The organism is Streptomyces sp. RKND-216 (assembly GCF_004795255.1).
GTDB classification, from domain to species: Bacteria; Actinomycetota; Actinomycetes; order Streptomycetales; family Streptomycetaceae; genus Streptomyces; species Streptomyces hazeniae.
This window is the reverse complement of record NZ_SSBQ01000002.1, coordinates 5,293,073-5,349,583: the sequence shown is the minus strand read 5'-3', so window position 1 is coordinate 5,349,583 and position 56,511 is coordinate 5,293,073. Positions and strand designations below refer to the sequence as shown.

At 71.5% G+C, this 56,511-nt stretch carries 53 protein-coding genes and 1 tRNA gene (2 of these 54 only partly in view); 26 read left to right on the top strand and 28 right to left on the bottom strand.

Annotated elements, in window-relative coordinates; translation table 11 throughout:
* A protein-coding gene (gene arc / locus E4198_RS23550; RefSeq protein WP_136184918.1) for a proteasome ATPase crosses the window boundary here: on the bottom strand, positions 1-1,547 show its 5' portion. 220 nt of this gene lie to the left of the window's left edge; the window shows 1,547 of its 1,767 coding nt (coding positions 1-1,547); it begins with the start codon at positions 1,545-1,547; its stop codon lies beyond the left edge, outside the window.
* A gap of 250 nt (positions 1,548-1,797) precedes the next feature.
* Between arc and E4198_RS23545 the strand changes: the two genes are divergently transcribed.
* Entirely contained in the window at positions 1,798-2,085 is a 288-nt protein-coding gene (locus E4198_RS23545; RefSeq protein WP_136184917.1) for a ferredoxin, read from the top strand.
* A gap of 61 nt (positions 2,086-2,146) precedes the next feature.
* Here the strand turns inward: E4198_RS23545 and E4198_RS23540 are convergent, their stop codons facing one another.
* The 3 genes from E4198_RS23540 to E4198_RS23530 all read right to left on the bottom strand — a co-directional run bounded on the left by E4198_RS23540 (position 2,147) and on the right by E4198_RS23530 (position 5,188).
* The gene (locus E4198_RS23540) at positions 2,147-2,728 is read right to left on the bottom strand and encodes a hypothetical protein (RefSeq protein ID WP_136184916.1); all 582 of its coding nucleotides are present in this window, start codon (positions 2,726-2,728) and stop codon (positions 2,147-2,149) included.
* A gap of 183 nt (positions 2,729-2,911) precedes the next feature.
* Positions 2,912-3,805, bottom strand: coding sequence for a tRNA (adenine-N1)-methyltransferase (locus E4198_RS23535; RefSeq protein ID WP_136184915.1), 894 nt, complete (start codon positions 3,803-3,805; stop codon positions 2,912-2,914).
* A gap of 84 nt (positions 3,806-3,889) precedes the next feature.
* Entirely contained in the window at positions 3,890-5,188 is a 1,299-nt protein-coding gene (locus E4198_RS23530) for a site-2 protease family protein (protein WP_247597816.1), read from the bottom strand.
* 128 nt (positions 5,189-5,316) lie between these two features.
* Between E4198_RS23530 and E4198_RS23525 the strand changes: the two genes are divergently transcribed.
* Both E4198_RS23525 and E4198_RS23520 read left to right on the top strand, forming a co-directional pair.
* Complete coding sequence (locus E4198_RS23525; RefSeq protein ID WP_136184914.1) at positions 5,317-6,282, top strand: RecB family exonuclease; 966 nt, start codon at positions 5,317-5,319, stop codon at positions 6,280-6,282.
* Between the two features lie 54 nt (positions 6,283-6,336).
* Positions 6,337-7,008: a response regulator transcription factor gene (locus E4198_RS23520; protein WP_027762746.1), complete on the top strand. Its 672-nt coding sequence runs from the start codon at positions 6,337-6,339 to the stop codon at positions 7,006-7,008.
* Positions 7,009-7,086: 78 nt separating this feature from the next.
* Here the strand turns inward: E4198_RS23520 and E4198_RS23515 are convergent, their stop codons facing one another.
* The 3 genes from E4198_RS23515 to metH form a co-directional block, all read right to left on the bottom strand.
* A complete protein-coding gene (locus tag E4198_RS23515) occupies positions 7,087-8,682 on the bottom strand; it encodes an ABC transporter substrate-binding protein (RefSeq protein WP_136184913.1) in 1,596 nt (531 codons plus the stop codon).
* Positions 8,683-8,958: 276 nt separating this feature from the next.
* Positions 8,959-9,711 carry an HAD family phosphatase gene (locus E4198_RS23510; protein ID WP_136184912.1) on the bottom strand — a complete coding sequence of 251 codons (753 nt, stop codon included), beginning with the start codon at positions 9,709-9,711 and terminating at the stop codon, positions 8,959-8,961.
* Positions 9,712-9,883: 172 nt separating this feature from the next.
* Positions 9,884-13,396: a methionine synthase gene (gene metH, locus E4198_RS23505; RefSeq protein WP_136184911.1), complete on the bottom strand. Its 3,513-nt coding sequence runs from the start codon at positions 13,394-13,396 to the stop codon at positions 9,884-9,886.
* 212 nt (positions 13,397-13,608) lie between these two features.
* Here metH and E4198_RS23500 point away from each other — a divergent pair, with 212 nt between their 5' ends.
* From E4198_RS23500 to E4198_RS23475, 6 genes are all read left to right on the top strand, one after another.
* On the top strand, positions 13,609-14,376 hold the full coding sequence (locus E4198_RS23500; RefSeq protein ID WP_136184910.1) for an IclR family transcriptional regulator: 768 nt from the start codon (positions 13,609-13,611) through the stop codon (positions 14,374-14,376).
* A 184-nt stretch (positions 14,377-14,560) separates the two neighbouring features.
* On the top strand, positions 14,561-15,367 hold the full coding sequence (locus E4198_RS23495) for an MIP/aquaporin family protein (RefSeq protein ID WP_027762750.1): 807 nt from the start codon (positions 14,561-14,563) through the stop codon (positions 15,365-15,367).
* Between the two features lie 42 nt (positions 15,368-15,409).
* Entirely contained in the window at positions 15,410-16,945 is a 1,536-nt protein-coding gene (glpK, locus tag E4198_RS23490; RefSeq protein ID WP_136184909.1) for a glycerol kinase GlpK, read from the top strand.
* Between the two features lie 5 nt (positions 16,946-16,950).
* Positions 16,951-18,570: a glycerol-3-phosphate dehydrogenase/oxidase gene (locus E4198_RS23485; RefSeq protein ID WP_136184908.1), complete on the top strand. Its 1,620-nt coding sequence runs from the start codon at positions 16,951-16,953 to the stop codon at positions 18,568-18,570.
* A 76-nt stretch (positions 18,571-18,646) separates the two neighbouring features.
* Complete coding sequence (locus E4198_RS23480; RefSeq protein WP_210732888.1) at positions 18,647-19,816, top strand: hypothetical protein; 1,170 nt, start codon at positions 18,647-18,649, stop codon at positions 19,814-19,816.
* Positions 19,817-19,827: 11 nt separating this feature from the next.
* Positions 19,828-20,931, top strand: coding sequence for a PAC2 family protein (locus E4198_RS23475; RefSeq protein WP_136184907.1), 1,104 nt, complete (start codon positions 19,828-19,830; stop codon positions 20,929-20,931).
* Positions 20,932-21,027: 96 nt separating this feature from the next.
* On the opposite strand, the gene mshC is transcribed toward E4198_RS23475, so the two are convergent.
* From mshC to E4198_RS23450, 5 genes are all read right to left on the bottom strand, one after another.
* Complete coding sequence (mshC, locus tag E4198_RS23470) at positions 21,028-22,257, bottom strand: cysteine--1-D-myo-inosityl 2-amino-2-deoxy-alpha-D-glucopyranoside ligase (RefSeq protein WP_136184906.1); 1,230 nt, start codon at positions 22,255-22,257, stop codon at positions 21,028-21,030.
* A 128-nt stretch (positions 22,258-22,385) separates the two neighbouring features.
* Complete coding sequence (locus E4198_RS23465; RefSeq protein ID WP_136184905.1) at positions 22,386-23,273, bottom strand: SCO1664 family protein; 888 nt, start codon at positions 23,271-23,273, stop codon at positions 22,386-22,388.
* Positions 23,237-23,827, bottom strand: a complete 591-nt coding sequence (locus E4198_RS23460; RefSeq protein WP_136184904.1) for a DUF3090 domain-containing protein — start codon at positions 23,825-23,827, stop codon at positions 23,237-23,239. The genes E4198_RS23465 and E4198_RS23460 overlap by 37 nt, the downstream gene beginning before the upstream one ends.
* A gap of 78 nt (positions 23,828-23,905) precedes the next feature.
* A complete protein-coding gene (locus tag E4198_RS23455; protein ID WP_136184903.1) occupies positions 23,906-24,658 on the bottom strand; it encodes a histidine phosphatase family protein in 753 nt (250 codons plus the stop codon).
* A 222-nt stretch (positions 24,659-24,880) separates the two neighbouring features.
* Positions 24,881-25,930: an LLM class F420-dependent oxidoreductase gene (locus E4198_RS23450; protein ID WP_136184902.1), complete on the bottom strand. Its 1,050-nt coding sequence runs from the start codon at positions 25,928-25,930 to the stop codon at positions 24,881-24,883.
* A gap of 75 nt (positions 25,931-26,005) precedes the next feature.
* Between E4198_RS23450 and E4198_RS23445 the strand changes: the two genes are divergently transcribed.
* Together E4198_RS23445 and E4198_RS23440 are read left to right on the top strand one after the other, a co-directional pair.
* Positions 26,006-27,007 (top strand): aldo/keto reductase, encoded by a 1,002-nt coding sequence (locus E4198_RS23445; RefSeq protein WP_136184901.1) that lies wholly within the window; start codon positions 26,006-26,008, stop codon positions 27,005-27,007.
* Positions 27,004-29,004 (top strand): AAA family ATPase, encoded by a 2,001-nt coding sequence (locus tag E4198_RS23440; RefSeq protein ID WP_247597815.1) that lies wholly within the window; start codon positions 27,004-27,006, stop codon positions 29,002-29,004. Before E4198_RS23445 ends, E4198_RS23440 begins: the two co-directional genes overlap by 4 nt.
* Positions 29,005-29,067: 63 nt before the next feature.
* On the opposite strand, the gene E4198_RS23435 is transcribed toward E4198_RS23440, so the two are convergent.
* A complete protein-coding gene (locus E4198_RS23435; RefSeq protein ID WP_136184899.1) occupies positions 29,068-29,760 on the bottom strand; it encodes a hypothetical protein in 693 nt (230 codons plus the stop codon).
* A gap of 47 nt (positions 29,761-29,807) precedes the next feature.
* Between E4198_RS23435 and E4198_RS23430 the strand changes: the two genes are divergently transcribed.
* Positions 29,808-29,996, top strand: coding sequence for a DUF5703 family protein (locus E4198_RS23430; RefSeq protein ID WP_027762760.1), 189 nt, complete (start codon positions 29,808-29,810; stop codon positions 29,994-29,996).
* A gap of 90 nt (positions 29,997-30,086) precedes the next feature.
* Here the strand turns inward: E4198_RS23430 and E4198_RS23425 are convergent, their stop codons facing one another.
* From E4198_RS23425 to E4198_RS23415, 3 genes are all read right to left on the bottom strand, one after another.
* Positions 30,087-30,845, bottom strand: coding sequence for a chaplin (locus E4198_RS23425; protein WP_136184898.1), 759 nt, complete (start codon positions 30,843-30,845; stop codon positions 30,087-30,089).
* 171 nt (positions 30,846-31,016) lie between these two features.
* Entirely contained in the window at positions 31,017-31,250 is a 234-nt protein-coding gene (gene chpH / locus E4198_RS23420) for a chaplin ChpH (protein ID WP_027762762.1), read from the bottom strand.
* A 153-nt stretch (positions 31,251-31,403) separates the two neighbouring features.
* Positions 31,404-32,729: a M20/M25/M40 family metallo-hydrolase gene (locus tag E4198_RS23415; RefSeq protein ID WP_136184897.1), complete on the bottom strand. Its 1,326-nt coding sequence runs from the start codon at positions 32,727-32,729 to the stop codon at positions 31,404-31,406.
* 136 nt (positions 32,730-32,865) lie between these two features.
* Here E4198_RS23415 and E4198_RS23410 point away from each other — a divergent pair.
* The 11 genes from E4198_RS23410 to E4198_RS23360 all read left to right on the top strand — a co-directional run bounded on the left by E4198_RS23410 (position 32,866) and on the right by E4198_RS23360 (position 42,404).
* Positions 32,866-32,953: transfer RNA gene (locus E4198_RS23410), tRNA-Leu, on the top strand.
* Between the two features lie 164 nt (positions 32,954-33,117).
* Complete coding sequence (locus E4198_RS25105; protein ID WP_168711494.1) at positions 33,118-33,393, top strand: transposase; 276 nt, start codon at positions 33,118-33,120, stop codon at positions 33,391-33,393.
* Between the two features lie 119 nt (positions 33,394-33,512).
* On the top strand, positions 33,513-34,466 hold the full coding sequence (locus tag E4198_RS23400; protein ID WP_136184896.1) for an IS481 family transposase: 954 nt from the start codon (positions 33,513-33,515) through the stop codon (positions 34,464-34,466).
* A 21-nt stretch (positions 34,467-34,487) separates the two neighbouring features.
* Complete coding sequence (locus E4198_RS25745; RefSeq protein WP_281728000.1) at positions 34,488-34,619, top strand: hypothetical protein; 132 nt, start codon at positions 34,488-34,490, stop codon at positions 34,617-34,619.
* Between the two features lie 474 nt (positions 34,620-35,093).
* Positions 35,094-35,573, top strand: coding sequence for a MauE/DoxX family redox-associated membrane protein (locus E4198_RS23395; RefSeq protein ID WP_136184895.1), 480 nt, complete (start codon positions 35,094-35,096; stop codon positions 35,571-35,573).
* Positions 35,573-37,003, top strand: a complete 1,431-nt coding sequence (locus E4198_RS23390) for a radical SAM protein (protein ID WP_136184894.1) — start codon at positions 35,573-35,575, stop codon at positions 37,001-37,003. Before E4198_RS23395 ends, E4198_RS23390 begins: the two co-directional genes overlap by 1 nt.
* 26 nt (positions 37,004-37,029) lie before the next feature.
* Positions 37,030-37,818, top strand: coding sequence for an MTAP family purine nucleoside phosphorylase (locus tag E4198_RS23385; RefSeq protein ID WP_136184893.1), 789 nt, complete (start codon positions 37,030-37,032; stop codon positions 37,816-37,818).
* Positions 37,815-38,498, top strand: coding sequence for a TIGR04282 family arsenosugar biosynthesis glycosyltransferase (locus E4198_RS23380; protein WP_168711493.1), 684 nt, complete (start codon positions 37,815-37,817; stop codon positions 38,496-38,498). Before E4198_RS23385 ends, E4198_RS23380 begins: the two co-directional genes overlap by 4 nt.
* A gap of 750 nt (positions 38,499-39,248) precedes the next feature.
* Entirely contained in the window at positions 39,249-40,115 is an 867-nt protein-coding gene (locus tag E4198_RS23370) for an MFS transporter (RefSeq protein ID WP_136184892.1), read from the top strand.
* Positions 40,099-40,680, top strand: coding sequence for an MFS transporter (locus E4198_RS23365; protein ID WP_247597814.1), 582 nt, complete (start codon positions 40,099-40,101; stop codon positions 40,678-40,680). Before E4198_RS23370 ends, E4198_RS23365 begins: the two co-directional genes overlap by 17 nt.
* Positions 40,681-40,721: 41 nt before the next feature.
* Positions 40,722-42,404 (top strand): radical SAM protein, encoded by a 1,683-nt coding sequence (locus tag E4198_RS23360; protein WP_136184890.1) that lies wholly within the window; start codon positions 40,722-40,724, stop codon positions 42,402-42,404.
* Between the two features lie 607 nt (positions 42,405-43,011).
* On the opposite strand, the gene E4198_RS23350 is transcribed toward E4198_RS23360, so the two are convergent.
* Positions 43,012-44,421, bottom strand: coding sequence for an FAD-dependent oxidoreductase (locus tag E4198_RS23350; RefSeq protein WP_136184889.1), 1,410 nt, complete (start codon positions 44,419-44,421; stop codon positions 43,012-43,014).
* A gap of 342 nt (positions 44,422-44,763) precedes the next feature.
* Between E4198_RS23350 and E4198_RS23345 the strand changes: the two genes are divergently transcribed.
* A complete protein-coding gene (locus E4198_RS23345; RefSeq protein ID WP_136184888.1) occupies positions 44,764-45,531 on the top strand; it encodes a class I SAM-dependent methyltransferase in 768 nt (255 codons plus the stop codon).
* 878 nt (positions 45,532-46,409) lie between these two features.
* On the opposite strand, the gene E4198_RS23335 is transcribed toward E4198_RS23345, so the two are convergent.
* Together E4198_RS23335 and E4198_RS23330 are read right to left on the bottom strand one after the other, a co-directional pair.
* Positions 46,410-46,724 (bottom strand): DUF427 domain-containing protein, encoded by a 315-nt coding sequence (locus E4198_RS23335; protein ID WP_136184887.1) that lies wholly within the window; start codon positions 46,722-46,724, stop codon positions 46,410-46,412.
* A gap of 63 nt (positions 46,725-46,787) precedes the next feature.
* A complete protein-coding gene (locus E4198_RS23330) occupies positions 46,788-47,216 on the bottom strand; it encodes a hypothetical protein (protein WP_247597813.1) in 429 nt (142 codons plus the stop codon).
* Here E4198_RS23330 and E4198_RS23325 point away from each other — a divergent pair.
* Positions 47,215-47,529, top strand: a complete 315-nt coding sequence (locus E4198_RS23325; RefSeq protein WP_136184886.1) for a hypothetical protein — start codon at positions 47,215-47,217, stop codon at positions 47,527-47,529. The genes E4198_RS23330 and E4198_RS23325 overlap by 2 nt on opposite strands.
* Before the next feature lie 79 nt (positions 47,530-47,608).
* Positions 47,609-48,973: an NAD(P)/FAD-dependent oxidoreductase gene (locus tag E4198_RS23320; protein ID WP_136184885.1), complete on the top strand. Its 1,365-nt coding sequence runs from the start codon at positions 47,609-47,611 to the stop codon at positions 48,971-48,973.
* A 317-nt stretch (positions 48,974-49,290) separates the two neighbouring features.
* Here the strand turns inward: E4198_RS23320 and E4198_RS23315 are convergent, their stop codons facing one another.
* The 9 genes from E4198_RS23315 to E4198_RS23270 all read right to left on the bottom strand — a co-directional run.
* The gene (locus tag E4198_RS23315; protein ID WP_247597812.1) at positions 49,291-49,608 is read right to left on the bottom strand and encodes a zf-HC2 domain-containing protein; all 318 of its coding nucleotides are present in this window, start codon (positions 49,606-49,608) and stop codon (positions 49,291-49,293) included.
* Positions 49,605-50,102, bottom strand: a complete 498-nt coding sequence (locus E4198_RS23310; protein ID WP_247597811.1) for a sigma-70 family RNA polymerase sigma factor — start codon at positions 50,100-50,102, stop codon at positions 49,605-49,607. The genes E4198_RS23315 and E4198_RS23310 overlap by 4 nt, the downstream gene beginning before the upstream one ends.
* Before the next feature lie 566 nt (positions 50,103-50,668).
* The gene (locus E4198_RS23300) at positions 50,669-51,220 is read right to left on the bottom strand and encodes a snapalysin family zinc-dependent metalloprotease (RefSeq protein WP_136184883.1); all 552 of its coding nucleotides are present in this window, start codon (positions 51,218-51,220) and stop codon (positions 50,669-50,671) included.
* Between the two features lie 233 nt (positions 51,221-51,453).
* Entirely contained in the window at positions 51,454-51,828 is a 375-nt protein-coding gene (locus E4198_RS23295; RefSeq protein WP_136184882.1) for a hypothetical protein, read from the bottom strand.
* 42 nt (positions 51,829-51,870) lie between these two features.
* Positions 51,871-52,722 (bottom strand): oxidoreductase, encoded by an 852-nt coding sequence (locus tag E4198_RS23290; RefSeq protein ID WP_136184881.1) that lies wholly within the window; start codon positions 52,720-52,722, stop codon positions 51,871-51,873.
* The gene (locus E4198_RS23285) at positions 52,719-53,276 is read right to left on the bottom strand and encodes a TetR/AcrR family transcriptional regulator (RefSeq protein ID WP_136184880.1); all 558 of its coding nucleotides are present in this window, start codon (positions 53,274-53,276) and stop codon (positions 52,719-52,721) included. Before E4198_RS23285 ends, E4198_RS23290 begins: the two co-directional genes overlap by 4 nt.
* A gap of 32 nt (positions 53,277-53,308) precedes the next feature.
* Positions 53,309-55,345 (bottom strand): beta-galactosidase, encoded by a 2,037-nt coding sequence (locus E4198_RS23280; RefSeq protein ID WP_247597810.1) that lies wholly within the window; start codon positions 55,343-55,345, stop codon positions 53,309-53,311.
* Positions 55,342-56,244, bottom strand: a complete 903-nt coding sequence (locus E4198_RS23275) for a carbohydrate ABC transporter permease (RefSeq protein WP_136184879.1) — start codon at positions 56,242-56,244, stop codon at positions 55,342-55,344. Before E4198_RS23275 ends, E4198_RS23280 begins: the two co-directional genes overlap by 4 nt.
* Positions 56,241-56,511, bottom strand: the 3' portion of a protein-coding gene (locus tag E4198_RS23270) for a sugar ABC transporter permease (protein ID WP_210732887.1). The gene runs 650 nt beyond the window's last position; the window shows 271 of its 921 coding nt (coding positions 651-921); its start codon lies off the right edge, out of view — the gene reads right to left on this strand; it ends in the stop codon at positions 56,241-56,243. Before E4198_RS23270 ends, E4198_RS23275 begins: the two co-directional genes overlap by 4 nt.

The window sequence follows — 56,511 nt, the reverse complement described above, 5'->3', positions numbered from 1 at the left end:
TTCTGGTCGAGGAGTGCCTTGATGGCCATCTTCTTCGCGCGGTCGACGATGTTCTGGATCATCGCTCCGGAGTTGAAGTCCTTGAAGTAGAGGACTTCCTTGTCGCCGTTCGCGTAGGTGACCTCCAGGAAGCGGTTCTCCTCCGATTCAGCGTACATCTGCTCGACGACGGACTGGATCATGCCGTCGACGGTGGTGACCGGGTCGCCGTTGTGTTCGGCCAGGTCGTCGGAGTGCAGCGGAAGGGTGGAGACGAGGTACTTGGAGAAGATGTCGCGGGCCGCCTCCGCGTCGGGCCTCTCGATCTTGATCTTCACGTCGAGCCGGCCGGGGCGCAGGATCGCGGGGTCGATCATGTCCTCGCGGTTGGAGGCGCCGATGACGATGACGTTCTCCAGCCCTTCGACACCGTCGATCTCGGAGAGCAGCTGGGGGACGATGGTGTTCTCCACGTCCGAGCTGACTCCGGAGCCGCGAGTGCGGAAGAGGGAGTCCATCTCATCGAAGAAGACGATGACGGGCGTGCCCTCGCTCGCCTTCTCCCGGGCCCGCTGGAAGACCAGCCGGATGTGCCGTTCGGTCTCGCCGACGTACTTGTTGAGGAGCTCGGGGCCCTTGATGTTGAGGAAGTAGCTCTTCCCCTGGGGCTTGCCGGTGACCTCGGCGACCTTCTTGGCGAGGGAGTTGGCGACGGCCTTGGCGATGAGGGTCTTGCCGCATCCGGGCGGGCCGTAGAGCAGGACGCCCTTGGGCGGGCGGAGCTCGTGCTCCTTGAAGACGTCCGGGTAGAGGTAGGGCAGCTCGACCGCGTCGCGGATGGACTCGATCTGCCCGCCGAGTCCGCCGATGCGGTTGTAGTCGATGTCCGGGACCTCTTCGAGGACGAGTTCCTCGACCTCGCTCTTGGGGACGATCTCGTAGACGTAGCCGGAACGGGGCTCCAGGAGCAGAGCGTCTCCGGCGCGCAGGGTGGCCTGGAGCAGGGGCTCGGCGAGCCGCACGACGCGTTCCTCGTCGGTGTGGCCGACGACCAGCGCGCGCTCGCCGTCCTCCAGCACCTCCTTGAGGGTCACGATGTCGCCGGCGCGCTCGAACTCCATGGCCTCGACCACGTTGAGCGCTTCGTTGAGCATGACCTCCTGGCCGCGGCGGAGCTCCTCGAGCTCCACGCTGGGGCTGACGTTCACCCGGAGCTTGCGGCCCCCGGTGAAGATGTCGGCCGTGCCGTCCTCGTTGGCCTGAAGGAAGGCTCCGAAGCCGGCCGGCGGCTGGGCGAGCCGGTCGACCTCCTCCTTGAGGGCCACGATCTGGTCTCGCGCTTCGCGGAGCGTCCCCGCGAGGCGTTCGTTCTGGGCGGACACGCCGGCCAGGTTCGTCTGCAGCTCGACGATCCGCTCCTCGAGAATCCGAGTGTGTCGCGGAGAGTCGGCGAGCTTCCGACGCAGGACGGCGATCTCCTGCTCGAGACGGGCGACCTCGCCGGACGGGTCATCGATGTCCCGACCCGACCGGATGCCGCGGTTCGTGTCGTCGTCGTGGGCTGCCACGGTCCTCACCTCCTCCAGGGGGAGCTGGACGTTTCTGACCCTACCTGCACGGGTGGGGGTTGAAACCCCTAGATCACAAAGACGCCGGGGTGTGGCCGATCTTCACCCTTGCGCGCCTTCTCACGTCTGTGGAATACCCACCCGCAAACGTGGCGGAACGGCCCGGTTGTATCGTCGGAACTGTCAACACCCGTCCGGGGTGGCGCTATTTCGCCACTTCGTCGCGAGCGAGGGAGCGGCAGGCGGCAGCATGAGTACCGGAAACGAAGCGCTCGAGGTCTGGATCGACCAGGATCTGTGCACGGGCGACGGGATCTGCGCGCAGTACGCGCCGGAGGTCTTCGAGCTGGACATCGACGGTCTGGCGTATGTGAAGGACTCCGGGGACGAGCTGCTCCAGGACAAGGGGGCGACGACGCCCGTGCCGCTGCCGTTGCTGAAGGACGTGCAGGCGTCGGCGGTGGAGTGCCCGGGCGAGTGCATCCATGTGCGCCGGGTTTCGGACAAGACGGAGGTCTTCGGTCCGGACGCGGAGTGACGGTTCCTCGTCACTCCGCGTGCGCGCGGTGCGCGGGCGGGCACCTCGCCGGGAGTGGGTCTCAGACGCTCTGGGCGACGGGTTCGGGGACGAGCACGAATCGGCCGTCGCGCCATTCCCAGGAGACCTTGCGCTGCTGGTCGGGGCAGCAGCGGGGGACGTCGGGCGAAGAGTAGCCCAGGAGGGTGGCCGCGATCTTCCGGTCGCCGTGTTCGCCGACGGTGAACTCCTGGGCGCTCATGCCCTGCTCGGGTGACAGCAGGGTCTCGACCACGGGCGGGGGCACGCCCGGTTCGGCCGGGTGGGTGAGGACGAAGATGCCGCTGGGCGGGGTGCCGGTGGGGGTGTCGCAGCGGACGAGGGCCACGGTCTCGGCGCGTCCGTCGGCGTCGAAGTCGGCGGAGGCGGAGTCGAGCACGGCGACGGCGGGCTGCTTCCGCGGACCGCAGTCGACGGGGTAGCGGGCCTGGGCGGCGTCGGGGCCTTCCCCGGGGGTGGTGCCGGCGGGTCCGGCAAGTGCGTCGGGGGGCTGGACCAGGGCGGACACCCCGAGCACGGCGGCCAGGGCGGCCGAGGTCGCCACCCAGTGGACGAGCCGGGTGCGGGTGTGCGGAAGGGCGTCCGGGCGGGCCGAGGGCTGCACGGGGGTGGTCTCCTGGGGGAGCTGTGACTGGGGAGGTGCCCAGCATGGTGCCACAGGTCACATCGGCGGGGAACGGCGGGGGCGTGCCGGTTCACGTGCCGGCCTGGAGAAGCGACACGCCGCAACCCGGCGGGCGGGTCGCGGCGTTGGCGCGGGCGTACGAGGGTGGTGACTGCCGGGGGCTCAGCGGCTGCCGGAGCCGGGTCCGGAGTAGTCGGCGCCGTAGGCGCCCTTGGCGGGACGACGGCGGCGCAGCGGAGGTTCGACGCCGTCGGCGAGGCGGCGGGCGGTGAGCAGGAAGCCGGTGTGGCCGATCATGCGGTGGTCGGGGCGTACGGCGAGGCCTTCGACGTGCCAGTTGCGGACCATGGTCTCCCATGCCTGCGGTTCGTTGAAGGTGCCGTGTTCCCGGATGGTTTCGACGGTGCGGGCGAGCTGCGTGGTGGTGGCCACGTAGGCGCAGAGGATGCCGCCGGGGACCAGGGCCTTGGAGACGGCGTCCAGGCATTCCCAGGGGGCGAGCATGTCGAGGATGACGCGGTCGACGTCGGCGTCGGCGAGGTTGTCCTGGAGGTCGCCGACGGTAAGTGTCCAGGCGGGGTGGGGGGCGCCGAAGTAGCGTTCGACGTTCTGTTCGGCGATCTCGGCGAAGTCGGCGCGGCGTTCGTAGGAGTGAAGCATGCCGTGGTCGCCGACGGCGCGCAGCAGGAAGGTGCTGAGGGAGCCCGAGCCGACGCCGGCCTCGACGACGCGCGCGCCGGGGAAGATGTCGGCCATCGCGAGCACCTGGCCGGCGTCCTTGGGGTAGACGACGGCGGCGCCGCGCGGCATGGACAGGACGTAGTCGGGGAGCAGGGGGCGCAGCGCGAGGTACGCGACGTTTCCGGTGGTACGGACGACACTGCCCTCGGGAGCGCCGATCAGCTCGTCGTGGGGGAAGGCACCCTTGTGGGTGTGGAAGCTCTTCCCAGCCTCGAGCGTGATCGTGTAGTGGCGTCCCTTGGGGTCGGTGAGCTGGACCTGGTCCCCGACCTTGAAGGGCCCGCGACGGCGGGCGGCACCGGTCGGTTCGGACATGGCCCCAGCCTATCGGGCGCCGGTGGGCGGGTGCGCACGGGGCGGTGGGCGGGCTGGGCGAGGGCGGTGGTCCTGCCCCCGGGGTCAGGCAGAGGGCTTGGCCATGGCGGCGACGAAGGCTTTCTCGACGTCGGTGGTGGACAGCACTCCGTAGATCTCGCCCGTCTCCTCGACGACGAGGTACTCGGTGGCGGGGGTGGCCCGCAGGTGGTCGAGGAGCTCTTCGCCCGCGAGTTCGGCGGAGACCCGCATGCCGTCCTTGAGGTCCTGGGCGAGGGTGCTGACGGCGACCCAGGGCCGGCGGTGTTCGGGGACGCCGACGATGGCGGATTCGCGTACCACGGAGACGGGGTCGCCGTGCCCGTCGACGACGACGAGGGCGCGGGCTCCGGCCTCGTTGGCGCGGCGCAGGGCTTCGGAGAGCGGGGTGTCGTTCTCCACCGGTACGGCGCGGCGGGTCAGGCGGCGGGCGCGGAGGTCGGGGAGGCGTTCGCGCAGCCGGGCCATGCGGAGGCTGTTGCCCGCCCCGGTCCAGATGATGGCGGCGAGGATGGCGGCGAGCAGCGCGTCGGTGACGGTGTCGAAGCCGCCGGCGCCGCCGTCGGTGAAGCCTCCGGCGTGGGTGGCGAGGGGGAAGCCGATGAGGACGGCGACGGCGAGGCCGCGCCCGGTCCAGGCAGCGGCGACGGTGCCGGTCATGGCTTTGCCGCTGAGTTTCCAGATGACGGCGCGGAGCATGCGGCCGCCGTCCAGCGGCAGGCCGGGGAGCAGGTTGAACGCGGCGACGATGAGGTTGGAGATCATCAGCCCGGCGAGCAGGACGCCGGGTACGGTGCCGGGTTCCACGGCCTGCATGCCGGCGTAGAAGACGCCGGCGAGGACGAGGGAGAGCAGGGGGCCGACGAAGGCGAGGACGAACTCGCGGCCGGGGGTCTCGGACTCCTTCTCGATCTCGGAGACGCCGCCGAAGAACTGGAGCTGGATGCGTCGCACGGGGAGTTTGAAACGGAGGGCGGCGACGGTGTGGGCGAGTTCGTGGACGAGGACGGAGGCGTAGAAGGCGACGGCGAAGAACAGGGCGATCAGGTAGCGGGCGCCGCCGAGTTCCGGGAGCACGCGGTCGAGCTGGCCGCCGAAGACCCAGGTGATGAGGGCGGCGACGAGGAACCAGCTGGGGGCGACGTAGACGGGCACGCCGAAGGGGCGGCCCATGAGGATGCCGCCGCCGGTGCCCCGGTTCCGCCGGGGGTCGCCGCTTCCGGGGCCGCCAGGGCCCCCTGGGGTGAGCGGCGCGTTCGTCCGCTTCGGCGCGGACGGATCCCCGGGCCGGGTGGGTCGGCCGGTGCCGTCGTCGCGCGGTTCGCCGTTGTCCGTGTCCGCCACGGGTTCCCCTCTGCCGCTGCTCTCGCACCCCGCGTCACTGACGCGGTCACTCGATCATGCAGTGCGGGAGCTTCCGGAGTCGATGGTAAGCGCCGTGTTGTCGGTGGCGGGTCGTAGGGTCGGTAGCCATGAGAGACGCAGCCGTCACCGCTCCCGACTCGTTGTCGCCGTCGCGGGCGAGCGACTTCATGCAGTGCCCGTTGCTGTACCGCTTCCGGGTGATCGACCGGCTGCCGGAGAAGCCGTCGGCCGCGGCCACCAGGGGGACGGTGGTGCACGCGGTGCTGGAGCGGCTGTTCGACGTGCCGGCGGCGGAGCGCAGTGCGCCGCGGGCACGGGCGATGGTGGCGCGGGAGTGGGAGCGGCTGCTGGTGCGGCGGCCGGAGCTGGCGCAGTTGTTCTCCGAGCCGGCCGAGGACGGGGCGCCGGGCCCGGCGGACGGGGCGGAGCTCGCGCGGTGGCTGGCGGAGGCCGAGGGGCTGGTGGAGCGCTGGTTCTCGCTGGAGGACCCGACCCGGCTGGAGCCGGCGGAGCGGGAGCTGCGGGTGGAGGCCCGGCTGGAGTCGGGGCTGCGGCTGCGCGGCATCATCGACCGGGTGGACATCGCGCCGACCGGCGAGGTGCGCATCGTGGACTACAAGACGGGTAAGGCGCCGCGTCCGGAGTACGCGTCCGAGGCGCTGTTCCAGATGAAGTTCTACGCGCTGGTGCTGTGGCGGCTGCGCGGGGCCGTGCCGCGCCGGCTGCAGCTGGTGTATCTGGGCAGTGGTGACGTGCTGACCTACGATCCGGCCGAGTCGGACCTGCGGGCTGTGGAGCGGAAGCTGCTGGCGCTGTGGGAGGCGATCCGGAAGGCGACGGAGACCGGGGACTGGCGGCCCCGGCCGAGCCGGCTGTGCGACTGGTGCGACCACCAGGCGCGCTGTCCGGAGTTCGGCGGCACGCCGCCGCCGTATCCGGTCTCGGTGCAGCCGCGGCTGCCGGAGCCGCGCGCGGAGGACGTCGAGGGCGTCGAGGAGCGGGAGGACGTCGAGGAGCCCGGCGCAGTGCAGGAGCCGGGCGCGGCGGAGGGGGTCGCGGAGCCGCGGTTCTGACGACTGGGCGAGAATGGGGGCCTCAACCTGCCCGTCCGCCGAAGGGGACTCCACGTGGCCATCCGCGTACTGCTGGTCGACGACCAGCCACTGCTGCGCACCGGATTCCGCATGATCCTGGAGGCGGAGGGCGATCTCGCCGTCGTCGGGGAGGCGGGAGACGGCCTGCAGGCGCTGGACCAGGTGCGGGCGCTGCAGCCGGACGTGGTGCTGATGGACATCCGGATGCCGCGGATGGACGGTGTGGAGGCCACCCGCCAGATCACCGGCCCGGACAAGGACGGCCCGGCGAAGGTGCTGGTGCTCACGACCTTCGACCTCGACGAGTACGTGGTGGAGGCACTGCGGGCGGGGGCGAGCGGCTTCCTGCTGAAGGACGCGCCGGCCGGCGAGCTGGTACAGGCGATCCGGGTGGTCGCGGCGGGCGAGGCGATGCTTGCTCCGTCGGTGACCCGGCGGCTGCTGGACAAGTACGCCGGGCGGCTGCCGTCGGGGGAGGAACCGCTTCCGGACACGCTGCACACGCTGACCGAGCGCGAGGTGGAGGTGCTGAAGCTGGTGGCCCGGGGGCTGTCGAACGCCGAGATCGCGGCGGACCTGTTCGTGAGCGAGACGACGGTCAAGACCCATGTGGGGCACGTGCTGACGAAGCTGAGCCTGCGGGACCGGGTGCAGGCGGCGGTGTACGCGTACGAGAGCGGCCTGGTGCGGCCCGGCGCCCACTGAGAGACGGCCGCGGGAGTGCGGAGGGGCCGGCTGTCCCCGGCAGGCGGGTCATCGGCCTCTCCGGCTTCGTTCGTGCGGTCAGCTGACGCCGCGTCCGAGCTCCCACAGCTGAAGGACGGACGCGGAATTGAGCGCCCATTCGGTGCCGGTGATGTCGTCGCGGGCGGCGATGTACTGCTTCCCCTGCCAGAGCGGCAGCACGGGGATCTCTTCGGCGATGACGTCCTGCACCCGGCCGAACTCGTCGGCCGCGTCGACGCGGTTGGTCTCCCGGCGGGTCTGCGGGATGAGTTCGCCGCGGATCTCCTCGTTGGCGTAGGGCGTCTGGAGGAAGTTGTCCTCGGTGAAGAACGGCGCGACGAAGTTGTCCGGGTCTGCGAAGTCGGGGAACCAGCCGAAGCCGTACACGCCGTAGGACCCCTGGGTGGCCTCCTTGCGGTAGGCGTTCCACGGCGTGCCCTGGAGCTCGGTGCGGAAGAGGCCGGTGGCGTCAAGCTGTTCCTTGAGCTGCTGGAACTCCTGCCGGGTGACCGCGCCGTAGTGGTCGGTGGTGTAGTGCAGGGCGAGCGGGACCGGGGTGTCGACGCCCGCTGCGCGCAGGGTGCGGCGGGCGGCGGCGGGGTCGGGCTCGCCGTACTCGTTGAAGAAGGAGTTGCGGTGGCCGATCAGACCGCTGGGCACCAGGGAGTACAGCGGTTCGGCGGTACGCTCGTACACGTCGCGCACGAGTGCCTTGCGGTCGACGATCTGGGCGATCGCCCGGCGCACGGCGGGCTGCCCGGCGGTGGGGTGGTCGGTGTGGAAGACGAGGTAGCGGATCTCCTGGCCCGGTGACTCCACGAGGTCGATGCGGTCGTCGTCCGCGATCTTCAGGCGGTTGACCTGGGCGGGCGTCAGCGTCCGGTTCATGACGTCGATCTCGCCGTTCTTCAGCGCCTTCTCCATCGCCTCGGCGCTGTCGAAGCTGCGGAGTTCGATGCGGTCGTTGCGGACCTCGAGCGTGCCGGTGTAGTCGGGGTTCCTGACGAAGACGCCGACGCCGCCGGAGGCGTCGTAGGACTCCAGCAGGTAGGGGCCGGAGCCCACGACCTCGGTGCCTTCCAGGTAGCCGCTGCGCGGGTAGGTCTGGCTGTCCAGGATCGCCGCGGCGGGGGTGGCGAGCTTGTAGGGGAAGGTCGCGTCGGGCTTCTTGAGGTGGAAGACGACCTCGGTGTCGCCGACCGCCTGCACCGTGTCGACGTTGCCGAGCAGCGAGGCGGGGCCGAGGTCGGCGCCGACGTCGAGCATCCGCTCCACAGAGAACTCGACGTCCTGGGCGGTGAGTTCGCTGCCGTTGGAGAACTTCATGCCCTCCCGCAGGGTGCAGCGGTACTGCGTGCCCTGCTTGTCCGTGAACGCGCACTCGCGGGCGGCTTCCGGCTCCGGCTCGGTGCCCGAGCGCGGTGGGCGGAGCAGCGTCTGGAAGGTGCTGCGCATGACGTTCCACGACGCGATGTCGTAGCCGGCGGCGGGGTCGAACGGGGCGGGAGTGGCCTCGCTGACCGCGAACCGGTCGGTGGTTCCGACGACGATGGCGTGGCCGCCAGAGTCACCTGCGGTTGCTCCGCCGCAGGCCGCCAGGGTGGGCGCGAGCAAGCCCAGCAGGGCAGGCAGCACCAGGGTCTTGCGGTTCATCGTCGACGGTCTCCCTCGTCCGGCCGGGTTGTCGCATCAGATAGATGGCCGGGACACAGAGGCTAGTAGTTCTGCGGGGACATGCCGGACAAGACCGGGTGATCACCCGGTCACGCACCGATAATCTGGATCTCCGTTCCGGATACCGGACACCGTGGGACGCGAAGAAAACCGGGGGATACCGGGCTTCACGGACGGCGACCGGGGCCGCGGCTGCCGTCGCGGGCCCCACCGGGACCGACCCGGGAGGGGCGTGGCGTGAGGAACGTCACGCCGTCAACTCCGTCGTCCGTCAGGTCGTTTCGTCCCGGGTGAGAGGGCGGCCGGGCCGCGTGCGTCCGCGACGAGCGCGGAGAGGAACGCCAGGTCGACCTCCTCCAGCGACTTCACGACGGTACGGCGGCCTTCCGGGGCGATGGGGGCGACCGAGGGGACGGCCACCACGTGGCACCCCGCGGCCTCGGCCGAGGCGACTCCGGTGCTGGTGTCCTCGAGCACCGCACAGCGTCCGGGGTCGGCGCCGAGACGGGCAGCGGCGAGCAGGTAGGGATCGGGGTGCGGCTTGGTGTGCCGCAGTTCGTCCCCGGCAACGGTGAAGGCGAAGTTCTCGGGGCCGAGCCAGTGCAGCATCCGGTCCATCACGACGCGGTGAGTGGCCGACACCAGGGCGGTCGGCACCTGGTGGGCCCGTAGTTCAGTGAGCAGGCGGCGGGCACCGGGCATCAGCGGTACGCCGTGGGCGAGGCGCTCGGTGAACTTGTGGTTGAGCAGCACGGTCAGTTCGCCGAGCGTGATCTCCGCACCCGTGGCCTCGATGAGGAAGCCCGCGCTGCGCGCCATGGGCCCGCCGACGACGATGTGCCGCCAGGTGTCCTCGAGCTCGTGTCCGAGGTCCGCGAAGACCTCCACCTCCGCGTCCCACCAGGATCCCTCGGTGTCGACGAGGGTGCCGTCCATGTCCAGCAGTACCGCCTGCAGTCCGGCGCCGTCGGCCGTACGGGTGATGGGAGCGGGGAGGGAGCTTGTCATCCGCGTCACGCCTCCTGGAGGGACGAGAAGGCCGGCCGCACGCTCCACGGAACGGGCGACCGGCCTGTACCGGACCGTCCAGTGTACGACGGGCATGGATCATGCGCCCGGCGGCACGCCGAACGACGTTCGCGCGGCTACCGTGCGTGCCCTCTGCCGCCGTGCGGCACGGCTACCGTGCGTTGAAGTACTTGGCCTCCGGGTGGTGCAGCACGATGGCGTCCGTCGACTGCTCCGGGTGGAGCTGGAACTCGGCCGACAGTTCCACGCCGATCCGTTCGGGGCGCAGCAGCTCGGCGATCTTCGCCCGGTCCTCCAGGTCGGGGCACGCTCCGTAGCCGAGCGAGAAGCGGGCGCCGCGGTACTTGAGGTCGAACATGTCGGTGATGGCGCCGGGGTCCTCGCCGGCAAAGCCGAGTTCCGCGCGCTGGCGGGCGTGCCAGTACTCGGCCAGGGCTTCCGCGAGCTGCACCGACAGGCCGTGCAGCTCCAGGTAGTCGCGGTAGGCGTCGGCGGCGAACAGCTCGCCGGTCGCCTCGCCGATCTTCGAACCGACCGTGACGATTTGGAGGCCGACGACGTCAATCTCGCCGCTGTCCTCGGAGCGGAAGAAGTCGGCGAGGCACAGGCGGCGGCCCCGTCGCTGGCGGGGGAAGGTGAAGCGGGTGCGCTCCCCGCCGTCGTCGTCCAGCAGGATCAGGTCGTCGCCCTTGGAGACGCAGGGGAAGTAGCCGTAGACGACGGCCGCCTCCAGGAGGTTGTCGCGCTGGAGGGTGTCCAGCCAGCCGCGCAGGCGGGGGCGGCCCTCGGTCTCGACCAGTTCGTCGTACGACGGTCCGTCGCCGGTGCGGGACTCCTTCAGGCCCCACTGGCCCTTGAAGAGCGCTCCCTCGTCCAGCCAGGAGGCGTAGTCCTTCAGGGCGATGCCCTTGACGACGCGTGTGCCGTGGAAGGGCATGCCGGGCACGGGGTTGTCGCGTGCCACGTCGGAGCGCACGGAGCCGTCGTTGGCGGCCTGTTCGGGCAGGGCCACGTCCCGCTTGGGTACCAGGCGCTTCTTCAGTTCGGGCAGCTCCGCGCCGGGCACTCCGCGCTTGACGGCGATGAGGGCGTCCATGAGGCGCAGCCCCTCGAAGGCGTCGCGGGCGTAGCGGACCTCGCCCTCGTAGATCTCGTGCAGGTCCTGTTCGACGTAGGCACGGGTGAGGGCGGCGCCGCCGAGGATGACGGGGTAGTCGGCGGACATCCGGCGCTGGTTCAGTTCCTCCAGGTTCTCCTTCATGATCACCGTGGACTTGACCAGCAGGCCGGACATGCCGATGACGTCGGCCCGGTGTTCCTGGGCGGCGTCCAGGATGGCGGAGACGGGCTGTTTGATGCCCAGGTTGACGACGTTGTAGCCGTTGTTGGACAGGATGATGTCGACGAGGTTCTTGCCGATGTCGTGGACGTCGCCGCGGACGGTGGCGAGGACGATGGTGCCCTTGCCCTCGTCGTCCGACTTCTCCATGTGCGGTTCCAGGTGGGCCACCGCGGATTTCATCACTTCGGCGGACTGGAGCACGAACGGCAGCTGCATCTGGCCGGAGCCGAACAGCTCGCCGACGACCTTCATGCCGGCCAGCAGGGTCTCGTTGACGATGTCCAGGGCCGGCCGCTCGGTCAGCGCGGCCTCCAGGTCGTCCTCCAGGCCGTTGCGCTCGCCGTCGATGATCCGGCGCTGGAGGCGTTCCTCCAGGGGCAGTGCGGCGAGTTCCTCGGCCTTGCCGGCCCTGAGGGACTTGCTGTCCACGCCCTCGAAGAGCTCCAGCAGCCGGGACAGGGGGTCGTAGCCCTCGCGGCGGCGGTCGTGGATCAGGTCGAGCGCCACCTCGACCTGCTCCTCCTCGAGCCGGGCGATGGGGAGGATCTTGGAGGCGTGGACGATCGCGGAGTCCAGGCCGGCCTTCACGCACTCGTCGAGGAAGACGGAGTTGAGCACCTGCCGGGCGGCCGGATTGAGGCCGAAGGAGATGTTGGACAGGCCGAGAGTGGTCTGCACCTCCGGGTGTCGGCGCTTGAGTTCGCGGATGGCCTCGATGGTGGCGACGCCGTCCTTGCGGGACTCCTCCTGCCCGGTGCAGATGGTGAAGGTGAGGCAGTCGACGAGGATGTCGGACTCGGCGATGCCCCAGTTGGTGGTGAGGTCCTCGATGAGCCGTTCGGCGACGGCGACCTTGTGTTCCGGGGTACGGGCCTGGCCCTCCTCGTCGATGGTCAGCGCGATCAGCGCGGCGCCGTGTTCGGCGGCGAGGCGGGTGATGCGGGCGAAGCGGGAGTCGGGCCCGTCGCCGTCCTCGTAGTTGACGGAGTTGATGACGGCGCGTCCGCCGAGCTTCTCCAGGCCCGCCTGCAGAACGGCGGGTTCGGTGGAGTCAAGCACGATCGGCAGCGTGGACGCGGTCGCGAAGCGCCCGGCGAGTTCGGTCATGTCGGCGACGCCGTCGCGGCCGACGTAGTCGACGCAGAGGTCGAGCAGGTGGGCGCCCTCGCGGATCTGGTCCCGGGCCATCTCCACGCAGTCGTCCCAGCGGCCTTCCAGCATGGCGGTGCGGAACTTCTTGGACCCGTTGGCGTTGGTGCGCTCGCCGATCGCCAGGTAGGAGGTGTCCTGGCGGAAGGGCACGGTCTGGTAGAGCGAGGAGGCGCCCGGCTCGGGCTGCGGCGCGCGGGGGGCGGGAGCGCTGCCGCGGACACGTTCGACGAGCTGCCGCAGGTGTTCGGGGGTGGTGCCGCAGCAGCCGCCCACGAGGGAGAGGCCGTAGTCGCTGATGAACGACTCCTGGGCGTCGGCCAGTTCGGGCGCCGTCAACGGGTAGTGCGCGCCGTCCTTGCCGAGTACGGGGAGGCCGGCGTTGGGCATGCAGGAGAGCGGGACCTTGGCGTGCTGGGCGAGGTACCGCAGGTGTTCGCTCATCTCGGCCGGGCCGGTGGCGCAGTTCAGGCCGATCATGTCGATGCCCAGCGGCTCCAGCGCGGTCAGCGCGGCGCCGATCTCGGAGCCGAGGAGCATGGTGCCAGTGGTCTCGACGGTGACGGAGCACAGCAGCGGCAGGGACGTGCCGGTCGCTTCCAGGGCTCGGCGCGCGCCGAGCACGGCGGCCTTGGTCTGGAGCAGGTCCTGGGTGGTCTCCACCAGCAGGGCGTCCGCACCGCCGGCGATCATGCCTTCGGCGTTCTCCTGGTACGCGTCGCGCAGGGCAGCGTAGGGGGCGTGCCCGAGGGTCGGGAGCTTGGTGCCGGGGCCCATGGAGCCGAGGACCCAGCGGACGCGTCCGTCGCCCTCCTCGAACGCGTCGGCGACGTCGCGGGCGATGCGCACTCCGGCCTCGGAGAGCTCGAAGATCCGGTGCGGGATGTCGTACTCGCCGAGTGCGGCGAGGTTGGCGCCGAAGGTGTTGGTCTCCACGCAGTCCACACCGGCTTCGAAGTACTCGCGGTGGACGGCGGAGACGATGTCCGGGCGGGTGACGTTGAGGATCTCGTTGCAGCCCTCGAGCTGCTGGAAGTCGTCCAGCGAGGGGTCCTGCGCCTGGAGCATCGTGCCCATCGCTCCGTCGGCGACCACCACCCGGGAGGCCAGTGCCTCGCGGAGGGCGTCTGCACGGGTGGTGCGGGCGGGGGACGGCGTGCTGGGCGAGGCCATGAAACTGCTCCCTGGGATGCGACGGCTGTCGGCTTTGCACCACCCGTGGGGACGGCGCACCAGACCAGGGTAGCCGTCGTCGGCAAGGCTCTCCCGGGCGTTCCGCGGAGCGGGACGGCACTCCGGGGATTGCCCTCGCCTTTCGGCGGGTCGGCATCAGGCGATAGCGTTCGGCATTGTCGAATGCACCCGATCCGGCAAGGAGTCTGCCGATGGCCCGGACCATCCAGTCGCTCGAACGGGCGGCGGCCGTGCTGCGGCTGCTGGCGGGCGGTGAACGGCGCCTGGGCCTCTCCGAGATCGCCTCCGCTCTCCAGCTCGCCAAGGGCACCGCCCACGGGCTGATTCGCACGCTCCAGCAGGAGGGTTTCGTCGAGCAGGACGAGGCCACCGGCCGGTACACCCTCGGCGCGGAGCTGCTGCGTCTGGGTAACAGCTACCTGGACGTGCACGAACTGCGGGCCCGGGCCCTGGTGTGGACGGACGACCTGGCGCGGTCCAGTGGGGAGAGCGTCTACCTGGGGGTGCTGCACCAGCAGGGGGTACTGGTGGTGCACCACGTCTTCCGCCCGGACGACAGCCGGCAGGTGCTGGAGGTGGGCGCGATGCAGCCGCTGCACAGCACCGCCCTGGGCAAGGTGCTCTCGGCGTACGACCCGGTGGCGCACAGCGAGGTGCTGGAGTCGCCCCGGGAGGCTTTCACCGGCCGGACCGTGACCGCACCGAGGGGTCTGGAGTCTGTGCTGGAGCTGACGCGTGCGCGCGGCTGGGCGGCGGACGTGGAGGAGACCTGGGAAGGGCTTGCGTCCATCGCGGCGCCGATCCACGACCGGCGCCGGATGCCGGTGGGCGCGGTGGGAATCACCGGCGCGGTGGAGCGGGTGTGCGACGGGGCCGGGGAGCTGCGGCCGGCGCTGGTGGCATCGGTGCGGGACTGCGCCCGCTCGGTCTCCCGGGACCTGGGTTCGGGGCGTTTCTGATGCCCGGCCGCCGCAGGTCGGACCCTCCGCCAGGGAGGGCTCCGGCGGTATCCCCCGGCGTCCAGCCTCTTGACGGTTGCCGCTGGGCGGAGAAAACTGCCGTCCGGCGGTCGGCATTGTCGAACACCGGACGAGAACGCGCACCGCCGTCTGCCCCTCATCGGACGAAACAAAGGAGTCGCCGGTGTCCACCTCCGACATCTTCCTCGGCGAGATCGTCGGCACCGCGGTGCTGATCCTGCTCGGCGGCGGCGTGTGCGCCGCCGTCACGTTCCGGCACTCCAAGGCGTTCAACGCCGGCTGGACGGCCATCGCGCTCGGCTGGGGCATGGCGGTGCTCACCGGCGCCTACATCGCCGCCGGCGTGTCCGGCGCCCACCTCAATCCCGCGGTGACCGTGGGCCTGGCCGTGCAGGGCGGTACCGAGTGGAGCGACGTGCCCGCCTACGTGCTGGCGCAGATGATCGGCGCGATGCTGGGCGCCTCCCTGGTGTGGGTGGCCTACTACGGCCAGTTCCTGGCCCACCTCACCGGCCGGGAGGCAACCGGCGGTCCGGGGGCGCAGGAGACGGCGGTGGCCGACCGTACGGCTCAGGGCCCGGCCACTCCGGGGCCCGGTCCCGTGCTCGGCATATTCTCCACCGCCCCCGAGATCCGGAACACCTGGCAGAACCTCGCCACGGAGGTCGTCGCCACGGTCGTGCTGGTGCTGGCCATCCTCACCCAGGGCCTGAACCAGGAGGGTGAGGGGCTGGGCCCGCTGGGCGTGCTGATCACCGCGCTCGTCGTCGTCGGCATCGGCCTGTCGCTGGGCGGCCCGACCGGCTACGCCATCAACCCGGCCCGCGACCTCGGCCCGCGCCTGGTGCACGCGCTGCTGCCGCTGCCGAACAAGGGCGGATCAGACTGGAGCTACGCCTGGGTGCCGGTGGCCGGTCCGCTGCTCGGCGGCGCACTGGCCGGCGGCCTGTACACCCTCGCCTTCGCCTGAGAACCCGACCGCAAGCCCATCCCGACGCCACCGGAGCCCACCATGAGCGAGACCCCCGCCGCAAACGCCCCGAAGCGCGAGTTCATCGCCGCCATCGACCAGGGCACGACCTCCAGCCGCTGCATCGTCTTCGACCGGGACGGCCGGATCGTGTCGGTCGACCAGAAGGAGCACGAGCAGATTCTCCCCCGCCCCGGCTGGGTCGAGCACGACGCCGCCGAGATCTGGACCAACGTCCAGGAGGTGGTCACCGGCGCACTGGAGCGGGCCGGCATCTCCCGGGAGGACGTCAAGGCGCTCGGCATCACCAACCAGCGTGAGACCACGCTGCTGTGGGACCGCGCCACCGGCGAGCCCGTGCACAACGCCCTGGTCTGGCAGGACACCCGCACCGACGCGCTGTGCAAGGAGCTGGGCCGCAACGTCGGCCAGGACCGGTTCCGCCGCGAGACGGGCCTCCCCCTCGCCTCCTACTTCGCCGGTCCCAAGATCCGCTGGCTGCTGGACAACGTGGACGGCCTGCGGGAGCGCGCCGAACGCGGCGAGTTGCTCTTCGGCACGATGGACTCCTGGGTGATCTGGAACCTCACCGGCGGCCCGGACGGCGGGGTGCACGTCACCGACGTCACCAACGCCTCGCGCACCATGCTGATGAACCTGCGCACGCTCCAGTGGGACGAGAAGATCTGCGAGTCGATGGGCGTCCCCCTCTCGCTGCTGCCGGAGATCCGCTCCTCGGCCGAGGTGTACGGACACGCCCGGGGCGCGCTGGAGGGCGTGCCGGTGGCCTCGGCACTGGGCGACCAGCAGGCCGCGCTGTTCGGTCAGACCTGCTACGCCCCCGGGGAGGCGAAGTCCACCTACGGCACCGGCACGTTCCTGCTGCTGAACACCGGCGAGGAGGCCGTCAACTCCTACAACGGCCTGCTCACCACGGTCGGTTACCGCATCGGCGAGGAAAGGCCGGTGTACGCGCTGGAGGGTTCCATCGCCATCACCGGCGCGCTGGTGCAGTGGATGCGCGACCAGATGGGCCTGATCAACAGCGCGGCCGAGATCGAGACGCTCGCCAGCTCCGTCGACGACAACGGCGGCGCCTACTTCGTGCCCGCCTTCTCCGGCCTGTTCGCGCCGTACTGGCGCTCCGACGCGCGCGGCGCCATCACGGGCCTGACCCGCTACGTCACCAAGGCGCACCTGGCGCGGGCCGTGCTGGAGGCCACCGCCTGGCAGACGCGGGAGATCGTCGACGCGATGCAGAAGGACTCCGGCGTCGAGCTGAGCTCGCTCAAGGTCGACGGCGGCATGACGTCCAACAACCTGCTGATGCAGACCATGTCGGACTTCCTCGACGCCCCCGTCGTACGGCCGATGGTCGCCGAGACCACCTGTCTCGGCGCCGCCTACGCCGCCGGCCTCGCCGTCGGCTTCTGGCCGGACACCGAGGCGCTCCGCGCCAACTGGAAGCGGGCGGCCGAGTGGACGCCCCGCATGGACAGCGAGAAGCGCGAGAGCGAGTACCGCAACTGGCTCAAGGCCGTCCAGCGGACAATGGGCTGGATCGAAGAGGAGAACTGATCAGCATGACCGCGACCACGCTCGGCACGCCCGCCCGGGGCGGGAACGCCTTCGGCCGTCAGGGCCGCGCCGAGACCAGGGAGCTGCTGGACCGGGGAACGTACGACCTGCTGGTGATCGGCGGCGGCATTCTGGGGACCTCGGTCGCCTGGCACGCCGCGCAGTCCGGGCTGCGGGTGGCGATGGTGGACGCCGGCGACTTCGCCGGCGCCACCTCCTCCGCCTCCTCCAAGCTCGTGCACGGCGGGCTGCGCTACCTCCAGACCGGCGCCGTACGGCTGGTGGCGGAGAACCACCACGAGCGGCGGGTGCTGGCGAAGGACGTCGCCCCGCACCTGGTCAACCCGCTCACCTTCCACCTGCCGGTGTACCGGGGAGGCCCGCACAGCGCGGCCAAGCTGGGCGCGGGCGTGTTCGCCTACTCGGCGTTGTCCGCCTTCGGCGACGGTGTCGGCCGGGTCATCTCCCCCGCGAAGGCGGCGGCGGCGAACCCCGGGCTGCGTACGGAGAACCTCAAGGCGGTCGCGGTCTACTCCGACCATCAGATGAACGACTCGCGAGTGGCGCTGATGACGGTGCGCGCCGCCGTCGAGTCCGGCGCGGTGACGCTCAACCACGCCGAGGTGACCGGACTGCGGTGCGCCGGCGGACGGGTGACCGGCGCGGAGCTGCGGGACCGCCTGGACGGTACCGAATTCGGGGTCGACGCACGGCTGGTGCTCAACGCCACCGGACCCTGGGTGGACCACGTGCGGCGGATGGAGGACCCCGGCGCGGCGCCCAGCATCCGGCTGTCCAAGGGCGCACACCTGGTGCTGCGCCGGCGTTCGCCGTGGCGCGCGGCGCTGGCCACGCCCATCGACCGGTACCGCATCACCTTCGCCCTGCCGTGGGAGGACCAGCTCCTGCTGGGCACCACCGACGAGGCGTACGAGGGCGACCCGGCCGACGTGCGCGCCACCGAGGCCGACATCGCGCAGATTCTCGACGAGGCGTCACTCTCTGTGCGCCGCGAGCACCTGTCCCGGGACCTGATGACGTACGCGTTCGCCGGTCTGCGGGTGCTGCCGGGCGGGCCGGGCGGAGTGGAGTCCGCGAAGCGGGAGACGGTGGTGTCGGAGGGCCGCGGCGGCATGCTGTCGGTCGCCGGCGGCAAGTGGACCACCTACCGGCACATCGGACGTGCCGTGATGAACAAGCTGGCCGCGCTCCCCTCCGTGGGCGGGACCGCCGGGGCTGCAGGCGTGCCGGTACCCGTCTCCTCGCTGGTGCGGCGCACGCCGCTGCCCGGTATCGCCAATCCGGACGCGGTGGCCCACCGGCTGCTGGCGGACGGCCGGACCGGGGCCGGCATGGACCCGGCGACGGCACGTCAGCTCGCCACCCACTACGGCTCCCTCGCGTTCGACGTCGCGCGGCTGGTGGACGAGGACGCGGCGCTGGGCGAGCGGATCCACCCGGACGGGCCGGAGATCTGGGCGCAGGTCGTCTACGCGCGGGACCGGGAGTGGGCGCAGACCGTGGACGACGTGCTGCGCCGCCGCACCACGCTGACCGTGCGCGGCCTGGACACCGAACCGGTCCGCGACCGGGTCGCGGCGCTGCTGGCGGCGCACGAGGACTGACGGCCGCTCACCCGCTCCCCCGCTCCCGTGTGGCAGGGTGATCACTCGTCCGGCGTACGGGAGCGGGGGAACGGTCATGGGCGTGGGGAAGGTGCTGCGCGGCCTGCGGCCGACGAGGCGGGGGCTGAAGCGGGCCACGGCGGTGCTGGCCGTGCTGCTGGTGCTGCCGCCTCTCACGGGCGCGGCGACGCTGCGGGCGTTCTACGCGGGCGTCCCGGCCGCGGACACTCTCACCCGCGGCCGGGACGCGGTGTGGCTGGGACACGCCTGGGTCGACGGCCGCCGGGACGAAACCGACCTGGCGCGGCTGAAGCGCCGTATCGCGGGGACCGGCATCCACGACCTGTACGTGCACACCGGCCCGATGGAGTTCGACGGCACGCTGCGCCTCGAACGGCATCCGCGGGCCGCGTGGCTGCTGGAGTCCGTGCGGCGGGAGCTCCCGGACGTACGGGTGCAGGCGTGGCTGGGTCAGCTGGTGGTGTACGAGGACGGCGACCCGGGCGGCATGCTGATGCCCGATCCGGCCGCCCGGCGGGCCGTCGTGGGCAGCGCGCGCCGGGTGCTGGACCTGGGTTTCGACGGCGTGCACCTGAACCTGGAGCCGCTGCGTTCGGGCAGCCCGCACTACCTGCGGCTGCTGGACCGGCTGCGGCGCACCGTGCACGGGCGCGGCGGCGTCCTCTCGGTCGCCTCCCACCAGATCGACCCGGTCCCCGGCGGTCACGCGCTGGCCGGGCAGCTCACTGAGGACGGGCGCACGAAATGGTGGTCGCGGGACTACTTCGGGCAGGTCGCGCGGCGTGTCGACCAGATCGCGGTGATGTCGTACGACACCTGGACGCCGCTGGAGAGTTTGTACGGCGGCTACGTCGCGCAGCAGACGGAGCTGGCGCTGGAGAACGCCCCGGAGGACGTGGACGTGCTGATGGGCCTGCCCTTTTACCACACCGACACCCCCGGCCGGGAGCCCGAGGCCGAGACGGTCCCGGCGGCCGTGCGCGGCGTGCGGCTGGGGCTGGGGCGCGAGGACCCGTCGCGCCGGAGGTTCGGGGTGGCGCTGTACGTCGACTTCGCGGCGACACCCGCCGACTGGCGGGCCTACCGTCGCGACTGGTGCGGTCCCCGGAGCGCGTCCGCGCCGCCACGAGGGATGCGGCGGGAGGGGCCGCACGCCGTAGGCTGGGCGAGGCACGGAACACGTACGGCAGCCGGTCCGGAGCGCAGTGCTCCGGACCGGGGGTAAGGAGGCGCTGGGTGATCGAGCTCGAGGGGGTTCCCGAGCTGGTCGACCCGGTCATGGTGGCCGCGTTCGAAGGCTGGAACGACGCCGGCGACGCCGCCTCCGCCGCGGTCGCGCACCTGGAGCGGGAGTGGAAGGGCGAGGTGTTCGCGGCGCTGGACGCCGAGGACTACTACGACTTCCAGGTCAATCGCCCGCAGGTGTGGCTGGACGACGGGGCCCGCAAGATCACCTGGCCCACGACACGGCTGTCGGTCGTGCGCGTCGGCGACTCCGACGGCAAGGGCAGACCCCGTGACCTGGTGCTGGTCCGGGGCATCGAGCCGAGCATGCGGTGGCGTTCCTTCTGCAACGAGGTGCTCGGCTTCGCGCACGAATTGGGTGTCGAGATGGTGGTGGTGCTGGGCGCTCTGCTCGGCGACACGCCGCACACCCGCCCCGTCCCGGTGACCGGAGTGACCTCGGACCCGGACCTGGCGCGGACCCTCCAGCTGGAGGAGTCGCGGTACGAGGGGCCCACCGGCATCGTCGGCATCCTCCAGGAGGCGTGCACGCACGCGGGAGTCCCGGCCGTCAGCCTGTGGGCATCGGTGCCGCACTACGTGTCGCAGCCGCCGAACCCCAAGGCGACACTCGCGCTGCTGAACCAACTGGAGGACCTGCTGGAGCTGCGTGTGCCGCTGGGCGAGCTGCCGGAGGACGCGCGGGCCTGGCAGCTGGGCGTGGATCAGCTCGCGGCGGAGGACAGCGAGGTGGCGGAGTACGTCCAGTCGCTGGAGGAGGCACGGGACACCGCGGAGCTGCCGGAGGCGTCCGGTGAGGCCATCGCGAAGGAGTTCGAGCGGTACCTGCGCCGCCGGGACGGCGGCCCGTCCGCCGGGCGGGCCGGGGAGGGGCCGGAGAGCGGATCGTTCCGGCGCGGCGGCGGGCGAGGAGCGGGCGGACGCGGTCGCGGTCCCGGTGGCGGGAGGCGTTCCGCGGGGCGCTCCGGGAGCACGGGTCCCGAGGCGCGGAGCGGGCCGGACGACGACCGCGGCGACGCGGAGGGGTCCGGCGACGGCACTCCGGGCACGGGCGGGTCGGCGGAGCGGGACCGCCGGGAGGAGAACGACGACTGAGTCCGGGGCGGGCCCGGCCGGTGTGCGGTAGGTGTGCGGCCCGCCGCGAAGGGTGGTCCTTCGCGGCGGGCCGCTGAGCGCTCCTGGGACGGGGGGTCAGAGTGCGACGCCCAGGAGGGCGTCGACGGCCCGTGAGACCAGGCCCGGTGCGGAGGTGTCGGTGCCGCCGGCCGCGGCTTGCGCGGCGGCCCACCGGTCGACGGCGGCGAGGGCCGCGGGGGCGTCGAGGTCGTCGGCGAGAGCCTCTCTGATCTCCGCGAGGAGGCCGTCGGCGGGCGGCCCGTCCGGCCGGGAGACGGCGCTGCGCCAGCGGGCGAGCCGCTGCTCGGCCTCCCGGAGCACGCCGTCGGTGTACTCCCAGTCGGAGCGGTAGTGGTGGGCCAGCAGGGACAGCCGGATGGCCGCGGGGTCGACGCCGTCGCGGCGCAGGGCGGAGACGAAGACCAGATTGCCCTTGGACTTCGACATCTTCTCGCCGGCCAGGGCGACCATGCCGGCGTGGACGTAGGTGCGGGCGAACGGGTGCTCGCCGGTGACAGCCTGGGCGTGCGAGGCGCCCATCTCGTGGTGCGGGAAGGCGAGGTCGGAGCCGCCGCCCTGCACGTCGAAGCCCATGCCGAGGTGGTCCAGGGCGATGGCGACGCACTCGATGTGCCAGCCGGGCCGGCCGCGACCGAGGGAGCCGCCGTCCCAGCTGGGCTCGCCGTCGCGGGCGGCCATCCACAGCATCGGGTCGAGCGGATTCTTCTTGCCCGGGCGGTCCGGGTCGCCGCCGCGTTCGGCGGACAGGGTCCGCATGGTGCCCGCGTCGAGCCCGGAGACCTCGCCGAAGTGGGGGTCCGCGGCGACGGAGAAGTAGACGTCACCGTCCAGTTCGTACGCGGCGCCCGCGTCCCGGAGACGTTCGACGAGCGGGACGATGCGGGGGATGGTCTCCACCGCGCCGACGAAGTGCTGCGGCGGGAGCATCCGCAGCGCCGTCATGTCCTCCCGGAAGAGCGCCGTCTCGCGCTCGGCGAGCGCGGCCCACTCCTCGCCGGTGGCCGCCGCGCGTTCCAGCAGCGGGTCGTCGATGTCGGTGACGTTCTGGATGTAGTGGACCTGGCGCTTGGTGTCGAGCCACACGCGCTGGACGAGGTCGAACGCGTTGTACGTCGCCGCGTGCCCCAGATGGGTGGCGTCGTACGGGGTGATGCCGCAGACGTAGAGGCGGGCGACGGGCCCCGGGGTGGAGGTCACCCGCCCCCCGGTGGCGGTGTCGTGGATCCGGAGGTCGCGGCCCTGACCAGGCAGCGCGGGGACCTCGGAAGCGGGCCAGGCATGCATGCGTCGAGCCTAACCGCACGGCTGTACCGGCCACGAACCCGGCGGTCGATACGGCCGGATGGGCACTCTTGACGCACGGCGCGGGCCGGTGGGGGCGGCTGGACCAGCCTGCTGTCCGGACAGCACACCTAAAGCGGCGGCCAGGGGATGGCGGGCCAGTCTCCGCCGGGCAGCGGGTGGCGCCCGGCGGCCAGCAGCGCGCCGACGCGTCCGCGCACGGCGTCCGCCTCGGCGGGCGTGAGCAGCTGCGGCAGGCGGCGGGCGAGCGGCGCGCCGTCCGCCAGCGCATCCCGGAGCACGCGCAGCGCGGCGACCGCCTCCCCGGTCAGCGGTTCGCCGGCCCAGCCCCAGAGCAGGGTGCGCAGCTTGTCCTCGGCGTGGAAGGTCACGCCGTGGTCGATGGCCTGGAGGCGCCCGTCACGCGAGGTGAGCAGGTGTCCGCCCTTGCGGTCGGCGTTGTTGAGCACCGCGTCCAGCACGGCGAGCCGCCGAAGGCGGGGGTCGTCGGCGTGCACGAAGAGGGCGGGCCGGCCGTCCTCGGTCTCGGCGTGGCCGACGGTCTTCCAGCCGGGGGGCGGCGTCCCTCCCTCGACCAGGGTGAACAGCTCCCCGAGGCCGCTGCCGTCGTCGTCCTCGTCGTCGGAGGAACCCGAGGGGTCCCGGTCGGGCGGCAGGCCGACCCATGCCTGGCACATGCCCTCGCCGTACGGGCCGTCGCGCAGCACGGTGGGCGGGATCAGGCTCCAGCCGGTCGCCTCGGACACCTCGAACGCGGCGACCTCGCGGGCGGCCAGGGTGCCGTCGGGGAAGTCCCACAGGGGACGTTCGCCGGCAACCGGCTTGTAGACGCAGTCGAGGGTTTCGCCGTCCGCGTCGACCGTGGCGAAGAGCACGGCGTTGGAGGCGTTGCGGATGCGTCCGCGGACGGTGAGCGTGCCGTGGGCGAGCAGGTCGCGTGCGGCCGCGGTCGGGAGGGGGGTCACTCGCTCCGTCGGTACCCGTTCTGGCGCGGACATACGTGTCCCTCCGGGTCGAGCGGCAGGCTGCACAGCGGGCACGGTGGCCGCCCGGCGTTCACGACCTCCAGGGCGCGCTTGGCGAAGGCGCGGGCCATCGCGCCGCTGATGCGGACCCGCAGCATGGGCGGGCCGTTCTCGTCGTCCTGGAGCAGGCGTTCCTCGGCCTCGGCGAGATCCTCGTCGGAGTCGGCCTCCAGCTCCACCACGGCCTGGGCCTCGACGACCATCCGCTCGCCGTCCCCGTCCCAGGCCAGCGCCATCGTGCCGACCCGGAACTCCTCGTCCACCGGGGACTGGAGCGGCTCGGTGTCATCCACCTCGGCGGGGGCGACGGCGGGTACCGGGGCGTTGCCGCCGGAGCGCCGCACCACCTCGTCCAGCAGCTCGTCGATCCGTTCCGCCAGGGCTTCCACCTGCGCCTTCTCCAGTGCCACGCTGGTGGTGCGGCCAGCCGCCGTGGCCTGCAGGAAGAAGGTTCTGCGGCCAGGCAGCCCGACCGTGCCGGCCACGAACCGGTCCGGCGGGTCGTAGAGGAACACCTGACGGGACACGTCCTGCTCCGTTGTCGTCGACTGCTTCGGTCACTGGCACCCTACTGCGCCAGGCGATCACCGCGCCTGAGGGCGTGCCTAGAGACCGCCGCCCACGGGCGCCTCGGAGGCGTCGGTTCCGGTTCCGGTACCCGTTCCGGGGGCGGCATCGGGCGCGCCGGTCGCCGATCCGTCGCCGGGCGGCGGCTCCTGATCGGGCGGTGGCGCCAGGGAGTCGAGTTCACCGGTGTCCCCCAGCCGCAGAAGGAACGGGCGCAGCGCGGTGTAGCGGACGACGGTGACGGAGCAGGGGCTGACGGAGACGCGCTGGAAGAGGTCCAGGTGCATGCCGAGGGCGTCGGCGACGACTGACTTGATGATGTCGCCGTGGGCGCACATCAGGTAGCAGGCGCCGGGGCCGTGTTCGGCCTCGACGCGTGCGTTCCAGTCGCGGACCGCCTCTACCGCGCGGTGCTGCATGGCGCGCATCGATTCGCCGCCCGGGAAGGCGGCGGCGGACGGGTGCTGCTGGACGGCGGACATCAGCGGCTCGTCCGACAGTTCCCCGAGTTTGCGGCCGGTCCAGTCGCCGTAGTCGCACTCGTTGATCCGGTCCTCGGTGTGCACGGCCAGATTCGGGCGGACCTCGGCGAGCGGGGCGAGGGTCTCCCGGCAGCGCTGGAGCGGGCTGGTGACGGCGAGCACGGGGGCGAGCGGCGCGATGCGGGCGGGCAGGCCGGCGGCCTGCTCCCGGCCGAGTTCGTCCAGGGCGATCCCCGGGGTGCGGCCGGCGAGCAGGCCGGCGGTGTTGGCGGTGGACCGGCCGTGCCGCAGGAGGATCAGCGTGGGCATGGCAGCCAGGGTAGGCGGACAGGTCCCTGAGGGCCGAACGTGGCCGGTGGAGTGCTCGTCGGCGCGGGTGCGTAACCTCCGGAGGCGCCGCGGCGTTGAGGGGGTGACGGCCGTGGCGGGGATGACCCCCGAGCCCCCACCACGGCCGTGATCTCTTCCCCCACTCCCCCAGGCCTCCCGTCCCCGTCGCCTCCCCGGAGCCCGGCGGCGGAGAGCCGCGCGTCAGGCGAGTCCGGCGCGTTCCATGGCCTCCACCCCGGCCCGCAGGGCACCGATCCGCTCGTCCAGCGTGAAGCCGGCGGGGGCGAGGGAGAGGGTGCCGACGCCCGCCTCCGCGTAGGCCCGCATCCGGTCGGCGATGCGGTCCACGGGGCCGAGCAGCGTGGTGGAGTCGATGAGCTGCTTCGGCACGGCCGCCGCGGCGCCCTCCTTGTCGCCGTCCAGGTACTTGTCCTGGATCTCGGCGGCCTCCTTCTCGTAGCCCATGCGCTGGGCGAGCTTGTTGTAGAAGTTCTGCTTGCGGCTGCCCATGCCGCCCACGTACAGCGCGGTGTAGGGCCGGAACAGGTCGGCCAGAGCGTCCACGTCGTCCCCGACGGCCATCGGCACGGTGGGGCAGATGTCGAAGCCGTCCAGGTCCTTGCCGGCCTTGGCCCGTCCGGCACGTACGGCTCCCAGCGTGGTCTCCTCGGCGTGCTCGGGCGAGAAGAACACCAGCAGTGCGCCCTCGGCGATCTCGCCGGTCTGCTCCAGGTTCTTGGGGCCGATGGCGGCGATGTAGAGCGGGATGTGCTCGCGCACCGGGTGGACGGTGAGCTTGATCGGCTTGCCCGGCCCGTCCGGCAGGGGCAGCGTCCAGTGCTCGCCCTGGTGGGACAGGCGCTCGCGCGTCATGGCCTTGCGGACGATCTCGACGTACTCGCGGGTGCGGGCGAGCGGTTTGTCGAACTTCACGCCGTACCAGCCCTCGGAGACCTGCGGGCCGGACACGCCGAGACCGAGGCGGAAGCGTCCGCCGGTGAGGGTGTCCAGGGTGGCGGCCGTCATGGCCGTCATGGCAGGAGTGCGGGCGGGGATCTGGAAGATGCCGGAGCCGATGTCGATGCGCTCGGTCTGGGCGGCGACCCAGGAGAGCACGGTCGGGGCGTCCGAGCCGTAGGCCTCGGCGGCCCAGCACACGGCGTAGCCGAGGCGGTCTGCCTCCTGGGCGACGGCGAGGTTGTCCGCGTCCATCCCGGCTCCCCAGTAGCCGAGGTTGATGCCGAGCCGCATACCGGCCCCCTTACTGATCAGTAACTACGATGTCCCGGGGACTCTAGCGTGTGCCCGTCGGTACGCTCAACGCCCATGGAGTCGAGGCAGCTGGGGCACACCGGCCTGCGCGTGTCGCGGATCGGGCTGGGCACGCTCACCTGGGGCCGCGAGCCGGGCGAGGGGTACACGGCCGAGCGCGACGCCGCCGACCAGCTCAGGGCCTTCTGGGAGGCCGGCGGCACCCTGGTGGACACCGCCGACGTGTACGCGGACGGCGGCGCCGAGTACCTGCTCGGTGGGCTGCTGCAGGACAAGGTGCCCCGCCGCGACCTGGTGATCGCCACCAAGGCGGGCAGCGTCCCCGACCCGGAGCGCCGCTTCGACGCGTCCCGCGGGCACCTCCTGGCCTCCCTCGACGGGTCGCTGGAGCGCCTGGGCACGGACCACGTCGACCTGTGGCAGTTGCACGCCTTCGACCCCCTCACACCGCTGGACGAGACGCTCCAGGCACTGGACATCGCGGTGACCAGCGGCCGCGCCCGGTACGCCGGCCTGTCGAACTTCTCCGGCTGGCAGCTCGCCAAGGCCGCGACCTGGCAGCTCGCCGCGCCCGGCACACGTACCCGGCTGGCATGCACACAGATGGAGTATTCGCTGCTGCAGCGCGGCGTGGAGCGCGAGGTGCTGCCGGCCGCGCGGGACCTGGGACTCGGCCTGCTGCCGTCCTCACCGCTGGGACGGGGCGTGCTCACCGGCAAGTACCGGGACGCCACACCACTGCCGGGGTCGCGCGGCGCGTCGGAGCGGCTGGCCTCCTTCGTGGCGCCGTACCTGGACGAGACAGCCGCGCGGATCGTGGACGCGGTGGTCACCGCCGCCGACGGACTGGCCGTCAGCCCGCTGCAGGTGGCGCTGGCGTGGGTGCGGGACAGGCCGGGCGTGACGGCGCCGGTGGTGGGAGCGCGGACGGCGGAGCAGCTCGGTGAGGCGTTGTCAGTGGAGGGGCTTAGTCTTCCCCACGAGATCCGGCGGGCGCTGGACGACGTGTCCGCTCCGGTGCACCGCTATCCCGACCAGGACTGGAGCGAGCTGTGAGCAGCCAGGACGCCACCGGCGGCGGCGCGGCCGACGCGCCCGCGGGCGGCAACGCGAGGGCCGCCGAACTCCTCGCCGCGGTGCGGGCGGTGGAGAGCGGCGAGCGGTCCGCGGACTCCTTCTTCACCGAACGGCTGCGCCCGCCCGCCCGCCGGGCGCCCCGTGCCCCGGGCGGCCCGGGGCCCGTCGCCGCAGCGGGGGCGGGTGACGGCGAGCCCGTCCCCGTGACCGTGCCCGACGCCGTCCGCGCGGTGCTGGCCCGGGGCGGCGCGCCGGAGGCGCTGGGCGAGCAGGTCGTCGCGGCGCTGGGCGAGCGAGCGGACGAGGTGCTGACCGCGGACCCGTGGCAACTGCTCGCCGTCCCCTCCGTCCGGACCGAGCAGGCCGACTCCTTCGCCCGCGCACTGCTCGGGGACGCGTGCGGGCCGGGCGACGAACGGCGCGCCCGCGCATTGGTGGTGCGGATGCTGGAGCGAGCCGCCGCACGGGGTCACACCGTACTCGAACCGGCCGCACTCAGCCGGGCACTGACGCAGCACGCGGTCCCGGAGCCGGACGAGGCGGTGCGTGCCGCCCTCGACGACGGCGCCGTGCTGGTGTTCGAAGAGACGCTGGACTCCCTGGACGTCACCGACCGTGCGGCCGCCGATGCTTCCGAGGCGGACGCGCCGGAAGGCGAGGACGGCGAGGAGGAACGTCCGGTCCGGCTGCTGGTCGGGCTGGAGCGCCACGCGCTGGCCGAGGAGAGCCTCGCGGACGCCCTGGCCCGCCTGGCGGGCACGGTCCTGGCCGGAGACGCCGACGCGTGGGAGGCGGTCGCCTCGGCGGCGCCGACTCCGTCGGCCGCGGAACTGGCGCGGGCCACGGCCGGCCACGGCGTGGTCACGCACAGCGGCGGCGAGGCGGCCCGGGCCGAGCCCGCCTTCCTGGCCGCGTCCGCCGGCACCCTCGGCCTGCGGGCCTTCGCCGTGGCGCACGGGGAGAACGGCCGGGAGCGCCTGGCCCGGCTGCTGCCCGACGACGGCGGCGACGCCGCGGGCACGGTGGCCGGGCTGCTGGCCGGCCGCGAGGGCCCGCCCCGGGACACCGACGGCCTCTGGGAACTGGACCTGCTGGTCGTGTGCGACGCGGCGCAGCTCGGCACCGAGGAGGCGGCGGCGCTGGCCGAGTCGCTGCCGGACGGGGCCCGGCTGGTTCTCAGCGGCGACCCGCACGAGCTGGGCCCGGCCGGCCCGGGACAGGTCTTCCACGATGTGACCGCCGCCCGCTGCTGCCCGCAGGTGATCTCCCGCACGCCCGACCCGGGTCCGCTGGGCGAGCTGGTCTCGGGCGTGGGCGCCGGAGAGCTGCTCCAGGTCCAGGCGCCGGACCGGGAGGTGGTCATCGTCCCGGTGCGCGACGCAGGTGAGGCGGTGCACCGCACCGTGCAGCTGGTCGCGGACTCGGTGCCGCGGGCGATCGGCGTGCCCGCAGACGAGACGCAGGTGATCGTGCCGGGCCACGACGGGGCGGCGGGCACCCGCGCGCTGAACGCCGCGCTCAAGGAACGGCTCAACCCCGGTCCGGGACGGTTCGGCGGCTTCGACCCCGGCGACCGGGTGCTGTACTCCCCCGCCCCCGGCCGCGGCGCGACGGGCACGGTGGTGGCGGGCGACGACGACGGCCTGCGCATCGAACTGCCCGGGTGCACGGTCGCCGTGCGCCCGGACCGGGTGGCCGCGACGGTCCGGCACGGCTGGGCGGTCACGGCCCACCAGGCCGCGGGGGCGCGCTGGCCGGCCGTGGTCGCCGTGCTGCCGGGAGACGCGAGCGACGCCCTGACGCGTGAGTGGGTGTACACGGCGTTCGGGCGTGCGGCACGGCACTTGTCGGTGGTGCACGGCGCGGAGCACGCCCTGGCCGAGGCGGTCGCGGGCCGTACGGCGCCGCCGCGCACCACCCGCCTGCGGAGACTGCTCGCGCAGGCTGTCGCGGCGGTGCGCGGCGGCACCGGTTAGCCGTGCTGTCCCGGCGCCGCCGCGTCGGCCCCGTCGTGGGCCCCGGATCGCGGCGGGCGCAGGTCAGCGGACGGGCGCGCCCCGACGGCCGCCGGTCGTGCCCGGGTCGCCGTCGACCTCCTCGTCGTCGAAGACGGTGCTGACGTCGAAGCGGCAGACCACCCGCTCGGGGTCGGCCTCGTCGAACGGCGCCGCGAGCCACTCCCCCGGCTCGCCCGGCTCGTCGGCGGCGGCGATCCACAGCGTGGCGTCGCCCTCCTCGAGGCCGAACTCCTTGTGCCGGGTCGCGATCTCGTCGGGCTCGTACTCGCCGAAGAGCACACCGAGCGCGGCGTGCACGCTGTGTCCGGCGCCCCACTCGGACTCGTCCGCGGACTCGGGGTCGAGGTCGGTGACGCGCTGGGCCTGCGACAGCAGCCGGGACGGCTCGGTGACCGTGTAGTCGCGGCGGATGAGGACGCTGAGCGCCCGCGGCTCGTCCGGCCCGGTGTAGTCGGGCATGGTGTCGCCGCCGGGGATTTCGAACGGGGTGACCTCGTCGTAAGCGTCGTAGAGCAGCTCGTCGTACGCCTCCCCCGCCGCGGCCAGCTCGTCGAAGGCGGCATGGACGGCGGTGTCGGCGGCGGGGTCGGCCACGCCTCCGGAGGAAGCCTCCGCGCGGCGCTCGACCGCCTCCAGGTGCCGGTCCAGCGCGGCCTTGACCGCGTCCGCGGCGGCGCGTACCTCGGCAGCGGTCGGCTGCTCAGCATCAGACATAGTGCAGACGCTATCCGCAATCGGCCCCTGCCCGCACAATGGATGAGATGCCGGAATACGAATTTCGCGATGTGTACGTTCCGCGTGGGGTCTCCCGCAAGGCCGCCACGCAGCTCCTCACCGACCACGCCGAGTACGGACACTGGGAACTGGACAGGCTGCGGCTGTTTCCGGACGGCAGCCGGCGCGTCAGGCTGCGCCGCCGCATCATCCGCCAGCTGCGCGCCACCTGGTGACCTTCCTGACGCGGCCCGGACGCACGAGCGGGCCCCGCTGCGCGGAGCCCGCTCTTCGGCCTGGGCGGCCGAGGGGTGTGACGGTTCGCGTCAGCGCTGGACGGCGCGGGCGCGGCGGTACAGCACGGCCCCGCCGAGCAGCAGGCTCGCGCCCATACCCAGGGCCGTCTCCAGCTGGTAGCCGGCGCCGGTCTGGGCGAGTTCCGGCGTGGCGACCGTCTGGGTCTCCGGGGCGCTCGGCTGCTCCTTCGGGGCTTCCGGCTTCTCGCCCTCGGGCTTGGGCTCGGGCTTCTCCGGGGTGTTCGGCTCCTCCGGAGTGTTCGGCTCCTCCGGGGTGTCCGGCTGGTCGGGGCTGTGCCCCGACTCGTTCGCGCAGCCGTTGCCGAAGGTCGGGTTGAGCAGTCCGACCACGTCGACGCTGTTCCCGCAGGCGTTGACCGGCACCTCGACGGGCACCTGCACGTTGTTGCCCGAGCCGACACCCGGCGAGTTGGCGGTGGTGCTCTCGGCGGTGCTGCCGCCTTCGTGACCGCCGCCCTGGTGAGCGTCCGGCGCGTCCTGGCCACCGTTCTGGTGGCCGCCGTCCGTCTGCGAGGAGGCGTCACCACCGTCGTTGACGCAGGTGTTGCCGAATGCCGGGTTCAGCAGCGCGATGACGTTCACGGTGTTGCCGCACGCGTTGACCGGCACATGCACCGGCGCCTGCACCGAGTTGCCGGACAGCACGCCGGGCGAGTTCACGGCACCGCCGTCGGCGGTCGCGTCGGCGAAGGCAGAGCCCCCCGAGATCGCGAGCACGCCGCCCGCCGCGGCCACGGTGATCAGGCCTTTTCTGGTGACCTGTCGCATGGTTCTTCCCCTGACTTCATTTCTCACGAAATCACGAGTCGGTACGGCTGTCGTACCGTCACATCGACTCGTCCAGAAGGCCGACGGCCCTGGAGCACGTGGCTCGCACTCCAGGGCCGCGCGGCGGTGTTCGCCCCGGTGGGGCGGATTCCCCTAGCGGGGAGAACGACCTCAGTCGTTGATGCAGGTGTTGCCGAACGCCGGGTTCAGCAGACCGATGACGTTCACGGTGTTGCCGCACACGTTGACGGGCACGTGCACGGGGACCTGAACGACGTTGCCGGACAGCACGCCCGGGGAGTTCACGGCGGCACCCTTGGCGCCGGCGTCGGCAACGGCCATGCCCGCACCAGCGAGCACCAGGGAGCCGGTGGCAGCCGCGGTGGCGACGACCTTCTTGAGCATTGTTCCTCCTAGTTGGCAATGCGATCCCATACCGCGGACCGCACACCGTGTAACGAGGAGGGGGGAACCGGGCTACGACTCCCAGCACTCATTCACTCTTCAGGAGTAATCCCGCACAGGTGTATGGGCGTTCTCGCTCTGGGCGCGGAGGCGTCAGCACTGGTCGAGGAAGCGGTCCAGCACCCGTACGCCGAACTTCAGGCCCTCCACGGGTACGCGCTCGTCGACGCCGTGGAACATGCCCGCGAAGTCGAGCTCCGGAGGCAGCTTGAGCGGTGCGAACCCGAAGCAGCGGATGCCCAGGTCGTCGAACGACTTGGCGTCCGTGCCGCCCGACAGCATGTAGGGCACCGCGCGCGCCACCGGGTCCTCCGCGCGCAGCGAGGACTGCATGGCGTCCACCAGGGCACCGTCGAAGCTCGTCTCCAGCGCCTTGTCCGCGTGCACGTCCTCCCGGCGCACCCGTGGCCCGAGGAGGCGGTCCAGGTCGGCCAGGAACTCCTCCTCGTGGCCGGGAAGGAACCTGCCGTCGACGTGCGCGGTGGCCTGACCGGGGATGACGTTGACCTTGTAGCCCGCGCCGAGCTGGGTGGGAGCGGCGGTGTTCTGGAGGGTGGCGCCGATGATCTTGGCGATGCCGCCGAGCTTGGCGAGCGTCTCGTCCATGTCCTCCGGGTCGAGCTCGGTGCCCAGCGCGTCCGACAGCTCGTCCAGGAACGAGCGGACGGTCTTGGTCACCCGCACGGGGAAGCGGTGGCGGCCCAGCCGTCCGACCGCCTCGCACAGCTCGGTGATCGCGTTGTCGTCGTTGGTCATCGAGCCGTGGCCGGCGGTCCCGTCCACGGTGAGCCGCATCCAGTGCATGCCCTTCTGGGCCGTCTCGATCAGGTAGAGCCGCAGGTCCTCGTTGACGGTGAAGGAGAAGCCGCCGACCTCGCCGATCGCCTCGGTGACCCCCTCGAAGAGGTGCGGGTGGTTGTCGACCAGGTACCGGGCGCCGTAGATGCCGCCCGCCTCCTCGTCCGCCAGGAAGGCGAGCACCACGTCCCGGGGAGGCCGGCGGCCGCTGCGCAGCCGGTCGCGCATGACGGCCAGAGTCATGGCGTCCATGTCCTTCATGTCCACCGCGCCACGGCCCCACACGCAGCCGTCGGCGACCTCCCCGGAGAACGGGTGGTGCGTCCAGTCCTCGGCGTTCGCGGGAACGACGTCGGTGTGGCCGTGGATGAGCAGTCCGGGCCGGGAGGAGTCCTCGCCCTCGATCCGGGCGACCACCGAGGCGCGGCCGCGCTCGGACTCGATGATCTGCGGCTCCACGCCGACCTCGGCCAGCATGGACGCCACGTACTCCGCGGCGGCCCGCTCCCCGCGGGAGTCGTTGCCGCCGAAGTTGCTGGTGTCGATGCGGATCAGATCGCGGCAGAGGTCGACGACCTCGTCCTCGCCCCTGCGTTCCGGTGCCGGGTTCGACTGGCTCACGCTGCCTCCTGATGTAGCGGGGTTCCATCCTCTCGCCTCGACCGCCCCGCCCCCAAGAGGCCGCGTGATCGACCACCCGCGCGCCGATGTTAGAGTTGGTCACGTCGAGGCGGCCCCGGCCGCCGGACGCTCACCTGTCGGGGTGGCGGAATGGCAGACGCGCTAGCTTGAGGTGCTAGTGCCCTTTACAGGGCGTGGGGGTTCAAGTCCCCCTCCCGACACCAGCAAAGACCCCTGCCTAGCGGGGGTCTTCCCATGCCCGGATTCGCTGGTTGACCGATCACGTGACCAACGGCCGCTCGCTCTTCTCAGAGCACCTTCGGTGGGCCGAGCCGGCCCGCGGTGCTCACGGCCAGTCCTTCGCAGCGTCGCTCCGGCGCCGACCGTCTTGTATGCGCTGTTCAACGACGTCAGCTGGCAGCACCTGATCTGCGACGGAACACCCCTGCGGGTGATCACCACGGCCTCGAACGTCAACGACGTCACCCAGACGCTCGCTCTGGCCGACGGCGTCCCGCCTGTGGCCGGCAAGCCCGGCCGCCCACGCGAACACCCCGCAGCCCTCCTCGGCGACAAGGGCGACGACTCCAACCCGAACCGCCGTGACCTGCGCGAACGACGGATCCAGCCCGTGATCTCCCGCAAGGGCTCGCCCAACATCTAGGTGTGTTGTCCCGGCACGTTGGTGACAGGCGACACGCTGCTTGTGGTCCTTGCATGAGGTGAGGGCCTTCTGGTTCCGGTGTGGATTGCGACATCTACGCCGAACGCCAGGAGGCCCTCGTGTCCCACCGTAACGCCCCGTTGACTCCGACCGGTCGCCTGCGTCTGGCCCGTTGTGTCGTGGACGACGGGTGGCCGCTGCGGCGGGCAGCCGAGCGGTTCCAGGTCGCTCACACCACCGCCGCCCGCTGGGCAGGCCGCTACCGCCGGCACGGCGAAGCCGGAATGTGTGACCGCTCCAGCCGCCCCCACCACTGCCCACGGCAGACCGTTCCCGAGCTGGAGAACCGCGTGCTGCAACTGCGGCGCGAGCACCGCATCGGCCCTCTGCGACTGGCCGTCCGCACGGGCCTGGCGCCTTCCACCTGCCACCGCATCCTGCACCGCCACCACATGCCCGCACTCGCGACGCTGGACCGCGCCACCGGCGAGCCGATACGCCGCTACGAACACGAGCGACCCGGTGAACTGATCCACATCGATGTCAAGAAACTCGGCCGTATCCCCGACGGCGGCGGCCACAAGGTCCTGGGCCGGGCAGCCGGACGCAAGAACCGCACCCAGACCGGCTACGCCTTCCTGCACACGGCGCTGGACGACCACACACGACTCGCCTACACCGAGGACCTGCCCGATGAGAGGGCCAACACCTGCGCCGGCTTCCTCACCCGCGCTACGGCCTGGTTCGCAGCGCGGGGCATCACCGTTGAGCGGGTGCTGACCGACAACGCCTGGTCCTACACCAAGAACACCTGGCGCGACACCTGCCGTGACCTGGGCATCAGCCCCCGCTGGACGCGGCCCTGGCGACCCCAGACCAACGGAAAGGTCGAACGCTTCCACCGCACCCTGCTGGAAGAATGGGCCTACCACCAGCCCTACACCTCAGAAGCCGAACGCCAAGCCGCCTTCCCCCACTGGCTCGACTGGTACAACTACCACCGACCCCACACCGGCATCAGCGGCAACGTGCCAGCCAGCCGCGTCACCAACCTCACCGAACAACACATCTAGGGCCTCGGCAAGCTCCGCTACGTGGTGGAGCAGACCTTCGTCCTGCTTCACCAGCTCAAGCGCCTGGCCGTTCGATGGGAACGACGCCTCGAACTCCACGACGCCCTCGTCTCCCTCGCCTGCGGCCCCATCTGCTGGAGGCGCCTCAAGTAGTCACGCTCATGATCCTGTTACGAGCTCTCAATCCATGGACGATTCGACACGAACCGAGAACGCGCCAATCCAACGTCTGGAGAATGGGGATCTGTGTCATCACGCTTGAGCGTCGAGCCAATCCTCCAGATCGCCCGGACGGGGACGTAGCTGGTTACCCACCAGCTGGCATGGAATTCCGACGTCGACCCAGTTTTCAAGCGGGAGCCCGGTCCAGTGTCGGGTCCTTCCCCGACACGGCGGGTCTCGGTGACCCGCTGACGGGACTGGTGTAGCCAGGAGGGAAGGCCGTGGCGGCTCCAACGGGTTCCTCCTCGTGGCAACGCCGGTGGAGCACGTCCGTCGGCTCGGCGACGGGTGAGGATACGGGCTGATGAATGTGGACGACCCGACGGTGACAGGGCGTGGCCGGGTTGTTGGGATCGCCGCCGGTGCCGCAGTCGGGATCATGCGCCGTCCTGGAGGTGCAGGGCGGTGATTCTCCGGCTGGTTCTGGGCGTACTTCTGGTGGCGATGGCTCTCGGCCAGCTGTTCTCCTTCGGTGCGATGCCGGACATCCTCAGCAGCTACGGCGTGACAGGTGGGGCAGCGTCGACCGTGTTGGCGGTGGCTCTCGTCGCGGCCGAGTCAGCGGGCGGTGTCTGGTTCCTGGTCCGGCCGCGGTCCAGGGCTCTCACGCCGGTGTGGATCTACACCGGCGTGTCCGTGTTGTGGGCGGCGCTGGCGGTGCAGGCGTTCGCACGCGGACTGGAACTCGACAACTGTGGCTGCTTCGGCGTGTACCTGTCCCAGCCGCTGCGGTGGTTTGTACTGGTGGAGGACGCGCTGATGCTGCTGTACGCAGCGATGCTGCTACGCGGAGCTCGTCGGCACCAGGCGAACGTCCAGAAATCGGCATCGGAGGGACGGCGCCAACGACCGTCCCTGCGTACAGGAAGGAGAGAGAGCATCTGATGGGGATACTGACCACGTTGCGGGCCCTGGAACGTGCCACGCGCCCGACCGATCCCGAGCTTGCCGACGTCCTCGAGCGCCGGTGGGCGGAGCTCCCCGAGGTGGCGAAAACGCCGGGGCAGGTGCTGGGGCGGAAGGCGGTCGGCTGTGAGGGGACCCATGGGGTCTTCCCGAAGTGCAACCTGAAGTGCACCCCGTGCTACCACTCGCGGGACGCCAACAGGGTGCGGGTGGACGGCCCGCACACCCTGGAGCAGGTGAGAGCGCAGATGGCGCTGCTGCGCAGGTTGCGCGGGCCCCGGGCGCACGCCCAGCTCATCGGCGGCGAGGTCAGCCTGTTGCCGCCCGACGACCATGCCGCGGCCCTGGAGGTGATGCGCGAGCACGGCCGGGAGCCGATGAGTTTCACCCACGGCGACTTCGACGAGGAGTACCTCACAGCCCTGGCACTCGGTCCGGACGGCAGGCGGCGCGTCCACCGGCTGTCTTTCGCCGCGCACTTCGACCAATTCATGTACGGACGGCGGGGCATCGAACGGCCGGAGAGCGAGCAGGCGCTGAACCTCTACCGCAGGCGGTTCACCGACATGTTCGTCCGGCTGCGAAGGGAGCACGGGGTGCGGTTTTTCCTGGCGCACAACATGACGGTCACCCCGGGGAACCTGGAGGAGGTCGCCGACGTGATCCGGGACTGCCACGCCATGGGCTACGGCATGTTCTCCTTCCAGCCCGCCGCCTTCCTCGGCGACGAACGGCGCTGGAAGGAGTCCTACCGTGAGGCCACGCCGGACGCGGTGTGGGCCGAGATCGAACGCGGCGCCGGCACCCCATTGGACTACCGTGTGTTCGAGAACGGAGACGTGCGCTGCAACCGTACCGCCTACGGCTTCTACGTGGGCAGGCGCTGGTATCCCGTCCTCGACGGCGGCGACCGGCGGGACCTCGTGGTGCGCGACGCCTTTTTCCGCTACTTCGGCAACACGGTCTTCACCGGCACCCCGCCCGCTGTCCTCGCTGTCCGTCTGGCCAGGGCCGTGGCCCGGCACCCGGCCGCGGTGCCCCTCGCGGTGCGCTGGCTCGGCCGTACTGTGCGCCGCGTGGGCGTGGGGCGACTGCTGCGGAACCGCCTCCGCGTCCGGCCGGTCACCTTCGTCATGCACCAGTTCATGGACGCCGAAGACGTCGCGCCGGCATGGGAGATGATGCGGCGAGGCGAGCAGGCGGACGACCCCAGGCTGCGCGAGACACAGGAACGGCTGACCGCCTGCCATTACGCCATGGCTCACCCGGAAGACGGCACGCTGGTGCCCGCCTGCGTGCAACACGCCGTGCTGGACCTGGCCGAGAACGCGGAACTGCGCACGCTCCTCCCGCTCGTCGAGGTCCGCACGCCGAACCGCGCACCAGTCGATCCACCCCACCCGCAGTGACCACTCGAACAACGGCAGGAGAGCACATGCGCATAGGAGTCATCACCGGTTCCGGAAGCTACACCTGGCCACACGAGTCCGACCGGACCGAGCGGACGGTGACCACGAACCACGGCACCGTCACCGTGGCCGAAGGCCACCTCAAGGACACCGAAGTGGTGTACCTGTCCCGCCACGGCACCGGGCACCACCAGCTGTCCCACCAGGTGCGGCACAAGGCGAACCTCGCCGCTCTGCTCGCCTGCAAGGTGGACGCCCTGGTGTCCTTCACCGTCTGCGGAGGCACGGACCCGGCCGCTCAGCCCGGATCACTGATCGTCTTCGATGACCTGCACTTCCCCGCCAACCGGCTGCCCGACGGCAGCACGTGTACCTGGTACGACGCACCCGGCGCAGCGGGCCGGGGCCACTGGATCTTCGACCGGCCGTTCAGCGAGCCGCTGCGCCAGGAGCTGACCGCGGCAGCGACGCACACCAGCGCCCCGGTCCTGGACGGGGGCACGTACGGGCATGTGGACGGGCCCCGGTTCAACAGCCGCAGCGAGATCCGTGCCCTGGCCCAGGCGGGCGTGACGGCGGTGAGCCAGACCGCGGGCCCGGAGGTCGTACTGGCCGGTGAGGCGGAACTGCCGATGGCACTCGTCGGCTATGTCACCGACTACGCGAACGGTGTGGCGCCGGAACCCGAACCCGTGGAGACGCTGCTGGCGCGCATGGCTGCGAGCACCGAGATCTTCGCGACGCTCGCCGAGCAGGCCCTCCCTGCGCTGGAGACGGTCACGCCCGCCGGATTCGTCTACCGCTTCGGCTCATGACGGCGACCGGTGTTCCGTCGGCTCTGGTGATGGCGAAGGCGCCGCAGCCGGGTACAGTCAAGACCAGGCTCCATCCGCTGCTTGGCCCGGAGGGGTGTGCCGCTCTCCAGGCCGAGCTAATTCGCCACACGCTCGCGTTGACCACCGGACACGGGCTCCGCAGCCACCTGGCCCACGCCCCGGCCGACGCGCGCAACGCGCTGGCCGCGCTGGTGCCTGCGAACGTCGAACTACGGCCGCAGCGCACAGGAGCCCTGGGACTGCGACTCGCAGCCGCAGTCGAGGACGTGTTCGCTTCCGGCGCCGGGCCCCTGCTGGTCATGGGCACAGACGCACCCACCCTGACCGCCGGTCATCTCACCACCGCACTGCAGGCCCTGGAAAGCCGCGACGTCGTCCTGGGCCCGGCACGCGACGGCGGCTACTACCTCATCGGCATGAACCGTCCACAGACGGGGCTCTTCGCTCTGGAACCGGACCTGTGGGGCGGGGACCGGGTCTTCGCCGCCACTCGCGCCCTCGCCGAGGACGAGGGGCTGACCATCGCTGCGCTACCCGAACTACGGGACCTCGACACACCCGAGGACGCCGCCGCACACCTCGACGCCTTCTCCACCGGGGCCGACGGTGAGTTCCCCACCCGTGTTGCCGCCATGCTCCGGCCCGCGGAGCGACCGTGAACCGGTCCTCCGCCGGGAAGCTGAGCGTGTCCCTCGTGGTCCCGGTACTCAACGAGGCGGCGACCATCGAGCCCACGCTGCGGCGGCTGCGCCGGCACTTCCCTGACTGCGAACTGATCGTCGTGGACGGCGGCAGCGAGGACGGCACGACAGAACTGGCCCGCCCCTGGGCGAGCGTGGTGCAGGCCCCGCGCGGACGAGCCGCCCAGATGAATGCCGGCGCCAAGGTAAGCAGTGGAGATGTGCTGTGGTTCGTACACGCCGACACCGTGGTGGACCCGGACGCACTGCGGCAGATCCGCGTCTGCCTCACCGATCCCCGGGTCGTGGGCGGCGGTCTCACGCTCCGCTTCGACCACCGCACGACGGCACTGAACTATCTGGCCCGGACCTCCAACGCTCGGGCCCGCCGCCTGCACCACATCTTCGGCGACCAGGCGATGTTCGTCCGCCGCACCGTCTTCGAGGAACTGGGCGGCTTCCCTCCCCTACCGCTCATGGAAGACCTGGAGATCTCCCGACGGCTGCACCGGCGCGGGCGTCTGTGCGTGTTGCCTGCCACCTCGACCGCCTCCGCTCGCCGCCTCCTGCATCATGGCACCTGGCGCATGATCGCCTTCATGCAGTACCTGAAACTGCTCTACTTCGCCGGAGTCGACCCCGAACGCATCTGCAACCGGTACGCGGCCGGCCCACCCCGGCTCCCGCGGCGCAATCGGAAGTCGACCGGCCCTCGGGGGTTTCTCAACCATGACCGTCGACGAAGCTTCCGCACACTCCCCCGCGCCAACGGAACTCGCTGCACGCCTGGACCGCCTGCCGTGGAACGGCCTGCATACCACCATCCTCACGGCACTTGGCGCCGGCTGGCTCTTCGACTCCTTCGAAGTCCAGCTGTTCGGGAGCGCGGTGGGCCCGCTCGGCGAACACTTCAACGCCTCCGTCTTCCAGCAGAACGCAGTCCTGGCGGTCTGGCTCACCGGCATTCTGCTCGGAGCCCTGGCCGGAGGTCACCTCGCCGACCGGTTCGGGCGGCGCAGGATGTTCGTCCTCACGCTCCTCTGGTACGCGGGATTCACCGCGCTGACCGGGTTCAGCCCCACACTGGACTTCGTCTACGGCTTCCGGTTCCTGGCCGCGCTCGGTGTAGGCGCCGAGTACGCCGTCGTCAACACGGCGATCGCGGAGCTGATGCCTTGCCGCGTACGCGGCAAGGCGGGGGCCGTGGTGATGAACTTCTGGTCTGCCGGCGCGATCCTCGCCGGGTTGCTCGCCTACCTCCTGCTCGACGCGCTCGCGCTGAACGACGCGGTCGCCTGGCGCTATTTGTTCGTGATCGGCGGGCTGACAGCACTGGTCGTCCTCGTCTTCCGTCGCCGTATCCCCGAGTCACCCCGCTGGCTGGCCTCACAGGGCAGGTACGAGGAGGCAGAGACGATCGTCGCCCGCATGGAGGCGCGTTCCGGACTGGCCCCGGGAGGACCGAACCCCGGCAGAAGGGGAGATGCGGAGCACGCCCCCGCTGCCCGCGTCTCCCGGCGCTCGGCGGGCACTTGCGGAGCTGCTGCGCCACCACCGTGGCCGGCTTGCCCTCGGTTCGGTGCTCGACCTGGCTGAAGCCTTCGGCTACTACGGCATCTTCGCGCTGCTGTCTGTGGTCGTCCTCGAGGAAGTGCATATCGGCCACGCCCAAGTGCCGTTCTTCTTCATCGTCGGCAACGTCGGCGCGCTCGTCGGCGGCCTGGCGATGTCCCTGGTCTTCGACCGGCTCGGCCGCCACCGGACGGTGGCGGTCTCCTACACACTCGCCGCAGCCGGTGTCGGCCTTCTCGCCTGGGCCACCGCGAGCGGGAGTGCACTGTGGGTGACGCTCGCCTTCGTCGCCGCCAACGGCTTCGCCACCGCCGCTTGGACCACCGCCTACCCGACCTTCACGGAACTCTTCCCCACCCATCTGCGCGGCGCCGGTGTCGGCTTCTCCGTAGCCGTCGGCCGCGTGGGCGCCATCGTCGGCACCCTCCTGCTGCCGGACCTGGCTACCCGGATCGGCGCCACCGCCTCCTACCTGCTGGTGGTCGCCTGCTGGTTGGCCGGAGTCGCTGCGATCGGCGTCTTCGCGCTGCGCGGCGGTGTCGAAGCCGCCACTCGTCCTCTGGAATCGCTGACCGCCACCCCTACATGAGCCAGTGAACCGAACTCCCGCACCCTCTTGGAGAACCATTCATGCGGATCGCAGTATGCGGCGGCCCCTACGGCAACCCGTACGCCCTGCAGGCATTCGTCGACGACGCCCGTACCCGTGGCGCCGAACGGCTGTACTGCCTGGGCGACCTCGGAGGATTCGGCGCCGAGGTCGACGCCCTGTGGCCGATCCTCACCGACCACGGCGTGGAGTGCATCGCCGGGAACTACGACCGGGCCCTCGCCCGTGGCGACACCGACTGCGGCTGCGGCTACCGCGACCCGAAGGACAACGAGTACGCCCAGCTCGTCTACGACCACACCCTCGCCACCACCGGCCGTGACTTCGCGGCCTGGATGGGCACGCTGCCCACCGAGCACCGGGAGACCCTCGACGGCACCGACGTGCACATGGTGCACGGCTCCACCCTGGCGCTCAACGACTTCTGGTGGGAGTCCCTGCCCGAGGACCAGCACCGGCAGCGCACCGAGGCCAGTGGCGCGGACGTGGTGCTGTGCACGCACAGCGGGATGCCGTGGCAGCGCCGCATCGGCGACGCCCTCGTGGTCAACGTCGGCGTCGTCGGCAAGCCTGCGAACGACGGTCGCCGCGAGGTCTGGTACGCGATCCTCGACCTCGGCGCCGGGCAGGCCCGGGCCGAACTCGTCCCGCTCGCCTACGACTGGCGCGCCCAGGCCCGCTCGATGCGCGAAGCGGGGCTGCCCGGCATCTTCGCCGAGACCATCGAGACCGGATGGTGGACCACGTGTCTGGAGATCCTTCCGCCCGCCGAACGCTCGCGGGGCCGTTTCCACCTCTACCGCAGCACGCTCCCGAACGGATTCCAGCCCACGGACGACGGCTGGGGCCCCACGAGCTCTGCCCCGCAGGACAGGGCAGACGAGCGACCCGTCATCCCCCTGTTCGGCAGCCCGTACTTTCCGACCCGGCTGTGGCTCTACACCAACTTCCACTGCAACCTCGCCTGCGACTACTGCGCCGTCGCCTCCTCACCCCGAGCAGTACCGCGCAGCCTACCCACTGACACCTTCCACGCCCTGGTCGACGAGGCAGTCGCCGCAGGATTCACCGAGCTCTACCTCACCGGCGGCGAGCCCTTCCTCCACCCCGACATCCTCGAACTCCTCGACCACGCCGCTGCCCAGGTGCCCACCGTCGTCATGACCAACGCCATGCTGCTGCGCGGGCGCCGGGCCGAGGGTCTCACCCACCTCGCCGGACGCAAGCTCACCCTCCAGACCTCCCTGGACGGCGCCACGGCGGCCACCCACGACCTCCACCGAGGAGCCGGGTCCTGGCAGCGCACCATGGAAGGCATTCGCCACCTCATCGACCTCGGACTGCCGCCACGTGTCGCCCTCACCGAAACACCGGAGAACACGGCCGAGATCCCCGCTGTCGCCGAGCTCCTGAACGGACTCGGGCTACCGGCCGACCGATTCGCCGTACGCCCGCTGCTACGCCGCGGCTTCTCCGACCACGGTGAGGAAATCAGCGAGGACACCAGCATCCCCGAACTCACCGTCACCGCCGACGGACTGCACTGGCACCCCGCCGGCGCCGACCTGGACACCAGCCCCGACCTGCACCTGGCCGCCGCCGGAACCCCACTGGAACGCGGCAAACAACTGGTGACCGAACGCTTCTTCGCCGCCCGCCTCACCGACGGCAGTCTCCCCCGCCCCGTGCACTGCGCCGTATGACCCTTCCGCACCACCCGCCCCTCACGCCCACCTCCTCTGCAGAAGGGCACACCGTGAGCGATACACCGCACGTCGCGGTCCTCGGCGCCGGTCCGGTCGGCCTCGACGCCGCACTCGCCTGTGCCAGCACCCGGCCTGCCGTTCACCATCTACGAAGCCGGGTCCTCCGTGGCGCGCGGCACGTACGGTCCTGGGGCCACGTGCGCCTGTTCAGCCCGTGGGACCTCAACGTCTCCCGCCGGACGGCGCACCACCTCAAGGCCGCAGGCCCACCCGTCCCCTCCGGCGCAGAGCCACCGACAGGCCCGGACACCGAGGTACTCGCGTGAACCGCACAGCACCGTCTCCTGTGCCGCCGAGCAGGGCACCCAGGCCGTAGACCGCGCCTCCCCCTGCCAGCACCGCCAGGCCCCCGATCACTCCGGCGCCCTGAGCACCTGCCGCCGGTCCGGCCCCTGCTCGCGCGAGACTGCTGTTCCACGACGCACCGTCCCGGTCCTTCTCGGAGTCCTGCACGGGAAACCCGGGCGACGGCAGCGGTTCCTCCACTCCGACCGTCCAGGACCTACTGCGTAGACAGCCGGACAACGCGTGTGCCAGCCGGGGGTCAGCGCCGGAGCTTCCTCCGCAGGGCCAGTAGGGCGCCGATGGTTCCCTGCCGGCGCGCAAGCCGCGCGTAGACGTCGGTCAGCGCGGCGTGCCAGGGGCCATCGGCGTACGTGGGGTACGGGTGGACAGTCCTGGCGTACTGCGAGGGCGTCCAGCCGAGCCGTACCGCCGTCGCCAGGTGCGCGATGGTCTCCCCGGCCCGTGGCGCCACGACCGTCGCGCCGACGATCTTCCCACGCGGGCTGAGCACCAGGGTGGTGAAGCCCTCCGTACGGCCGTCGACGACTGCGCGGTCGACCCTGTCGTGTTCCAAGGAGACGACTCGCACCTTCTCGCCCCGCCGGGCGCGTGCCTCGTCGGCGGTCGGCCCGACCCGGGCGATCTCAGGGTCCGTATAGGTGACCGCGGGCACCGCGTCGTCATCGATCCGGCGCCGCACGCCGAGCAGCGCATCCGTGGCGGCGGCCCCGCCTTGCACCCCGCCCAAGTGGGTGAAGGCGGACCGGCCGGTGACGTCCCCGGCCGCATAGATGTGCGAGTTGCTCGTACGCAGTCGGGTATCGACCTGGACGTCGCCGCGGTCGGTCAGTGCCACGCCGGCCGCCTCTACGCCGAGTCCCGCGGTGTCGGCGCGGCGCCCGGTGACGGCGAGCAGGGCGTCGAAGGGAACCGGGCCACCCGGCCCGTACAGGGCGCCATCGTCCACCTTTTCGGCCCGGTAACCCGTCAGCACGGTGGCGCCCTCTTCCTCCAGTCGCTCGCGTACGGCCCGTGAAGCGCCGGGCTCCTCTCGTGGCAGCAGCCGGTCCATCGCTTCGACCAGGGTCACCTTCGCACCAAGCCGGGCGAACGCCTGGCCCAGTTCGCACCCGATGGGTCCACCGCCCAGCACCGCCAACCGTCCGGGCAGTTCGGACTGCTGCCATACAGTGTCGCTGGTCAGCGGATTGGCCTCGGCCAGGCCGGGGATCGGCACCAGGGCCGGGGACGAGCCGGTGGCGATCACCGCGTATCGGAAGGAGACCCGCCGGTCACCCACAGCGAGGGTACGCGGCCCCGTGAACTCGGCCGGACCATGGGCGACTTCCACACCGAACGGGCGGAGTGCCTCGGGCGAATCGTGCGGTTCGATCGCCGCGATCGCCTGCCTCACGTGGATCATGGTCGCCCGGAGGTCGGCGGCCCCGGAGACGGCCGGGAACCCATAAGCGCCGACGCGGCGGCCGGCCTGCACCTCCGCCGCCGCATGCAGCAGCGCCTTACTGGGCACACACCCCGTCCACAGGCAGTCACCGCCCAGCCGGTCCCGCTCCACCAGGAGGGTGCGCGCACCGAATCGTCCGGCGGTACGTGCCGCCGTCAGTCCGGCGCTGCCGGCGCCGATAACCACCAGGTCGTATGCGCTCATGATGCGGGCAATCCTCCGGTCCAGGGTTCGGGACGCCGACACGTGCGACCCGATCGGTACGCACGGGGAACCCCCGTTCACGGCCTCCGCCTTCCATCCAACAGGCTTCGGGCGAAGAGCGCCCGTCACTGAACCTGCCGGGCTCCACACCCTCAGCGCGTCACGGGGAATGCCGCATCCGTCGATGCGGGTTTCGGCCCTGGCGACTCGGTGGGAGACGACCGTCGGGGCTTCGCCCGCACGGAGAGCCCTCCCCTCGGGTTGCCCCCTGTTCACACCCCCGCGGTCGCCCGCCGGAACCGTGCAGACACCGAAGGTCAGCAGAGAAAGGGGAAGACCGCGATGGACGAGCAGCAATGGCGGCGCTACATCGCCGCCTACCACGGCGCCCGGCCGGGCATCACCGAACGGTTGTTCCAGCAGGCCGACTCCGACCCGCACGCGTGGCTGGCCGAATCTCTTCTGCCGGCGCAGGGAACGGTACTCGACCTCGCCTGCGGTACGGCGCCCACCCGCCCACTGCTGCCGGACACCGACTGGATCGGCGTCGACTCGTCCGAGGAAGAACTCGCCGAAGCCGCCATGCGGCAGCGCGGGCCGCTGCTGCGCGCCTCCGCCGACGCCCTGCCCATCGCCTCCGGAAGCATCGGAGTCGTCAGTGCGGCGATGTGTCTGCCCGTCCTCACCCCGCTGTCGCGTGTCCTGGAAGAAATCCGACGTGTTCTACAGCCAGGCGGCACGCTGGCTGCACTGGTCCCCGCCCAGTCGGGCCTGTCCCTCACCGGGTTGCTCGGCTGGGGCCGGGTGATGCTCCCCCTGCGGACGCCGCACCAGCCGTGGCCCAATCCGCAGGCCCGCGACGGACTCTCCGCACTGCTGAGTGAGTCGGGCTTCCGCGTCCGCTCCGACGAACGTCGGATCTTCGCCCTCCGCATCGAATCACATCACGCCGCGGCCCTCCTGATCGACGCCCTCTACCTGCCGCACGTCACGCCCGATCGGACGGAGGCCGCCCAGCGTTCTCTCGCTGGCTGGGCGCGCCCGGGACGACGACTGCAACTGCCCCTGCGCCGAGTCGTCGCCGAGCTCGCCGCCCCTCGGCCAACCTGAACACGGCGGAAGACGGGAGCAGGTGAGCCACCGAGCTGTAACCCTCCCCTGCCACCGGGACGTCCGAAGGCGACCGCTGCCCGCGTCACAGTGCACGCGGGCAGCAACTCGGTGGACTGGTCTGGGCCTTGGACCGGCAGCACACTGTGTGCGATCGAGCCGGCGGCGTCCGGGAGGACGCCTGGGCGTCAGCTTTCGAGCGGCGGCGCGGCGGGGACGTCGAGGTCGGTGCGGACGTAGTGGTTGAAGTAGTTGGTGTAGAGGTTCACGGCGACGTGTGCGAAAGCCTCTGTGGCGCGGGGGCGGTGTCGACGGTGTGCACGGGAATCCGGGGCATGCGACTCTCCTTCTGGAGCGTGGTCGTGCGGTTGTCGCCGGGGAACCCAGTGGGCGGACGGATGTATTCCGCTTCGGTGCCGTCGTTCCGAGCAGTGTTGTCGACGTGCCCGCCGGGACTCGCCGTGTGGTGCGGGCCACCTACCGGCGGGCAGGCTGCCGCTGCTTGGCGACCCTGCCCAGCGGCGACGGGAGTGGAGCGGCCGGTCCGGGGCAGTGGCCTTGGCACGTCGGCAAAGGAGTTCAAGGAGTCCGGAGATGGAGTCCGGGTCATCTCCGACGCCGCTGGAACCAGGTGGCCGGGGACGCTCGCCAGGCCCGAGCATCTCGCACACAACGTGTACTAAAGCGGTGCCGGACGTGGTCGCGGGCGCCTGCGGCTACTGCGCCAGGGTGTTCGAGGCCGAGTGCGGTGTGACGAGCGCGCAGGTCCACCTGCTCGACGGGTGCGAGGGGCACCCGAGCATGCGCGGCCTGGTGTCCGGGGGCTACCAGGTCATCTCCTCACCTTCTGAGCGGGCCGGAGGGCTTGCCGGTCGGCGTCACCACTTCTTGGCCGGCTTCTTCTCCCGTGTACCTTCGACGGTCACTCCGTTCCAGAACGCCACATGGTTCTTGATCCGGCGGGCGAAGGGTGACGGGTGCGGGTAGTACCAGGCCGCGTCGGGGTTCGGTTGGCCGCCGGTGCTGACGGTGTAGTAGCGGGCGACGCCCTTCCATGGGCACAGGGACCGGGTGGGGCTGTCACTGAAGTACTCGCGGTGCAGTGATTCCGGGGGGAAGTAGTGGCTTCCTTCGATCACTTTGGTGCGGGGTGTCTCGGCGATCACTGCGCCGTTCCAGATCGCGCGCATCATGGCACGAAGCTCCTCGTCCATCGGGGGTTGGGCGGTCCGCGAAGCGCGGACCTTCGGGCACGGTCAGGGGCGGGGGCGATCGCTCCTGGCCGTGGTCGGTGTGGCGGTGAGGCGGTCGGCGAAGCGGCGCAGCCGGACTTCGGCCAGGTGGACGGGGCCGCGCTGGGGGCCGTTCCGCAGGGAGTGCTTGATCAGGCGCAGCGTTTCGGCCTGCTCACTGCATGTCCAGCACCGTGCCAGGTGCGCGACGAATCGGGCGCCGCGTGTGCCGGCCAGCTGATCGTCGACGTAGGGTTCAACGAGGCCACGCAGCCGCAGATGGCGCAGCACCTCCTGGCACTCGGCCCAGTTCTGCCGCGATCGCCGCAAGCTCGTTGCCTTCATACATCCGGAACCCGTCATGAGCGCGGCACATTCCACGGGACTGCGGCGCTTGCCCGTCCTCAGGTCTGGCGGGACCGTGGCCATGACGGGGGTGATGGTGATGGGCATGGTCGTCCACCTCGTGGTCATGGGCACCGTCGTGTTCGGGCTGCTTCACGCGGCACGCTTCCACCGGACCGACCCGGCCACCTGGCTTGCGGGACAGGTGATCGGGCTCGTCCACGGTCTCGCGGTGGGCGTGATGGCGATGCCCGTAGTGGACGCGGTCCCCCGGGAACGAGCGGGACCGGCGGGGGTTTCCGGCTGGACGCACTGGGCTTCATGGGCGGCGGGTACGGGCAAAGGCACGCCGGTGGACCTGCTGGTCGGCCACCTGCTCTACGGCGTAGTGGTCGCCCTGGTCTGCGCCGCCCTGGTGTGAACCCGTTCGCCGCGGGGGCGAAACCAGGGTCCGGGGTACGCGTGCGGAATACCCATGATGAGCGAGAAGGAGTGGCGCGATGGCACAGGACACCGATGTGGTGGTGATCGGCATGGGAGTGGGCGGCGAACACGTCGCCGGGCGGCTGACCGACGCGGGGCTGGACGTCGTCGCCGTGGAGGCGGAGCTCCTCGGCGGTGAGTGCCCGTACTGGGCGTGCATCCCCAGCAAGATGATGATCCGAGGCGGAAACCTGCTCGCCGAGACCCGCCGCGTTCCCGGCATGGCCGGACAGGCCACCGTCGCGCCGGACTTCGGCCCGGTCGCGGCACGCATCCGCGACGAAGCGACCACCGACTGGGACGACCAGATCGCCGTCGATCGGTTCACCGACAAGGGCGGAACCTTCGTGCGGGGGCACGGACGGCTGACCGGCCCCGGCCGGGTAGAGGTCGACGGACAGGAGTTCGCAGCCCGGCGCGGGGTGGTGCTCGCCACCGGTAGCGCCCCGCAGGTCCCGCCGGTTCCCGGCCTGGCGGACGTGCCCTTCTGGACCAACCGCGACGCGGTATCGGTCAAAGAACCGCCCGCGTCGCTGCTCGTCCTGGGCGGCGGCGCCGTCGGTCTCGAGCTCGCCCAGATCTTCGCTCGCTTCGGCACCAGGGTCACCCTCCTCGAAGCCGTGCAGCGACTGGCTCCCACGGAGGAACCCGAGGTCGGTGACCTGCTCGCCGACGTGCTGCGTGCGGAGGGAGTCACGGTTCGGACCGGGGCGACGGCCACCGGGGCACGCCATTCCGGCGCCGCCTTCCACCTCTCCCTCGAGGACGGTGAGGAGGTGAGCGGTCAGCGCCTGCTGGTGGCCACCGGCCGGCGCCCGCGGCTGACGGGCCTCGGCCTGGAGACCGTGGGCCTCGACCCCGATGCCCGCGCCCTTGACGTCGACGGTCGGCTGCGGGCCGCACCCGGGGTGTGGGGCGTGGGCGACCTCACCGGACGCGGACTGTTCACCCACGTGGCGATGTATCAAGGAGAGATCGCAGCGCGCGACATCCTCGGCGAAGGGGGCCCGGACGCCGACTACCGCGCCCTGCCCCGGGCCACCTTCACCGACCCCGAAGTCGGCTCCGTGGGCCTGACCGAACATCAGGCCCGGGAACAGGGCCTGCGCGTGCGGGTCGGCGTCGCGCAGCTGCCGTCCTCCGCGCGGGGCTGGATCCACAAGGCGGGCAACGAGGGCTTGATCAAACTCGTTGAGGACGCCGACCGTGGCGTCCTGGTCGGCGCCACCTCCGTGGGGCCCGCCGGAGGCGAGGTCCTCTACGGCCTCGCCGTCGCCGTACAGGCCGAGGTCCCGGTCGACGGCCTGCGGCACATGATGTACGCCTACCCCACCTTCCACCGCGCGGTGGAAGACGCCCTCAACGCCATGCCCAACGGCTGAGCCGAAGGCCCCATTCGTGGGACGCCTCAGCCGGCACGCGGTGTCGCTCCCGGTCACTGAGCCGCCGCAGCACCATCCTCCTACTCCTCCTCCGTCAGCGCCGGCGTCCGGGTCCGTCTTGAGCGGGCGGACGTCGTCCCCGCTGCGTGGATCGCAGCGGCGTGCCGTGGCCCACACACGGCCACGCCGAGCAGGATGAGCGCACCCACGGCCGCCGGGATCGCCGTAGGAGGCAGGCCGTCGAGCCAACTCGTCACGGCGCTCCCTCCGCCCGACCGGTTGCGGGCACCAGTTCAGCGGGCGGAGGGGGAGGGGCGTCAGCCTTCGGCTGCTCGGGGTGCCCCCCCTCCCTCACCCGGCTTCTGCCCATCGCGCAGCAGCGAGGCACCGAATCCGCGCAGGCGTTCGAGCGCCTCTTCGTCCGGGGTTCCCCGGCGGGCCAGCGCCCTCTTGATCTCGTGGTAGGTGGCCGCCTCCAGTCCGCACCGGCGGCAGTCCTCCAGATGGCGTGCCACCCGGCGGGCGGTGACCTCGTCGGCTTCGCCGTCCAGGTAAGCCTGGAGGACCCGGGTGACCTGCAGGCAGTTCATCCGGCTCTGCGCGGGATCACGCCATTGCCACAACCGGGGGTTCATCGCATACCTCGCTTCGGAGCCAGACCGGCGCCCGCCAGGCGCACCCTTATCCGCTTGCGTGCCCGGTGCAGCCGGCTCATCACGGTGCCTTCCGGCACGTCCAGCAACTGCGCGGCCTCCTCATAGCTCAGGCCGTCGATGTCCACCAGACGTACGACCTGCTGGTGTTTGAGCGGCAGAGCGGCAAACGCGGCCTCAACGACCTCGTCGAAGACCTCGCCGACCACCACCTGCTCGGGCGTCTCCTCCGGCCCCGACGGGGCCTCGGCCAGGCGGTCCAGATCGGCGTCCGGATCATCCAGCAGATGAGGCCGTCGTCTGCGGTGCCGGTTGATCTCGGCCCGCCGCATGATCGTGAGTAGCCACGCCCGCGGGTGCCGGCCGTCGAAACGCTCGACCGACTTGTAGGCCCGCAGCAGTGTTTCCTGCACCAGATCCTCGGCATCGGCCTGTTGTGCCGTCAAGGTCATCGCCACCCGCAGCAGGACCTCCACCTCCGGCAGGACATACCGGGCGAAGGCCCGCTGGCGCTCCTGGTCCGCGTACGGGTCCGGACGTGCGGCTCTCTGTTCCACAGCACGGAAACCCCCGCGGCCCCGGCCCACATTCCCTTTCCGTCCTTGCCGGTGACGTGGGTGAAAGCACACCGCGGTGATAGGCGCCCCGTGGTCAGGCACTACGGCCATGCGCGTGCCGACAGGCAGACCCTCGAGCTGGCCACCCGGCGGTTCCGGCGCGCCGCGATCCTCGGCGGCGGGCGCACCTCAGCCGAATGTGTCCACGCAGCGATCTCTCAGTCGATGGGATCGGTCCACCTGTCCGGCCTGGTCGACTGCGGGTACGTGTCCGCCGCCGCGACGGTCGCGAAGCGGTGTGGTTCCTTCCGCGACAGTGGGCCGGTTCGAACTTTTCTCCGATGAGATGTCTCTTGGATTCAGCGCATCCCAGAGCTCTTCCGCTTCCGCCTTCTTGAGATCCCCATCCGAAAGCGGGCTTCCGGGACCCCGCGGCCCGCACGGGGGTTCCCGCACGGGCCGTTGACGCGTGGTGTGGACTGCCGTCAGTCCTGGAAGACCAACGGCTCGTCGTACGGCTCCGGGGACAGGAAGCCACCGAAGTTCGCCTCGACCTGGGCGGCCTCCGCGGCGTTCGGGTGGGCGTTGGTGCAGCCCGCACCGCCGGTGGAACCAGACATCAGGCTGGAGCACGGGCCGGGCTTGATGTCCGGGAGGCCAAGGATGTGGCCGAACTCGTGCGCGGCGATGCGGACGGGAAGGTGTCCCTCGGCCGTTGCCTGGCGGCCCATGTAGACGATGCCGTTGCCGAGGCTGGTGGTGATGGCGCGCGGCCAGCCGTTGTCGGCGATGACCTCGATGTTGGCCGGACCGCCGGGCTGAGCGGCCACGAGCTCGACGTTGTCGACGCTCTCGTTCCAGTTGGCGGCGCCCTGGTGGACGGCGTCGACGAATTCGGCGGCGGCGCTGACATCGTAGGTGACGGTGGTGGCGGCGAACTCGTTCTGCGCGGGAGCGGCGACGGCCTGGCCACCCAGCAGGGTGCCCACCATCAGGACCGCGGCGGAACATGCGCGCACTGCTGTGCCGAACGACATGTACGGCCTCCTCGTGGGGGTAGGGGCCCAGAGCCGAAGGCCGACGACCCTAGGCATGTACATGCCTTTATAGCGCGGGCCGGCTACGCACCGCGAGAGCGCGAACCGGCCGGAGGGCCGTCAGCACGGGCGACCCGTCGGCCCCATACGGCTTGCGGGGCAGAGGAGTTGATCAGCCGTCAGACTCGGGTCTGGTGTCCCTGCGGGTACGGCGGGCAGGGTCGGCCCCGACGTCACGCGAACCAGCGGGCGGCGGCCTCGTAGAGGGTGGACGGGCTGCTGTTGAAGGCGATGGCGGCGTCGGATGCGCGCCGCCGGATCAGGTGGATCACCAGCTCGAGAAGTTCGACGCGCTCGTCCGAGTGCCGCAGGCCACCGCCGGCCGTGACGCACTCCCACCTACGGGCTCGCAGCGCGTCCCCGACGACCGCTTCCACGTCGTCGCTCCCGTCGAGGCCGATGAGGCAGGTCTCCGCGCCCACGCCGTGTGTGGCGAACTCGGGCAGTCCCGCCTCGATCGCCCTGACCACCGACTCGGGGTCCCACGGCCCGGGGACCCGGCGCGGATCGAGTCCGATGGCCAGGACGCGAGGTGATGCCGCGCTCATGGACGGACGATACGCGCAGCGCCGTACGCGCCGCGGTCGCCGCTACCGAGCGGTGGTCCCGGGTGTGCGGAACTGGCGGCGCAGGTAGGCGTCCCACGCCCGGCTGCCCAGCAGGCGGCGGGTGTGGATCAGGACCCGGGCGGCGGGCGTGACGACGTAGCGGTGGCGGGGGCGCCGGGCGGTCAGCGCGCGGTGCACCGCGCGGGCGACCGGTTCGGGGCCCGCGGCCAGCGTGGAGCCGTAGGTGCGGGTCATCCGGTGCTCGACGGCGTCGGCGAGCGGCCGGTACGGGCTGCGCGGGGAGGTGGCGGCGGCCAGGGTGTCGCCCGCGGTCGCACCGAAGCCGGTGCGGATCAGGCCCGGTTCGACGAGGGAGACGGATATGCCGAAGGGCGTCACCTCGTGCCGGAGCGCGTCGGAGAAGGCCTCCACCGCGTACTTGCTGGCGTGGTAGGCGCCGCCGAGCGGGAAGACCAGGCGGCCGCCCATGGAGGAGATGTTCACGATCCGCCCCCGCCCCGCCTCGCGCATGTGGGGCAGGACGAGCTGGGTCAGGCGGACCAGCCCGAAGACGTTGGTCTCAAACTGTGCCCGCAGCTGATCCGGCGACACCTCCTCGACCGCGCCGTACGCGCCGTAGCCCGCGTTGTTCACCAGGGCACCCAGGCCGCCGTGCTCGGCGGTGATCTCCCGCACCGCCGTCCGCAACGACTCTTCGTCGGTCACGTCGAGTCGCAGCGTGCGGCAGCCCGCGTCCTCGAGTGCACCCAGGGCCTCGGGGCGGCGTGCCGTGGCGTAGACGGTCATGCCGCCGGCGGCCAGACGTGCTGCGGTGGAGGCGCCGATGCCGCCGGCCGCGCCGGTGATCAGCACGGGTCCGTGGGGGTCGCTCATGCGGTCTCCTCAAGCGGGGCGAGCAGGAGGCGGACGGTCTCGTTGAGGAGCCGCTCCGCCCGGTCCGGGTGGTCGAGGTCGTGTTCCAGGCCGCGGGTCAGCGCCAGCAGCACCTCGGCGAGCTCCTGCGCACTCAGGGGCGAGGCCGAGGCCAGCGGCGCGAGCACGCCGGTGAGGATTCCGGCGAGTCCCGCAAGCAGAGCGTCCTGCCCGGGGGCGGTGGAACGGTCGTGCTCGGCGAGGATCTCCCGCGCGTGCGGCGAGTCCCGGTGGACGGAGGCGACGAGACGCAGCTTGACGGCGAGCACGGCGACGGTCTGCTCCACCGGCCCGTCGTGCGCGCCGGAGGCGGCCGCCGCCTGGTCGACGGCGCGCGCGAACATGCGCTCCCGTACACGGGCGAACGCGTCCTCCTTGCTTCGGACGTACTGGTACAGCGAGGAACGGGACATGCCCGCCTCACGGGCGATGTCCTCCATCGCCGTGCGCTTCACTCCGTAGCGGAGGAACGCGGCGAGCGCCGCGTCCAGTACGAGGTCGAGTCGGGGTGACATACTGACACTCTACGCAGAGAGTGTCAGTATGTCTAGGTGCGGTCTTCGAGAAGCACGGCGACGTCGCCCGCCGCGAGGCACAGCGGATCGTGGTACTCGCCGGTGAGGAGGTCCCTGCCGCGCACGGCGATGCTCGCCTCCGACGGTGTGTGGTTGAGGAGGAAGAGGTAGGAGCGGTCGCCGGAGACACGGCGCACGGCCTCGACTCCCGGCGGCACAGGGGCCGCCGGACGGACCCCGGCGTGACGCAGCAGGTGGCCGAGGGTCTGACGCAGCGGCTCAGGGGTCAGGCGGGTGGCCACGTACCACGCGGTCCCGGAGCCGCGGGTGTGGCGGGTGACGGCAGGCTGTCCGGGTGCAGGGCCGCCCTCGGGCGTGTGCGCGAAGCTGCGGTGGACCTCCGCGCCCCGGGGCTCGATGCGCTCGGCCCAGGTGGTGGCGCGGGAGCCGTCGTCCAGGCTCAGGAACCGGCCGGGGTGCAGTGGAAGGTACTCGTCCACGGCCAGCCCGAGCAGGTCGCGCAGCGCCCCTGGGTGGCTGCCGGGGTGAATGCGGTCGTCGGCGTCGACGGCTCCGCTGAAAAAGCCGAACGCGGCGTGTCCGCCGCCCTGGACGTAGGCGTGCAGCCGCTTCGCGTCGTCGTCGGCGAGCAGGTAGAGGCCCGGTGCCAGGACGGCCCGGTAGCCCTCCAGCGGAGCGGACGGCGGGACCAGGTCGCAGGTGATGCCCAGGGACCACACGGCGGCGTACCAGTCGTGCACGAGATCGGGGTAGCGCAGGTGCGACGAGGGCCGGGCCGGCAGTTCCAGGGCCCACCAGGCGTGCCAGTCGAAGAGCACCGCGACGTCGGCCACCGTCCGCGAGCCGCGCACCTCGGCGAGCTTCCGCAGGTCGCGGCCGAGCGCGGCGACCTCGCGCCAGACACGGGTGCCGGTGCCGCCGTGCGGGAGCATCGCGGAGTGCCACTTCTCCGCCCCGGTCCGTGACTGGCGCCACTGGAAGAAGAGGGCGCCGTCCGCTCCCCGGGCGAGGTGGGCCAGGGTGTTGCGCCGCATCTCCCCCGGCTGCTTGGCGATGTTGACGGGCTGCCAGTTGACGGCGGATGTGGAGTGCTCCATCAGCAGCCAGGGGTGGCCGTCCGCCATGCCGCGGGCCAGGTCGGCGTTGAGAGCGAGTCCGACATGGGCGTCCGGGTCGGCGGCGGTGAGGTAGTGGTCGACTGCGACGAGGTCGCAGGCCTCGGCGAAGGCGAAGCCGTCGACCTTCTTCTCCAGGGTGCCCATGAGGTTGGTGGTGACCGGCGTGCCGGGGCTGTGCGCGCGCAGCAGGGCGGTCTCCGCACGGTGCCGGTGGAGCAGGGCGTCCGAGGAGAAGCGCCGGAAGTCGAGTTCCTGGGTGGGGTTGCCGAACGCGGTGGTGCCGCGGGGCGGGACGATCTCCTCCCAGTCGCCGTAGCGCTGGCTCCAGAAGTCGGTGCCCCAGGCGTGGTTGAGGCCGTCGAGGGTGCCGTAGCGCCGGCGGAGCCAGTCCCGGAAGGCGGCGGCGCTGGTGTCGCAGTAGCACAGGGCGTTGTGGTTGCCCCATTCGTTGTGGACGTGCCAGAGGGCGAGCGCGGGGTGGTCGGCGTAGCGCTCGGCGAGCGCGGTGACGACGCGGTCGGCCGCCGCGGCGTACGCCGGGTGGCTGGGGCAGAAGGCCTGGCGGGAGCCGTGCCAGAGGCGGCGGCCGTCCGCGGTGACGGGGAGCGCGCCGGGGTGGGCGCGGGCGAACCACGGCGGCGGGGCCGCCGTCGGAGTGGCGAGGTCGACGGCGACACCGTGTCCGTGGAGGAGGTCCAGGACGCGGTCGAGCCGGTCCCAGTCCCACACGCCGGGGCGCGGTTCGATGTGCGACCAGGCGAAGACACCGACGGTGACCAGGTTGACGCCCGCCTCCCGCATGAGGCGGGCGTCCTCGGGCCAGACCTCCTCGGGCCACTGCTCGGGGTTGTAGTCGCCGCCGTAGGCGAGGCCGCCGAGCCGCTCGCCGACGGCGTGGAGGGGGTGGGCGCCGGGCACGGAAGCGGTCACGACTTCACCGCCCCGGCGGCGAGTCCGGCCCGCCAGTAGCGCTGCAACAGCAGGAACGTCACCACGATGGGGAGGACGGAGACCAGCGATCCGGCGATGGTCAGCGTCTGGAGCTCGGGGAGGCGGCTGATCTGGGACTGCCAGGTGAACAGGCCGAGGGTGACCGGGTAGAGCCGTTCATCCTGCAGCATGATCAACGGCAGCAGGAAGTTGTTCCAGATGACCACGAACTGGAAGAGGAAGACCGTCACCAGGGCGGGCGCCATCATGCGGAGCGCCACGGCGAAGAAGATGCGTCCCTCCCCCGCGCCGTCGATGCGTGCGGCCTCGATCACCTCGTCGGGAACGGACGCGGCGGCGAAGATGCGCGACAGGTAGACGCCGAATGGGCTGACGATGCTGGGGAGGAAGACCGACCAGTACGTGTCGGTGGCGCCGGCCTCGGAGAAGAGCAGGAACAGCGGGAGCGCCAGGGCGGTGGCGGGCACCAGGACGCCGCCGAGGACGACGGAGAAGACGGCCTCGCGGCCGCGGAAGCGGTACTTGGCGAGCGCGTAGCCCGCCATCGCGGCGAGAAGGGTGCCGAGGGCTGCGCCCGCTCCGGCGTACAGGAGGCTGTTGAGCAGCCAGCGGCCGTACACGCCGCCGTCCTGGTTGAACAGCGCGGTCAGGTTCGCCGTGAGGTGCCAGTCCGCGGGCAGCAGGCCCGGGGTGCCGATCAGGTCCGGCTGGCTCTTGGTGGCGGAGACCAGCAGCCAGTAGACGGGCAGCAGCATGTAGCAGGCGACGACGACCATGAAGGCGACGGCGAGGACCGTCGACCGGCGGTCCCGGGCGCGCTGTACGCGCGGCGAGGTGCCGGGCGGGTGGGCGCCGGCGGTGCGTGTCAGGAAACTCATGCGCCCCTCCTGCCGGTGAACTTGAGGAAGCCGAAGGACAGCACGAACGTGGCCAGTGCCAGGACGACCGACATGGCGGCCGCCTCGCTGTAGTTGTCGGCGGCGGCCAGCGAATAGGCGGCGAGGTTCGGGGTGTAGGTGCTGGTGACGCTGGTGGATATGGCACGGAAGACCTGCGGCTCGGTGAAGAGCTGGAGCGTGCCGATGATGGAGAACACCGCGGTGAGGATCAGCGCCGGTCGGACGATGGGCACCTTGATGCGCAGG

Bases quoted from the DNA above. Each gene is read 5' to 3' on its own strand.
- E4198_RS23545 (WP_136184917.1), top strand. From the start codon at position 1,798: ATGAGTACCGGAAACGAAGCGCTCGAGGTCTGGATCGACCAGGATCTG.
- E4198_RS23535 (WP_136184915.1), bottom strand. From the start codon at position 3,805: ATGTCCGAACCGACCGGTGCCGCCCGCCGTCGCGGGCCCTTCAAGGTC.
- E4198_RS23525 (WP_136184914.1), top strand. From the start codon at position 5,317: ATGAGAGACGCAGCCGTCACCGCTCCCGACTCGTTGTCGCCGTCGCGG.
- E4198_RS23515 (WP_136184913.1), bottom strand. From the start codon at position 8,682: ATGAACCGCAAGACCCTGGTGCTGCCTGCCCTGCTGGGCTTGCTCGCG.
- E4198_RS23510 (WP_136184912.1), bottom strand. From the start codon at position 9,711: ATGACAAGCTCCCTCCCCGCTCCCATCACCCGTACGGCCGACGGCGCC.
- metH (WP_136184911.1), bottom strand. From the start codon at position 13,396: ATGGCCTCGCCCAGCACGCCGTCCCCCGCCCGCACCACCCGTGCAGAC.
- E4198_RS23500 (WP_136184910.1), top strand. From the start codon at position 13,609: ATGGCCCGGACCATCCAGTCGCTCGAACGGGCGGCGGCCGTGCTGCGG.
- glpK (WP_136184909.1), top strand. From the start codon at position 15,410: ATGAGCGAGACCCCCGCCGCAAACGCCCCGAAGCGCGAGTTCATCGCC.
- E4198_RS23485 (WP_136184908.1), top strand. From the start codon at position 16,951: ATGACCGCGACCACGCTCGGCACGCCCGCCCGGGGCGGGAACGCCTTC.
- E4198_RS23480 (WP_210732888.1), top strand. From the start codon at position 18,647: ATGGGCGTGGGGAAGGTGCTGCGCGGCCTGCGGCCGACGAGGCGGGGG.
- mshC (WP_136184906.1), bottom strand. From the start codon at position 22,257: ATGCATGCCTGGCCCGCTTCCGAGGTCCCCGCGCTGCCTGGTCAGGGC.
- E4198_RS23465 (WP_136184905.1), bottom strand. From the start codon at position 23,273: ATGTCCGCGCCAGAACGGGTACCGACGGAGCGAGTGACCCCCCTCCCG.
- E4198_RS23455 (WP_136184903.1), bottom strand. From the start codon at position 24,658: ATGCCCACGCTGATCCTCCTGCGGCACGGCCGGTCCACCGCCAACACC.
- E4198_RS23450 (WP_136184902.1), bottom strand. From the start codon at position 25,930: ATGCGGCTCGGCATCAACCTCGGCTACTGGGGAGCCGGGATGGACGCG.
- E4198_RS23445 (WP_136184901.1), top strand. From the start codon at position 26,006: ATGGAGTCGAGGCAGCTGGGGCACACCGGCCTGCGCGTGTCGCGGATC.
- E4198_RS23435 (WP_136184899.1), bottom strand. From the start codon at position 29,760: ATGTCTGATGCTGAGCAGCCGACCGCTGCCGAGGTACGCGCCGCCGCG.
- E4198_RS23430 (WP_027762760.1), top strand. From the start codon at position 29,808: ATGCCGGAATACGAATTTCGCGATGTGTACGTTCCGCGTGGGGTCTCC.
- E4198_RS23425 (WP_136184898.1), bottom strand. From the start codon at position 30,845: ATGCGACAGGTCACCAGAAAAGGCCTGATCACCGTGGCCGCGGCGGGC.
- chpH (WP_027762762.1), bottom strand. From the start codon at position 31,250: ATGCTCAAGAAGGTCGTCGCCACCGCGGCTGCCACCGGCTCCCTGGTG.
- E4198_RS23390 (WP_136184894.1), top strand. From the start codon at position 35,573: ATGGGGATACTGACCACGTTGCGGGCCCTGGAACGTGCCACGCGCCCG.
- E4198_RS23385 (WP_136184893.1), top strand. From the start codon at position 37,030: ATGCGCATAGGAGTCATCACCGGTTCCGGAAGCTACACCTGGCCACAC.
- E4198_RS23380 (WP_168711493.1), top strand. From the start codon at position 37,815: ATGACGGCGACCGGTGTTCCGTCGGCTCTGGTGATGGCGAAGGCGCCG.
- E4198_RS23370 (WP_136184892.1), top strand. From the start codon at position 39,249: ATGACCGTCGACGAAGCTTCCGCACACTCCCCCGCGCCAACGGAACTC.
- E4198_RS23360 (WP_136184890.1), top strand. From the start codon at position 40,722: ATGCGGATCGCAGTATGCGGCGGCCCCTACGGCAACCCGTACGCCCTG.
- E4198_RS23350 (WP_136184889.1), bottom strand. From the start codon at position 44,421: ATGAGCGCATACGACCTGGTGGTTATCGGCGCCGGCAGCGCCGGACTG.
- E4198_RS23345 (WP_136184888.1), top strand. From the start codon at position 44,764: ATGGACGAGCAGCAATGGCGGCGCTACATCGCCGCCTACCACGGCGCC.
- E4198_RS23335 (WP_136184887.1), bottom strand. From the start codon at position 46,724: ATGATGCGCGCGATCTGGAACGGCGCAGTGATCGCCGAGACACCCCGC.
- E4198_RS23325 (WP_136184886.1), top strand. From the start codon at position 47,215: ATGGTCGTCCACCTCGTGGTCATGGGCACCGTCGTGTTCGGGCTGCTT.
- E4198_RS23330 (WP_247597813.1), bottom strand. From the start codon at position 47,216: ATGCCCATCACCATCACCCCCGTCATGGCCACGGTCCCGCCAGACCTG.
- E4198_RS23320 (WP_136184885.1), top strand. From the start codon at position 47,609: ATGGCACAGGACACCGATGTGGTGGTGATCGGCATGGGAGTGGGCGGC.
- E4198_RS23315 (WP_247597812.1), bottom strand. From the start codon at position 49,608: ATGAACCCCCGGTTGTGGCAATGGCGTGATCCCGCGCAGAGCCGGATG.
- E4198_RS23300 (WP_136184883.1), bottom strand. From the start codon at position 51,220: ATGTCGTTCGGCACAGCAGTGCGCGCATGTTCCGCCGCGGTCCTGATG.
- E4198_RS23295 (WP_136184882.1), bottom strand. From the start codon at position 51,828: ATGAGCGCGGCATCACCTCGCGTCCTGGCCATCGGACTCGATCCGCGC.
- E4198_RS23290 (WP_136184881.1), bottom strand. From the start codon at position 52,722: ATGAGCGACCCCCACGGACCCGTGCTGATCACCGGCGCGGCCGGCGGC.
- E4198_RS23285 (WP_136184880.1), bottom strand. From the start codon at position 53,276: ATGTCACCCCGACTCGACCTCGTACTGGACGCGGCGCTCGCCGCGTTC.
- E4198_RS23275 (WP_136184879.1), bottom strand. From the start codon at position 56,244: ATGAGTTTCCTGACACGCACCGCCGGCGCCCACCCGCCCGGCACCTCG.